Origin of the sequence: Aporhodopirellula rubra, assembly GCF_014192335.1 — a bacterium.
Taxonomy (GTDB): domain Bacteria; phylum Planctomycetota; class Planctomycetia; order Pirellulales; family Pirellulaceae; genus Rhodopirellula; species Rhodopirellula rubra.
In genome coordinates this window covers 1-57,671 of record NZ_JACHXU010000026.1, presented here as the reverse complement: position 1 = coordinate 57,671, position 57,671 = coordinate 1, and the positions used below count along the sequence as shown (strand labels likewise).

The following is a 57,671-nucleotide window of genomic DNA, read 5'->3' as shown; positions in this document are numbered from 1 at the left end:
ATCGGTGAGAACGCCTTTCTCTTTCAATTGAGCCAATCGCTCGAGCCGATCGATCACATCGCCGGCGTGGTTTGACGTTGGGGCGTCAGTCGATGGAGATGCGGCATTGGCCTGTGGCCATGGCTCGGGTTGCACGGGTGCGTCGACACTCATTGACGGGGCGTTCGCAGGTGCCACCGGTGTTACCGGACTGCCATCTTTCCAAACCACGGGTAACGCGGCGAGATTGACTGTGCCGTACTGACTCGTGAAAGTGATCGACGCGCCGCCGCCTTGTTGTTGTCCAAAACCTCCGATTTGATGATCGAGGGTGTCGTAGACCCAAGCCGGTCCGCCGGTAGTCACCGCGAGCCGATGCGAGTCGGCGAAATAGGCATACTTGGTTTGGTTTTGGTTGCCCGTTGCACTGGGAGTTCCGAGGTGCGAGGGCCACCACTGTGCCGACGGATCGGGAACAAACAAACTGTTTTGGCCACCGCTGTGGCCAGCCGTTTGTGCCTGGGAATCGACGCCGTTTTGGCTCTGCGACTGGAACGAACCGGAGAACGTGCCATTTTGATTGTTGGCCAAAACCGTCGCGAGTTCGCTGCACAGGTTGTTGACCAAGTTCTTCAATTGGTAGTTGAAGAGATCGCTGACCATGGTCATTCCACCCTGCATCCATTGGCCGGAGCCGCCGAAATCAGGGTGGTTAAATTGAGCCATGGAACCGTTTCCGTTGTGAACGGCGATCAACATGTGCGTGACACCGTCAGGTGAGACGCCGTAGCGAGCGGCGAGGTCGTTGACGGTTTGACGACCGGAATCAGAGAGAGAAAGCACTGTGTTTCCTGTATTCGGCTCGAGGCCGAGTGTTGCATTGAGAGGTACGAAGTTAAAAACCGCCTAGGCCCCGCATTCTCTCTTCTAACACCCGGACTGAAAAGCCACAAAGTTCCACAGGTGCTTGCAATGCTCAGATCTGTGGTCCGACTGGCTTATTCCGTTTTCGAGAAATCGGCCAATGTTCGCTCAGGAACAGGCAGTTTCAGCAACGGTGCGAATTCCGCGGTCTGTTCGTCCACTTCCGTCAAAATGGCTTGCAGAACGTCGTCGGACGGATCAAGCAAGCGTTTGAAAGCAGAGAGGAAATCGGATTTTTCGTGCCATTCGGCGTCTTGGCACGACGGCAACAGCGAAGCCAACGCCACGCAGGCCGGTCCGCGAGACAAATCGCCTTTACCAAGCAAGTCTTCCATTTGCGTGTGCTGAGCGATCAAGGTTACGAACTCTTCGGGCAAGTTCCAACGTTTCGCCAGCAGAGCAGCAGCCTCGGCGTGATCCCAACCGAACATTTCCTGTTCCAGACCGCTCAATCGCAAACCTTCGGAGGCACGTTTCTCGACCAACGGTTCGTATTGTTCTGGGAGTTCTTTGAGCAACAACGGGACCGCCATATCTTGCAACAACGCGCCGGCGAACAAGTCTTCGGCCTCGGCCAATTTGAGCGTCCGCCCCGCTATGCGAGCGAAGATCGCCCGACGCAACGAGTCCTGCCAAAGCGACTTCAGGTCAAACGGTCCGAAGGTTGGGTTCGGGATGACGCTAAAGACCGCGTTCCACAACGCAAAGTTGGTGATCGCACGAGAGCCGACGAGCGTGATCGCCTGAGGCACGCTCATGATTTCACGGCTGAAACCGAAATAGGATGAGTTGACGAAACGCAACACCTGCCCCATCAGTCCCGGATCCGCTTCGATTGGACGTGCGAAATCGTTGGGCCCAACATCTTCACGTTGGGACAACTGCAACAAACTGATTGCGGAATGGGGCAGGGCCGGCAGAACGTCGGTGTGAAAAACTTCTTCCAAACTAGTTTTTGCTGCGACAGTACTCATAGAACTCATGACTCAAGGACGGACAAGCGGATTGGACGACACGCGATCCACAGAGGGCGGTCAACGAAACTTAGAACAGAAATCTCAGGGCGAACGGACGCGAGTTTCGAGAAGTCAGCGATGCCAGCACAACAGCCACTCAACACTGACGATCGCAACGACGGCGCGGGTTACACAAGCGGGAATGCAGCAACCCCAATAGTGGGGCGCAGAGGCCCCAGGGATTCGCCTTCATCGATAGCGAATTCGGCTTCGCTTCAAGGTGACAAAAAACGTTGATTCGCAAACGCGACTCATGTTGCGTTTGGACAACATCCGAGGTTCCCGCGATTCACCGAGTCCCAACGTAGTGCTGACGCGACGGGACTCTAAGTCATTGCGAGGCAAACACTTGTCGTCATCAAATCCGAAACACTGACGACTTTGGTGCGTTGATTGCGATTCGTTATCAGAATGCGAATTCTGTCAGCCTCAATTTTCGAAACGCGTCATCTTCCACCTTCTCCGTGGGAGCAACCGGGCACGTGGATGCTGCGGCGGTTGCGGGTGACGTTGGGGATCGGTTTGGTCCTGCTGGTGGTCCAAGCCGGTTCAGCCGTTTCGAAAAAGGGACTACCGGAGCGTTCTGGAATCTCACCGGTCAACGGAGCCTCTTCCACGACCATGGCTTCAAATCTCGCGGAAACGACTTTCGCTGACGCGAATCTGAACATGAATTCGGACGACAACACGTTGCCTCGGAAGCCCTTTGCATCGGCCAACTCCGCGCCGTCATTTGGGAGTCAACCGCGAGCGGTGCTGCCACAGGGGTGGCGTCGGACGTCGTCTGGATGGCAACATGTCTCCACTTGGTCAGCGATCCCGCAGAAGACGGTCTCACTCACCGAACGGGTCATTGCGCAGCGTGATGCCGAACCTGTTTGGCTGCGTGAAGCGATGGAAACGCTCCGCCAAATCCATCCGGGTTGTTTCGCACTGGTCCAATTGATGGCCGTTGGAGCCTTATTCGCAATCTCTTGCCACCGGGGTGACCAAACGTGTCAACCGAAGCGGCGATACTTCTTTCGTGAGCCAACGAGGCTCGCCCGGTGACCAAGAGTCATTGTTGAAAAACTGTCTGACAAATTCAGTGTTTTGCATGGATTTCCTTGCCGAAATCAAGGTTTCCCAAACAAAATTCATTGTCCGCTCAATTTTTTAGCGATACCATCATCCGGCTTCTTCGTACGGTGTTGTTCAGTACACGACGTGTTTGTCTCGTCGTCGCGTTTGGACAGGGAAAGATAAAACAAGGATTTCAGGGATATGGCTAAGCAACCACGCATGGCGACGGCAGCAGCATCCAAGAGCGTCAAACTCGATCCGGGTATGAAACGCATCTTGGAGAAGGAACCGGGTCTGAAGACAACGCTCCAGCAGATCGACAAGACGTTCGGCGAAGGCGCAATCATGCCGCTCGGAGCGTCACACAAACTGACCATCGACGGCATTCCGACCGGGTCCTTGAGCCTGGATATGGCCCTCGGCGGGCAGGGAATTCCGCGTGGTCGGATCATTGAAGTGTTCGGCCCTGAATCAAGCGGTAAAACGACACTCGCGCTCCACATCGGTGCTGAAGCCCAGAAAATGGGCGGGATCGCCGCAATCATCGACGCGGAACACGCGTTTGACCCCAGTTGGGCAAAGAAACTCGGTGTGGAGCTGGACAGCCTGCTCGTCAGTCAACCGAGCAGCGGTGAAGAAGCGATGCAAATCTGCGAAATGTTGGTCAAGAGTAATGCGGTCGACGTGATCATCGTTGACTCTGTTGCCGCACTCGTCCCTAAAGCGGAATTGGAAGGCGAGATCGGCGATAGCCATGTCGGCTTGCAGGCTCGTTTGATGAGTCAGTCGATGCGGAAATTGACCGGGGCGATCGCCAAGAGCAAATCTGCGGTCGTCTTCATCAACCAGATCCGCGAGAAGGTCGGCGTGATGTTCGGCAGTCCCGAAACCACCCCGGGTGGTCGGGCGTTGAAGTTCTACTGCTCTTGCCGTATTGACGTTCGTCGAATCGGGGCACTCAAAGACGGCGAAGAGCAAGTCGGTCAACGCGTTAAGGCGAAGATCGTTAAGAACAAGGTCGCACCGCCGTTCCGCATCGCCGAATTTGACATGATGCACAGTTGTGGAATCAGCTTCGAGGGCGATTTGCTCGACCTCGGAACCGAACACAAAGTTGTCAATCGAAGCGGCTCTTGGTTCAAATACGGAGACACCTATCTCGGCCAAGGCAAAGAGAAAGCACGTAACTTCTTGATCGAAAACCCGGACATCCGGGACGAAATCAAACAGAAAGTTCTTGCAGCTGGCGGGTACGCTGCACCGCTGGACGAAGAAGCCGTCGAATCAGAAGAAGAGGACGCCGACGTCGGCAACAGCTGATTCCGGGGAGAGCGACAAGGTAACGTCGCCGCGTGCAACAATAACGTGTGCCATCGGCACATGTGCGTAGAAAATACCGGTTACCAATAACCGAGTTCGATCGCCATCTCTTTGATGTTTTATCAGAGAGATGGCGTTTTTTGATGACTCTAAGAATGAGTCACGACCTGGGGCAAGTTAACGAGCCTGCAATAACGGAGACTCGTTGATCGGAAGACGCCCTAAGGAAAGAGACGCTACCTAGGACACGATGAATCGAGACGATCAAACGTCGTCTTCGTCTTCATCCTCGTCGTCGTCCTCATCCCAGTCGTCATCATCATCATCGTCTTCGTCGTCCCAATCTTCATCTGCTTCGTCGTCGTCGACTTCTTCCCAACTGTCATCGACGTCGTCGTCGGAGTCGAGCTCATCGTCGTCTTCGTCTTCATCATCCTCGTCGTCTTCGTCGTCGTCATCCCAATCATCATCGTCGTCGACGTAGTCTTCATCGTCGTCGTCATCATCCAGACCTTTTTCGAAGAGGTCGTCTTCTTCATCTTCGATCACAGCGACGGTGGCACCGTCGCCCAGTGCGTCGGCGGTTGGCATGGCAGTGCCCGTACCATCCATCGACTCATCGGAGACATCATTGATGCCGGTCGTGAAAGTGGACAACACCGAATCGGTGGCGAGAGCGTCGGTCACAGCGAGACTCACGTCGGACTCCTTGGGGACTTGGGAAGCGGCGGGGTCCGCCGATTCATGAGAGGTGGAAAATTCAGAATCGCCGCGAACGTCTGCGACGTCTTGGGAACCAGAAACATCATCACAGAATCCCCGTGAGTCAATCGCTGGCAAGGCGTTTATGGAAGCCAATCCGCAGATTTTTAAGAAACGTTTGGTGGTTCCGTAAAGGTAGGGTCGGCCAAGATCTTCGCTGCGTCCACTGATTCGGACCAAATCCAACTGCATCAGCTGTCGCAGGATTTCACCACAGGCGACGCCTCGAACGCTCTCAACATCTGCTCGCGTAACGTCTTGCCGGTAGGCCACGACCGCGAGCGTTTCCATCATCGGCCAACTCAAACGGATCGCTGGAGCTAAAACGCCGAGTCTTCTCAACCATGGTGCGACGACAGACCGCGTCACCATGCGACTGCCGCCGGCGAGTTGTTCGATCCGAAAACCACGGCCGAGCGAATCGTAGAGTTCGTTCAACTCGCCCACAAGCGTGCGAGCCTGCGTGGCATCCTCGAGTCCCGCCAAAGACGCGATTTTCCGGTAATTCAGGGGCGATTTCGCGATCAGCAGGAGTGCTTCGACCCGACTGCGGGCGATCGCCGGATCCAAAGGGGCCGATTTGCCGTCGGAATCGGCCGCGCTGCCAGACGCCTGTTCCACTTGCGTGCAATCAGCGTCGATCCCTAGCGATTTTGGGATAACACCGGACTGACTGCCCTTTTTCCCGACCGCTTCGACCGCCTCCTGAAGCGATAACGGACGCCGATGCCACGGAGAATTCAATTCTCTTCCAGGCGTGGTCGCTCGTTGCCAAGGGGCACAATAAGGAGTCATTGTGAATCTAATGAAGGAAATTCGTTAGCTCATGCGCAGCGGCATCATGGACAAGTGGTTGATCGATCACCAGACCGGTTAGAATAAAACCCTGCTTTTCGCACCGTTCTCTCCCAGGGTTCGCCCATTGTCTCCGTCTGATTCCCTGCCGACATCCAACCCGCAGAGTACCGCCTCACAGTCCACGCCGAGTCGACGCCCTAGGTTCAGTGGTTCACAGATTTGGATTTCACTCATCGCAGCGGTGGTCCTCGGGGGGCTGCTCGTTGTCGTCATTCGCACGATGGGGTACGTCCAGGGGGAAGAATTTTCGCCAACCCATTTCCGATCGCGTACGTTTTCGTTCTACGAAATCCCTCTGATTCATTGGCAAATCACGCCGATTCAACGTGCGACGACGACCCCAGCGACGGCACTCATGTTCGCGCAGAAGAAATGGATCTCGCCACCCACCGGTAATCCGAAGATCTGGCATTTGGTCTCGATACGCCGAGGGTTGGACGAACGCAACGATGCGGACGCGGCTCTACTGATGAGCCAACTGCGTCTCCGGGCCGATGGGAGTGCGGTTTGGCGAAAATGGAGTCAGCAACATCCGAAATTGGCCAATGTACTATGGCCGGCAGTCGCGAAACTAGCCGATCGAGAACTCTATATCCTGATGCCTCGGCTGTTGGAAATGGCACGTCGAATCGAAAGCGTCCCCACCCTCCGGTCCACCATTTCGAGCTATCTGAGCGAAGAATACACCTCTCTGATTCGCGACATGCGTGCGGCGGGCCACGACGACCTGGCGGATGCCTTGGCGGCTGAAGCGAACGAAGATAAGAACATCTCTGTGCCCAACGCGGGCGAACAAACATGATTTACCTCGACAACAACGCCACCACCTCCCTCGACGCTCGGGTCGCCGCCGTTTTGGCAAAAGCCTGGGAATCGGGCCCCAACAATGCTTCGAGCCAACACCAATTCGGACGCCGGGCCCGGGCTGCCCTTGAGAACGCCCTGGACCGGATCGGCCAATGCCTCGGAAGCGACTTGACCCGAGTCGATGCGGCGCGGCTGATCGTCACCAGCGGCGGCACCGAGGCGAACAATCTCGCCATCGCGGGTCTCGGCCCCGAAGATGGCACAATCCTAGTGAGTTCGATCGAACATCCCAGCGTTCTTGCGGCGGCGGGAATGATGGAACGAAGGGGACACTTGGTTTTGCAGATCGATGTCGACTCAAGTGGCACGATCCGGTTGGATCATCTCGAATATTTGATCGCCGAGACCATTCGATTAGGAAAACCGGCAAAGTTAGTGTCGATAATGTCGGCAAACAACGAGACCGGTGTGATTCAGCCGATCGCGGAAGCGTCAGCAATTTGCCGCAAAAATGACGTTGTCCTGCACGTCGACGCGACTCAGTCGATCGGTAAGCTCCCCATCAATTTCAGCGACTGGGGTGTTTCGAGCGTGACATTCACCCCTCACAAATACCACGGACCGGCGGGCGTCGGTTTTCTGTGGCTCGCACCGGGAGTTTCCGTTCGCCCCGTAATTTTCGGTGGAGAACAACAGCTCGGTACTCGCCCGGGTACCGAACCGGTTGCCTTGGTCGTCGCGGCCGCCGAAGCAACAGCCCTCGCCGTTGAGGAACGGGAAGCCTCAGTTGCCAAAATGGCCCGACTGCGGGACGAACTCGAAAACGGGCTGTTGGAACGCCACCCGTCCCTCTTGATTCATGGGCGATCCGCCCAACGACTCCCCTCGACGACATGCCTGTCCCTCCCCGGGACTAATCGCCAAACCGTTCTGATGGCTCTCGACATGGCAGGCGTGGCGTGCAGCAGCGGTTCGGCGTGCAGCAGCGGAAGCAGCCCCCCTAGCCATGTTTTAACGGCGATGGGTGTGGAAAAAGAGGCTCTCGACTCAGCGCTCCGGTTTGGCGTGTCAAAGTTTTCCACGGAGGAAGAAATTGCTCGTGCGGTTGAGGTAATTTCCCGAAAACTGCAGGCGGGAAGCCGTTTTGCACATGTGGAAAACTAAGTGGGAAAGTTGGCTTTTCGTTCTATTGTTGAATAGAATGTCGCAACCCGTCGTCGCGTCACGGTCCCCGCTGGGGCACCGGCCGCGAAATTCCATACCTTGCCGGGCTCGAAGTCATCGAACCTGGACGACGCCCATTGCTGAACCCCCGTGGTCGCTGCCTCCCCTCCCGCCGTTTCGTCGTTCGCCCTTGAGCGTCCGACGCTGCGCCGACGTCGCCGGGAACCTCCGGTCGTGCGGGCTGTCACGCCGTTATTCTATTACGGGCTGGAGAACCGCTTAGCGGGATATGTCTGCGATCAGTCGGTCTCCCCGCTTCTTGAGATCGCTCGCCCGCTTCTGTTGGTGGGGCCATCGGGTGTGGGCAAAACTGCTCTCGCATTGCATCTCGCGCAAAGAATCGGCATCGATTCGGTGTGGGATAGTCTCACCGAAGCGAACGAACCGTCCACGCGAAATACAGACGACTCGCGTTCCGACGAGTTCAGCACAGGTGGGCGTTCGTCCACGTCCGGTGTCACCAGCAAAGTGCTGTCCACGCGGGTCCTGTATCAACCAGCGGTCGATTTCGCTCGCGAATTCGCATCGTCGATCGATTCCAAAGACATGCCTCGGATGCGTAAGAAGCTCGACGAAGCCTGTGTTTGGGTCATCGACGATCTTCACCTCATCGCGGACAAAACTCCCGCCCAAGAAGAGCTCGCCGCCCGTCTGGAGGCACGCGACGCAGCGGGCAGAATCACGATTGTGACGTGCCGCCGGCTGCCGTCGGAAATTCGCGGTTTGCGTCCGCCTCTGGTCAGCAGGACGTTACCGGGGCTCACCGTTGAACTGCGTCCACCCGAAGGCGAAACCCGCAAGGCAATTCTCCGAGAGTTGATGCTCGCGCATTTACCCGATGCCGATCCCGATACCTGGGCATTGCTCGACGGCGGATTGCAATCTTGCGTCACCGTACGTGAACTCGAAGCGGGCGTGAAACAGGTGGCAATGTGGTGCCGAATGAATGAATCGTCCGTTTGCCCCGAGGCGTTTCAATCCGTCGCGGGTGAAAACGGCGAGGTTGAAACGGTTTCGATCAAATCCATCACCTCTGCGGTCGCACGTCAGTTGGGCGTGAAATCATCAGAGATGCGAAGCGGATCACGCCGACAGAATATAGTTCGCGCCCGTTCGCTGGCCATGTGGTTAGCACGTAAGTTGACCGATTCGAGTCTCACGAATATCGGTGACGCGTTCGGTGGCCGAGATCACTCGACGGTTTTGCATGCGATTCGCAAAATGGAAGCATCCTTTGATGGTGACGCCGATCTGCGTCGCGCCGCCGATCAAATTTCTGAACGACTCGCGGGCTAATTACGCCGACCGACTTTGCCGGTTGCGTGAACTTCCTCAACAGCGACGAGTTATCCCACCAGCAGGACATTCTCGCTTCTACCGCTTAATCCGGCTCGGCATATCTTCCCCGAGTTCATCCCCCGGCAGGTCGATCTAACCCATGGACGACGATGTAAGTGTACATCCACCCGCATGACGTGGATCGAACATCAGCGTCGTCGTCGAGGGAAGAGACATACTCAGCAGCCAGTTCTTTTGGGCGTTCTGCTCTCTCTCTTCGACTTACATTTCACGGAGCAGTTGGAGTTCTGCTCTGACATCACTAGCAGTCAATGGTTCGAACCATTCGATTGCACCGGTGATACGACTCGGGCCCATCAGCCTTACTTAAGGAAGAGCAAATGAAACGACCACAGCAGCCGATTGGGCCGCGGAAGTCTGGAAGCAATTGCGTCTGGGGACTGTTCCTCTGCACTTCGCTTGCCGTGGTAGTCACGGCGACGACGTCAGGATGTTCCTACTACGGAAACGCTTTCTGCGCCGCAGTATCGCCTTACGAAAATATTCAGTGCGAAGCGATCTCTGAATTCCAGGCACGTATCCGTGCCCGATCGATTTGGGCATCAAAATATTCGAAATGTTACGCCAAACATTGTAATGTGAAAGACATCCGAACCGGGTTCATTGCCGGCTTTGTCGACACATGTCTCGGTGGCGACGGATGTCCTCCTTTGTTCGCTCCTAACGGAGGCTGCGGTCTCGGTTTGCGTGATCAATGTGCAGCGGCTTGGTTCCAAGGTTACCCACTCGGTGTTGCCGCTGCTGAATCGTGCGGTTGCGGACGCTTGCTCCGAAACAGCCGAGTAAACCCAGCACTGTTCTCGTGTGGTGAACCGGCCTGCAACCCAGGTTGTGCTCCTTGCACCGGCAATGTCGGCGGATGCACCACTTGCGGTCAACCGACCGAGTCATGCGGTTGCGGAAGCTCGATACACTTCGACGACGCGACGCCGATTGAATCCAACTTGCAGCCAATGGAAATTCCACACGTTGGTCCCGGTGAGACGATTGTTCCTGGATCGATCGAAATGCAGTTCAATGACGTCCAACCGTCACCGAGCGATATCCCTGATGCGGTTGCCCCAGCGGAGCCCATCCTCGCTCCAACCCCAGACCACTCCGCTTCGACGAGCCAAGTTATCGAACTGGCTCCCTCGAGCCACGAAGTCGTCATGGAGCAAGCGACACCAGCGGCAATGATTGAAGATGTTATTCAGGAAGCCAACCGGATCGAAATGGCAACACCGATCGACTGGGCATCCGTAGTTCCAACTCGCACGGTTTCGACTCGTACGAATCGTGTCATCGGCGAGATTTCAGCTCCATCCAATAGCGAAACGGACCCGCTAGTGAAACGAGCGACCATCACGCGAGCAGTCAATTCACACTGATCGCCGTACAGAAATTTGATTGAGCTTGTACAGCGAAAATAACTGTGCAGTTCCAGCCCAAGGTCGGGCGGAGACCGCAGACGATGGTGTCAGCGGCAAGACAATTCACGGATCGAACATTTGGAACTTAGCCATGAACTTCAATTGGAAGGGCGTTCTGCTCGCTGCGGTTTTAACACCGATGCTTACGGGATGCACCTCATTCTTTGCCCCGATCAGTGGGGTTCCTGTAAACCAAGTCCCACCTCAATTGCTCGGTGAGAAACGGGCCGACTACATCAACGTCCCATTGGCGTTGTTGCGGATGGAACAACCCGATGACTATCTGATCGATGAAGGGGATATTCTCGGCATTTATATCGAAGGCGTGATGCCGCCTCAGGCAAACGAAGACCAGCCCGTGGCGATTCCACCGGTTCACTTCCCTGAAGAGGGCAGCGATCTTCCACCAAGCGTTGGTTTCCCAATCCCAGTGCGTGATGACGGCACATTGCCGCTACCACTCATCGAGCCTCTCGATGTTCGTGGAAAAACGATCACGCAAGTTGAAAACATGGTCCGCAAGGCCTACGTCGACGACGAAAAGATTCTTCGCAAAGGTCGTGACCGCATCCTCGTTTCGCTCATGCGTGAACGAACACAACGCGTCATCGTGATTCGTGAAGACGGTGGATCCAATGACGCTGCCATCGCCGGTGGCAGCCGTCAATTCGGTAACGCTCAAGAAGTTATCAGCGGTACCGAACGACAAGGTGCGGGTTACACACTGGACATGCCTGCCTACAAGAACGACTTGATGCACGCTTTAGCCGAAACCGGCGGTCTGCCCGGTCTGAATGCTAAGAGCGAAGTCAAAGTCCTCAAGGCGTCACGCTTCAAGGGCAAGAACCGCGAAGAGATGATGATGCAACTCTTTGCCGGACAGGGTCCCCAAAACGGATGCTGCTTCGACATGTGTGGTGGTTGCGGAATGGTCGGCGTTGAAGGAATGGTCGAAGACCCGTTCAGCGTCACGATCCCGTTGCGAGTTCGTCCGGGCGAGATGCCGAAGATCGATCCCGCCGACGTCATCCTCGAAGACGGAGACATCGTCTACATCGAAGCACGCGATACGGAAGTGTTCTACACAGGCGGCTTGCTGCCCGGTGGACAATACCCACTGCCACGTGACTATGACCTCGACGTTATCGGTGCCATGTCGGTTGCCGGTACCGGCCTCGGCGGTGCTGCCAAAGGTTCAGGCAGCGGTGGCGGAGCAGCAGGTGCGTTGCTCGGTGGCGGTTTCGGTGGTGCCACCCCGACTCAGCTCTACGTCATGCGAAAAGGTCCTTGCGGCCAAGAGTTCACAATCGCTGTTGACCTGAAGAAAGCCTACAACAGCCCAGGCGAGAAGATTCTGGTTCAACCAGGCGACACGCTGATTCTGCGGTACAAACCACACGAAGAAGCACTGAACTTCGGTATCGTCGCGTTCCTCACCTACGGTATTCGCGAACTGTTCAACTAAGCGTCAGGTTGGCTAGCGACCGCATCGGTGATTGCTAGCTCAGCCAAGTCGTGACTTTCATCACGCCGTTCACTCCGCAGAGCATCTTCCAGCGAAGATCTCGCGGAGGGAACGGCGATTTTTCGTAATCGCCTCGATCATGTCGAACTTTGGCGCCGCAACGTTATCAACGACAACTCAGGTCGACAATTGATACGCATGAGATGCACCCCACCGAGACCGCGTGAAACGTGCATTGTTGTCGGCGGACGATAAAAGTCCCCTGACGCCCAACGACTGCCGTGCCAACTCGGACTCAGGATGGGCCCGACCAAAGGCAGGCGACCTTGCCCGCCGTGCGTGTGCCCACACATCATCAAATCAATATCGTGACGGCGTCCCCAATCGAATTGATCGGGACTGTGACTCAAACAAATCTTCATTGCTCCATTAGGCAGTGTCTTCTGCGACGATGCGATTTCGTCCGCCGATGGATGGCCGAACCACGGTGACTCGTTGCCCATGACCGAGACATCCGTTTGGCGCAGCGAATGCGTCAAACAACGTCCACCCACGTCGGTCCATCCCGCATCCGACATCTCCCGGCGAACTTCGGTCGGATCCAAAACGCGAGTGTCATGGTTGCCCAAGATAAAGAGGCTTCCGTCGGGTGCTCGCGCGGGCGAGAAGATTTCGTTTAGCCATCCGACACACTCCTGCACGTCAACAATATCCCCCGTCAACGCAAACATCTCCGGCTTCCAGTCCAAAGCGTGACCGATCACGTCGGTCATGAACGCGGAATGCAAGTGCCCGGTCAAATGAATGTCCGACAAGTGTGCGATACGGTAACCCTCTAACGATGCTGGTAAACGAGGCAACCGGATCTCGATATTCTCAATCGCCAGATCCAACATCTGATTTCCGGGGAGCCCGGCAGACCAACGGCTTTTTTGGGTCCGTGTGAATCGTTCGACGTCGCGTGGTCCTGCCGCTACCGTCCTGGTCGTGCGAGAAGCATCGGCATGCTGGACTCGAAAGATCGGCCGCCATGTCAGCCACAACACGAAGAACACACCACCAAGAACCAAACAAAAAACGCTATAGACTCTCAGGCCGGCGGGCAATTCATCCCAAGAACCATTACCCAGTACGATCTCTCGGAGTGGTTCGTACCAAATCGTCCCGATGATCAAGGGCGTCATCCATGTTTCAACGAAAGCTATTTTCTCAACCAGTTTGATCCGTTTCCGCGGCCAACCAAATGAATTGAGTCGGTTGTAGAACGTCAGCCGCAAACCGAAATGCGCAATCAGTGTCAGACCAATCAAGATGAAATTCATAAGACTATCGATGTTCACGCCCGAGCAATTTGGGTTTCATCTGATCGACCATCATCGCGTTCTCGTGCCCGAGCGCCTCCGACCAATTGGTCGTCAAGCAACGGTAGACGACCATCGCGGCCGTAGGCAGTCCGATCGGATGACCGGCCAACATCGACGCCGCATGACTGATGCCCGGATTGTGCCCAAGTATCAAAACGGTCCGCGGAAAATTCGCGCCATCTTCATCCGCAATGCCACTGACTCGCTCAACGGTTTGGAGAATCGTTTTGGCACTCGCCAAATACAACGGCGGTTCGATAAGCAATCGTGGAGTTGGAACATTCGTATGCTTCCAATACGATTCCATGAGAGCGGCGGTCTGCTGCGTTCGCTTCGCCGATGAACACAAAATATAATTTGGGACAAATCCTGTCTCGGCGATCCATCTCGCCATGGCCGGTGCGTCTCGCACGCCACGTGAATTCAAGGGTCGATCATGATCCGCGACATCTTCCCCTGACCAATCGCTTTTCGCATGACGCATCAATACAAGGTGCAGGGAATCCTCGGATTGACCGGATATCGGCGACGACTGATCTGGTGATTCTGGCATGTGATCGTTGACTGAAATTAGAAACGAAGAGATTGATCAAATTGGCTGCCTGCACTTGAATCCGCCTGCGTCGGCGATACAGTTGCCGGCAAATTTACTTCTCGATCGGAATAGAAAATGCTTACCAACCCACACGCGTTCAAACCGAGATTGGTTGTTGCCGCGATCAGTCTAGTCGCAATTTCAATATCCTTGCAGTCCATCGTGAACGCCGACGATTGGAGCGGTTGGATGGGCGACTCTCGCGATGGAATCTACCGCGAAACCGGAATCATCGAGACAATCCCCGAATCCGGATTGTCCGTGAAGTGGCGAACTCCGATCGCCGGTGGATACGCCGGACCTTCGGTTGCTGATAACCGAGTGTTCGTTTTCGATTACCAAAAAAGCTCCGGTGACGCGTTCAATGCTCCTGACAAACGAGCCAATGTGTCGGGGAAAGAACGACTGATCGTGCTGGATGCTGAATCAGGAAAAGAACTTTGGCGGCATGAGTACGATTGCCCCTACAGCGTTTCCTATCCCGCCGGTCCTCGGTGCACACCAACCATCGATGGCGATCGAGTCTACACGCTCGGCAGCGAGGGCGATCTGCATTGCCTCAATACATCAACCGGTGAAGTGAAATGGTCGCTTTCGCTGAAGCGTGACCTCGCCGCTGAAGTTCCGATCTGGGGATTTTCATCACACCCCCTCGTTGATGGCGATCTGCTCTACACCATGGTCGGCGGCCAGGGCCAAGGGATTGTCGCATTTGACAAAATGACGGGCGAAGTACGTTGGAAAGCTCTGGACACTGCCGCAGGATACTGCCCACCTTCGATCATCGAATTCGCAGGACGTCGTCAATTGATCGCTTTCACACCCGACGGCGTTGACGCACTCGACCTTCTCTCCGGCGCATCTCTTTGGCACATCGACATTAGCCCCATGTACGAAATGTCGATCGCTCGACCGATGCGAAATGGTGACCTGCTCTACGCCAGCGGTATTCGCAACGAAGCTGTCATGATAAAACTCGATTCTCAATCACCCGGCGCGTCTGAACTTTGGCGTGGTGAACGCGGAAACGCCGTTTTCTGCAGCAACAGCACCCCCGCGTTTGTTGACGGCGTCATCTACGGTACTGACTGCAACGACGGAAAGATGATCGCCGTGGACGCCACGAATGGCGAACGATTGTGGACAACGTTCCAACCAACCCGTCCGGATGAAAAACGGTTTCTAAAACACGGAACTGCGTTCGTGACGCGAATTGGCAACACGGACCGATACCTACTTTTCAGCGAAATCGGTGATCTGATCATCGCCCGAATGACCCGAGAGGGTTACGAAGAACTCGGCCGCGACCATGTTATCGAACCAAACGGAGAAGCCTTCGGGCGTGGCGTGGTGTGGAGTCATCCCGCCTATGCCAACCGAACGGCATACATCCGCAATGACGAAGAAATCATTGCTGTGAATCTGGCACCGTCGTCCAAATAGACTTTTAGCGACCGCCTACAATGATCTGACCGACGAGTAACCAAACAAAGGTGAAAGTCAGTCCAAATGCGGTGTGAACAGCGTCGACATTCATAGCAGCAACCTCAGGCAATGAGAGCAAGGGTCACCGATTCGTTCGGACACGAACCGGTTGACCTATCGGGAACGGTGAAAACGGGCCGTTTCCCTGGCCTGAGTGCGGCGGCGTCTATTCAGACGCGATCGCATTTGATTTCCATGCGGAGTATCCGACGCCGCATGAGTTTGTATCGGACGAACTGCGTTCCAAATCTTTGAAATAATTCTCGCGAACGCACAAAGCCCGCAGGCAGCAGAGTCAACGCAAACAGCGAACGCCCCAGACCGCTTGAATGCGCGCGACACGCATCCGTGAGATTGCTCGCTCAACGCGTGCTATTTGAACGCCGAAGGAGGGCTACCAGTCCGTGATTCGCTCGCCCGCACCATTCCAGGTTGGTGTCGGATGCTTGATTTCACCGGGCCGAACGCGTTGCTTGTCCGTCAGCAAACGTAAGTGTTCCTTGACATAGAGTCTTTTCTGTGTCTGATCGCCACGTCGTAATCGATAAAGAATTCTGCCTTTCCGCCGGACATAATACATTCCGGTAATCACGCCAACGAACAGTTCACGTTCCATTCCCGTGCCGATGGTTTCGACTTCGTCCCCGATATCAAGTCCTTCGCCGGAAATTGGCAACCACATGCACGGCCGCAACCGAAACGCAAACTCACCATAGTGATATTGGTAGTGTGTGCCGTCAAACGAGTCTCGTCGCAAGACGCGTTCGCTCGGGATCAAACGAGTAACCAACCGAACATCGTCCGGATGAATGAACTCCTGTCCGTTCTCCGGCCAACGCGGAATCAGCCCGTACTGAGGGAAAGTTTGCAAAACGACGAAACCGTATCAGAGTCGAGAAACGAAAAACAAAACGTCCATTTTTAACCGAATTTGGACACGCGTTCCAATCTCGCGTTCGAACACTGCGGATGGCATAAGCGGTTGCTTCGTGACAAAATACGCTCGTTCTGTCTGTGCATCAGGCGTCAAACCTACTTCCCCGTGCTCGCGAATCATATTTGATGGACAACCCCGAAATCGCCGCCGTCTTCGAAGAACTCGCGGAACTACTGGAGTTTCGCGGAGAAAACCCGTTTCGAATTCGAGCGTACCAAAACGGCGCCCGCGCGATCCGCGATCTCGACGAACCGATTCGGGAAATTGCGCAAGATCCTGACCGCGATTTGTCAAAATTGTCCGGTATCGGCAAAACGCTCGCGGAGAAAATTGGCGTCTTGCTCGAAACGGGCTCTCTTCCGCAATTGATCGAATTGCGAAAAGCGGTTCCGGAGGTGGTGATCGCGATGGCTCGCATTCCTGGTCTGGGTGCAAAGAAAGCCGCCAAACTCCACGAGGAACTCGAACTCAATTCACTCGACGACCTCGCCGCCGCCTGTCGCGAAGGCAAGGTTTCCGCGATCAAGGGCTTTGCCAAGAAGACGGAAGCCGCAATCCTCGACGGGCTGGCGATCGCCAAAGCGGCATCCGAAAGAATCTACTGGGTAACGGCAGACAAGATCGTCGCGGATCTGAGCGAACACATGCGAGATTGTAAAACGATCTCGCAAATGCAGTGGGCGGGAAGTTACCGCCGGCGCCGTGAAACCGTCGGCGACCTCGATCTTCTCGCTGTCGCGAGTGACCGTGATGCGGCAATGGATCATTTGGAATCATACCCAGGCCGCGCTTCTACGATCGTTCGCGGCGACACGAAGATCTCAATTCGTGTCGCAAAGTCATTTCAAGTCGACATGAGGTTAGTGGACGCGGAACAGTTCGGTGCCGCGTTGCAGTACTTCACGGGCAGCCAAGCACACAACATTCACGTGCGGCGACTCGCCAAAGAACGGGGATTAAAGATCAATGAGTACGGGGTCTTTCGACTCGATGACGACACTCGCGTTGCTGGAGCGACAGAAGAAGATGTCTATGCGTCAATCGATTTACCTGTAATTGCACCTGAGTTACGTGAGGATCGTCACGAGTTTGAGTGGGCTGAGCGAAACGAACTACCCGACCTGATCAAACTCGACCAAATTCGTGGTGATCTCCACATGCACACCTCCGCAACCGACGGACACAACACAATCCGCGAAATGGCGGATGCCGCAATCGAGCGTGGACTTAAATACATCGCAATCACCGACCACAGTAAGCGAGTCTCCGTCGCGGGAGGACTAGACGGTGACCGACTTCTCGAGCAATGGAAGATCATCGACGACGTTCGAGACGAGTACGCCGATCGATTGATGATCTACAAAGGAATCGAGTGCGACATCCTCGAAGCTGGCGGAATGGATCTCCCTGATGATGTGTTGGCCCAAGGAGATTGGGTCTTGGCGAGTGTGCACTTCGGACAGAAACAGCCCCGCGACCAAATCACTGATCGCATCCTCGGCGCGATCGAAAACTCTCATGTCGATTGCATCGCTCATCCGACGGGAAGACTGATCAATCGTCGCGAACCCTATGCGGTTGATATGGACGCCGTGATGAAAGCGGCGAAGAAGCATGGCAAATTCCTGGAACTCAACGCCAACCCTGCTCGCCTGGACTTAAATGACGTCCATCTCGCAGCGGCCAAAAGGCTCGAGATTCCAATCGTCATCAACACCGATGCACATAACATCGATGGGCTCGACGTGATGAGGTTTGGAATTCTTCAGGCGCGCCGCGGTGGATTGACCGCAGGCGATGTCGCCAACACGTTGGACCTCAAAGCCTTCGAAAAACTGCGTAAACGCTTGGCGAAATAGGCCGGGACACAGTTCCGAAACGGCCCCACACGATTCCGCGACATGGGGCGTTTTAACTTGGCAATGCTTGGCTTGATCCTCAACACGAGAAACGCTTGCTATCCGACGCACACACTGACCGATCCATCCTCGTTTTCGCAGCATCGAATATCGATGTTAAGAAAACGCTGGAGAACGTCGATGTGCGTGAGACTGTGTTGGGACAATGGCGAGGTTCGAAATTCGCTGGATTGTCCCGCATCGGCCGCCAATCCCATTGGCAGCAATAGTTGATCAGCGAGAAATGGCCCCACAGGTACGTCACTGGCAAGGTACGCCCTTGCGTCGCGCAACACGGAACGCGCAACGTGTTCCGCTCTGACGCCTACTTTCCCAAAACCGATCACGAGCTCAGCTAGGTTATCGAATCCGCACTCAATCATGACAACGTTACCGGGGCCGCCAGATTGAGAGATACGGCTAACTTCGCAAACGCTCTCATCCCATCCAGTCTTTCGTCGAATCACGTGGCATTCTCGCTCACCCACTGAACCAGGTATCTTCGCGACCAGTGCGTGCACCCGCGGTTGTAGTCCCCCTTGCCGTTCCATGAGCGACAAACCATTGAGCGACGACGACGGTTGAACCCGCATCACGATCTTCCCACCGCCAGCCGGATAGAAACCATAGGATTCGATCGAAACCTCGACCTTGCCGTTCATGCGTTCTAGCAGTGGCAGATAACATCTCGCAAAGAAATCATACGGCGGTGCCCACGCCGCGTGGGTCCCGCCATGGATCGTCACCGTCGACTCTTTGTCGGCGAATAACAAGGCGGGCAAAATAGTTTGCGCCACCAATATCGCACTGCCTGCCGATCCAACTTCAAACGTGTACTCGCCGCCACATAGCGTTTTCGGCGATACGGTAAGACACCTCGACCCTAACTCGGCACCGTCCGTTTCAGCATGGCTGATCGTGGTGATCGCTTTCACGCCCGCGAGATGCTGTCGCAACAAACCAGGCTTTTTGCGTCCGCCACGAATATTGACGAGCTTTACCGGCACACCGGTTACCGCAGCGAGGGCGAGCGAAGAGCGTACGATTTGTCCGCCTCCCTCACCCTCGCTTCCGTCGATCATAATCGTCTTCATTTAATCGTCCGCCTTGCTCGCATCTTTGATTACAAAACGGGCTTTCAAACGCGCAACTTCGCTTGCCAGTCCAGCGGATTTAACCGATCGCAATACTTCATCGAAGTCTTTGTATGCGGCCGGAGCCTCGTCGATCGGATACTGCCGGCAATTACTGAGGATATCGCCACATTCAAATTCACTATCCACGGTCGTTTGATCCAAAACACGTTTCGCATGGCGACGCCCAAGCACTCGCCCCGCACCATGGTTCACGCTATAGCACGACGCCTCAGCACCTTCATCGGCGACCATCACTGCGGATCCGTCACGCGGGTTTCCTGGCAACAAGATCGGATGCCCTGTTTTTGCAAACGGCGTCCCAACAAGAGAATGATGTCCTCCTGGAATCGCTCGTGTTGCACCCTTACGGTGCACCCAGGCAGGCCGGTTATTGACGCTCTCTTTTCGAGCAATGTTATGGCTAATGAAATACACGAGATGCCCTTTCGTCCCCGGAATCACTTCCTGAAACGCCTCCAGTACGAGTGCGTTGATGAGCAAATGGTTCACGGTGGCAAAATTTGCACCGAGCGCCATATCGTCGAGGTAATCGTTCGCCTCGTTGGAACCGAGCGGAGCATAAACGAGTTGACGATCGCCCGCTGGCAGCGGAATCCCCCACTGATCGAACTTGTTCTGCAAATGTCGAAATTGCCCCGATGCCAAGTTATGACCAAATCCACGAGATCCACAGTGCGAAAGGAAAGCAACGTTTCCGTCGGTGAGCCCAAACGCATGAGCAACTTCACGGGCCCGGTCGCTTTGCCCAACCTCTACGACTTCACATTCCCCAAAGTGATTTCCGCCACCGTACGATCCAAGTTGTTTCATCTTGTCGCTGAAATTACTCATGTCCCGTCGCTCGAGCAGTTTCTCAAGACGTGTTCCAAGCGCATCGGTCGTGTCGTCATGCCCCAGGTGAAACGAGTCTTCACATCGAAACGCCCACGAAGTAGGAATCCCGAGCGATTCACAAACATCCTCGCTCGCGCCTTCGACAACGAGTTGCCGTCCTAGCGACCGGTTAACGTGTCGCGACTTTTCGGCGTTACGCTGCCCCTTTCCCGCGCCCGTCGGAGTTCGCTGACAAATCGCCGAAATGAGCTGACGTCGAACCTTGCGATCCTCGATCGCCTCAGCGGGAAGATCTAACTGAAGCAGGCTCATCGAACATTTAATATCGACGCCAACGGGACCTGGGTAGATATGCGTAGGCGAAACCATCACGCATCCTACCGGAGCTCCGTAACCGCAGTGAGCGTCAGGGTTGAGGACCAAATCAGTCACCCCAGGAGCCAATCGGGAGTTCACGGCCTGCTGCAAACAGAGATCGTCAAACGTCTCACGAATCGCCTGCGTTCCGAACACCTTGATCGGTGGAGTCGTTTCGGTTGGCAAAAGCGCCGTCGCTTCACCGGTCGCGATCATGCCGGGACCGGTATAGGTGGTTCGATCGTTAGAACGTTGACGGTTGGCGGTCGATGTATTCATGGGACTCTCTGAAAACGAAGAATTCGGTCTTATGGTAGCAGGCTCACATAGCAGAGACCGTGCCATACTGCATCGCGAATCCGTAAGTCCAACACCATCAGACACTTAGCAAAACTCGGCACATTGGCTCCTGGCGTTTCAGCGAGCAGGAAACTATCCTGCGAGATGCTTTCTTATCCCACAGGATCAACCATGAAGACTGTCGTCATCGGCCTTTTGGGTGTTCAGCTCGATCAGCCAAGAAAATCGCGTGACCGCTGGGCGACGTGGCGGCCGTCGGTTGGTATCTGTCAGCAAGATGATTTAATCGTCGATCGGTTTGAGCTACTCGTCGAACGTCGCTACTCAACGCTTGCGGCCCAAGTCGTCACCGACATCGAAACCGTCTCTCCTGAAACAACGGTGCGCAGTCATTCCATCGCCTTGGACGATCCATGGGATTTCGAGGAGGTTTACGCAACGCTGCATCAATTCAGTCTCGAGTATCCCTTTGATCCTGAGAACGAGCAGTATCTCGTGCATATCACAACGGGAACGCATGTCGCACAAATCTGCCTGTTCCTTTTAACGGAATCACGACACTTACCGGCGAGGCTGTTACAGTCATCGCCTCCTGCAACACGAACACGCGCGCGTAATTCTGCAACGACGTCAGTCGAGGGCACCTATCAAATCGTTGACCTGGATCTTTCTCGCTACGATCAACTCGCCACCCGATTTTCACAGGAGCACGATGAAGCAACATCGATTCTCAAACGGGGAATCGAAACTAAAGACGAAGCTTTCAACACACTCATCGATCGCATCGAACGCGTCTCGTTGGCAACACAAGCGCCAATCTTGATGACGGGTCCAACTGGCGCGGGCAAGACTCAACTTGCCAAACGGATTTACGAACTGAAACAGAGCCGAAGGCAAATCGAGGGTCCACTTGTGGAAGTAAACTGTGCCACCATTCGCGGTGAGCAAGCCATGTCCACGTTGTTTGGACACACAAAAGGTGCCTTCACTGGCGCGAGTGCTGCTCGGGCAGGATTATTGAAATCAGCTGACGGAGGAATGCTATTCTTGGATGAGATTGGCGAGCTCGGACTCGACGAACAAGCGATGCTATTGCGAGCAATCGAGGAAAAACAGTTTTTGCCAGTTGGTTCTGACCGGCCTACCCAAAGCAACTTTCAATTGATTGCAGGCTCCAACCGCGATCTTGTTGCCGACGTAGCCCAGGGACTTTTTCGAGATGATCTCCTCGCTCGAATCAACCTATGGTCGTTTCGATTGCCGAGCCTTGCCGAGCGACGATCGGATATCGATCCGAACATTGATTTTGAACTGCAGCAATACACGCGAACGACCGGCGATAAAGTCACGATCAACCAAGAGGCCCGCAACAAATTCTTAGCCTTCGCGATCGATCCAGCCACATCCTGGAAAGGCAACTTTCGTGACCTCAATGCCGCAATCACACGGATGGCAACGCTGGCGGACGGTGGACGAATTACAGTGGAGCTTGTCGACGAAGAGATCGTCCGTTTGCGTGCTAACTGGCGAGCGCCATCTGCACAGCAAGATGCCGATCAAGTTCTGACGAATTACCTCGGGATTGATGCGGTTGACTCCATCGATCGATTCGAACGCACCCAGCTAGCAGATGTCATTCGCGTTTGCCGCGAAAACAAGACGCTTTCCGCCGCAGGACGTGAGTTATTCCAGGCATCACGGCGAGCAAAGGCGCGCCCCAACGACGCCGATCGATTGCGGAAATACCTGGCTCGCTTTGGCCTATCTTGGGCGGACTTGCAGTAGATGGTGAACGTCCACCAATTGGAACTGTCCTGAAGCAATCGTCCTCAGGTGCGAACGGCGAACAATAACGGATAGTGCAATTGTAGGCATCGAACCGTTTTCTCAGCGGCGGTGTGGTGAAGACACGTGCCGAAAGGAGAAGCAAATCCGACGGTGGTGTTAGACGATAAGCCTTCCTAGCCTTTGCTTTTCCTATTTCCCTCAAAGCATCTGATCGGAAACCTACATGCCATTCCTGTCCGGTAGCCTCTCGTTCGAAAGATTTCGCGTCGAAAACTTTGAATCCGATAGTTTTGATCAAGAACACATCGACCTGATGGCGAAGCACGCGGCGGGAAAGTTCGAAACTGGTTCAGCGGAAAACGTACATACCGGCTTCTTGGGTGGAGCGCACCTGTTTGACCAAGACTTCGATCTTGACAAAAACGTTATTAACGATGCTGTCCATTTTGGAATCCGCATCGACACGAATCAGATTCCAGCCGCAATCAAGAACGCTTGGCTGCAGATCGAGCTTGCGGCTCGCGCCAAAGACAATCCCAGCGGAGTGGCGACCAAGTCCCAACGCAAAGAGGCGAAAGAGGCAGTCGAACAGCGTTGCGAAGTTGAAGCGGCAACCGGAAAATACCGCAAGTTCCAACCGTTCTCGTTGTTATGGGACTACGGCTACGAAATGCTGTACTTTGGCGGTACCGCCGGAACCGCGAGTGGTCACTGCGCAGACCTACTCGAACGAGTCTTTCAAGTCGAACTGGGGCACGTCAGCGCCGGCACGATCGCGCAAGCTTGGGCTATCGAGGCAGATCGCTACGCGGAGATGGACGACCTCGTTCCCGCTGCTTTCTGCCCAGGACCTGCTCACGGCAGTGTCGCCTGGGCAAACGAGCACTCTCAAGCTCCTGACTTTCTAGGCAATGAGTTTTTGCTCTGGCTCTGGTGGATGCTAGAGACCCAGACGGACACGATCGCGATTCCGGATGGCTCAGAAGTGACTGCCATGCTCGCGAAAACGTTGACGCTGGAATGTCCTGTCGGTGAATCTGGAAAAGAAACCATTACCGCAGAATCGCCAGTGAAATTGCCAGAGGCGATGCAGGCAATTCAGCACGGAAAACTGCCTCGAAAGTCGGGCATGACCCTTGTCCGAGACGGGCAGCAATTCGACCTAACCCTTCAAGCAGAAACGTTTGGAATCAGCGGCGCCAAAATCATTCTCGATGAAGACGTTGAATTCGAGAATGAAGATCGCATCGAAGCAGTTCGAACCCTCTGCGACACCGTTGATGGTCTCTTCCATACCTTTTGCGACCGCCGCACCGATCAGTCCTGGTCGAAAGACTTGAAATCAATCCAGGGTTGGCTCGCTCCGGTAAAACAACGCGGCAACCAAGCTGCATAAATGAACAAGCGACTGATTGCGACACTGACGTTACGCAATCAGACACTATCCGATCGTGCGTATAACCGCGATGCATAAACACGAAAAAAGCCGCTGATCAAAGACCAGCGGCTTTTCGATTTACTCAAGACCTTGATACTAGTTGTTATTTCTCAACAACTGTTGAATTCCGTAGGTGAAGAACGTTCCAATTCCGAAGTTCAAGATCTCTTCTTCACACTTGTACTGCAAGATAAGCGTGTCACCAGGTTGAACAAGTGGTCGGCTTCTCGGGTCATTTACAGCCCGTGCCAAATCAACTTCGATAGCGATTTGACCATCGCATGGCGTCCGACGAAGGATATACAGCATTCCAGGTGGAACCCCGCCGACAGCCGAAACACCAACGCCTCCTGAAGATGTAGACTCTCCAATTCCTCGGCCGGCTAATGCCATTGCCGCAATAACATCGAGATCATAGTCACGCGGAAGAATGTGTTCGCCTCCGGGCAACAATCCACCGGTATAATATACCTCTGTCTCTCGATTCTCGATGTATACGATGTCTCCGTCCTGTAGCGTGATATCCGCTTCGTCAATGTTCGGAATTACCCCAGGACGTACTCGCAACGGAATCCGTAAAATAGACGGGTCGTCTGGTAACTCAGGAGGACAGTAACACGGATCTGTCATGGCGATACGTTGTTGAGCCCAATACTTTCGCAAGAAGTCAGCTCTCTTTCGTTTGTCAGCTTCTGACGCACGTAGCACCATGATTTCATTTTTTGCATTTAGTCCGGGTAAGCCTCCCGTCTCCACCAATGCATGCAAGACATCATTTTTGTATGCAGGCAGCTTCACTAGGCCTCCAGTGGCAGTACGATCTGGACCGCGAAGACCTTCACCGCCTTCAGATCGCCCACCAGAGTCTTCTCGCACGACAATGACGTCGAACGTCCGCTCTTTGATCAAGGTGACAATGGGGCGAGCCTTTTCTTCGCGAAGAATATCGTTCTCGATATAGGATTGGCGAATTTTTTCACGCACCTGTTCGAGAGTGAGGCCCACGACTTTTAATGGTGCGATGAGCGGCAGAGCCAATGTTCCGTCGTCTTGGACGGCGATCGGATAACCGATCGATGGCGGTAAGGTGCTGTTCTCATCGGGAAAGTTAACAGGCGGTGGCGACGGCGGCGCGTTCGGTGGATTGAATGGCAACACACCTTCAATGTAAACTCCGAGAATATCATCCGGGCCAAGCTGATAATCGCGAGGTGGCTCGAGCGACAACAATGCAATGTCAACCGGCACCAAGTCATTCTTCGGCGGCGGAAAAAAATCGGGTGACAAGCGATGTGCCGGAATACCGTTGATCGGCTGTGTCAAAGTCGAACATCCGGTGAAGGACGTTGCTACCGCGAGCGCGAGACTGCATCCAATTGCTGAGCGAATTCTTCGCCACACTTTGGAATGTAAGAGGTTGGTGTTCATCCTTGAACTCTCCAGAAAAACGATCGGGTGACTACACGCCCGTGATTGAATGAGGTGAAAGTGGTTCAAACCGCTGGCGGCTGAACCAATGGGCGATGACAACGTGGCCAATCGCGTTAGCGAGCTCCGTTGACTTTCGCCGTTGCGAAAGATCGTGAATTACAGACCGGGTGACGGTTTGCCAAAGATTTCTTCAATAACCATATCGATCTCCGCCTGGCTCGGCTCGGTATTCCCGCCGACTTCCACCTCTGTCGATGTGGGGACCGATTGGACAGGGACCAATTCAAAAGAAGGTGTTTCAACCACCGGCGATGATTTAGTTAATTGCCGATCTCGAAATCCGTGATCGCTAAATTCAACCGCAGCGGGTGCTTCTTGATTGGGACGGCGTCCAAGCTCATCCAAAAACGGATCATCATTCCGTTGCTGGATACTGCCTTCTTCTTTTGGACCGCCTGGGATAACTTCGATCGGGCCGGAGTCTTCGTTCAACTCACCACCGTCCCCATGAACCGAAGTGGATTCCTCATTTATGTCTTCGAGGCTCACCTGGCCAGGTACCAAGGTTTCCCCTTCACCCAACACAATTCCTGCTGGCAGCCCATTATTCATAGAAACAGGCATAGGCATCGCCGGTGTAGGCGCCGCTGATCCTGTCATGTTCGATGTCATGTGCGGCACTGCGTTGAGCCGGATCATGTTGTAGTGACCAATCCCGTCTTCTTCGGCTGCTTTAACGCCCAAAGGAAAACCTTCAAACCAAGCATTAACGGCGGATTGGCCATTGCCCGACTGGTGACGCCAACCCCAATATTGAGGCGAAACGACCGTCGGCGTACATCCTGAACCGCCGGTAGCGACTTCCAGATAGCCGGCGATGAAGCCTGCTTGAAGGTCTTTCAGGTAGCGGTGACCGCGGTAACAGTGTTTGACCCGGAGCCAAGCACGAGCCGCCATTACTTTATTGCGATGACTGATCATGAAATCATCGATGCATTCGCTGTTGTCAAGCTTCATCTGAAGCCCATTCAACATCGTGCAGCCTGCGAAACCAGTCGCGGTCATCCCTAGAGCCAAACCGAGTGCTAAACGCTTCAACGAGCGAACGCGTCGAGACAATGTGGCTTTGGCGGATAAGGACTCCTGTTGGAGTCCAGATTCATGGTTGTTCAACACGGGCATCATAGCCGGTTCCCCTCGCGGCGGATTAGTCAACTTCGCGTGAAAGTCACGCGAAACAGCTCCTGCCACCATCTCGCCCCCCATAGGCTACAACGGCGTCCAGAAATCGGAAAATAAGACCTGGAGCGATTGTGCCGCCTCAGGAATCTTCCTTGGATACTTATCGCCTGTTCAAGCCGGACGGTTTAGCCAAATGCTCTTGAAATCCGGATACTAGCTGTCGCGACAGTCCTAACGACCATAAGGATAAAACCAGCCAGCCCTACCTCTACGAGAATATCCAGTTGCGAAAGCACGAGGATTCGTCAACTTTCTGGTGTAGCCCTCGCCGTGTGAGATGGTGAACCTCCAAACCAGGGGTACGCATGATCACATCGCCCGAGAGTTGTGCCAGAAAAATCGACGGATCAAGCGAAAAAGGTGATTTCTGCGTGCCGAAACCATTTCTGGTAGCTAGGTTTACGTAGTCCGAGAGCGCATGCGTCGGCGGCGAAAAACTGCACCGATTGCACCGGTTTTCCCGGCACCAAAGTTAGAACCCCTTCACGCAGGCACTTTCGTCGGTGTACTTCGTGCGAACCAGTGGAAAGAATCGAGCATCTCGACTACTCTTCAAATCGCACCGAAATTGAATTCATTGCTCGCTAATCTGACTACATGACATTGAATACCTTTTTCGCATTTTTCGCCGCCTTCGTTACCGCACTAGTTCTAGTTCCGGTCGTTCGATCCATCGCGATTCGAATCGGTCTTGTCGACAATCCAGACGCCGAGCGAAAGTTGCATACATGTCCGATTGCTTTGGCCGGTGGTGTAGCGGTGTTCACCAGCATGGTAGTCGCGATGGTTCTGACTGTTGGTGTGCAAAACCAATGGACATTTACGTCTAGTTTGGACTTGTTCGATACGCCATGGCTTGTCTTGCTGGGGTCTGCGATTGCAATCCTCTTGGTCGGATTGGTGGACGACAAGTGGACATTGAGAGGCCGGCAAAAGCTCCTTGCCCAATGCGTTATCTCAATGGTTATCGTGGGCAGCGGCACAATGCTCGATGTAGTCGGCTTTCTAGGTATCGACATTCCACTGGGTATTTTTGCTATCCCTGTCAGTGTTTTATGGCTATTGCTGTGCATCAACGCCCTTAACCTACTCGACGGCGCAGACGGAATGGCGACCACGGTCGGCATTTTCGTCTCCGGTAGCCTAGCGTTAGTTAGTTTAGCTAACGGCAATGCGATCCTAAACGTCGTGGCCGCATTCGCGCTCTGCGGTGCACTTGCTGGTTTTCTGATTTACAACCGACCACCGGCCTCGATCTTTCTCGGAGACGCCGGGAGCATGATGATCGGGTTGCTCGTCGGTGTACTCTCGATGTGGTGCTCGCACAAAGAAACGACCGCATTCGCTGCAGCTCCGATAGCGATTCTGGCTTTGCCTCTGTTCGATTCGCTCGCGGCAATCGTCCGTCGTCGATTGACAGGACGCAGCATTTACGCGACCGACCGCGGTCATATGCATCACTTGCTGAACGAAAAATTTGGTCGCGCGGGTACGCTTTGGATCGTCGCAGCAGGTTGTTCGGTCAGCTCGGCGGCGGCGATCGCCGCAACTTGGCTGCATTTACCTTGGTTGGCCCCTTTGGGAGCAATCCTCGTCCTCGCCGTGTTCATCGGCACACGTACTTTTGGATATTCTGAATTTCGACTACTTGCTGGTCGAATCCGACATCTCATCATGTCGTTCTTGGTCCGACCACAAGTCTGTGAGCATAAGAAACACGAACGGGCTCTCTCGATGCAGGGCGACGGACCTTGGCAAGAAGTTTGGGAACCGTTGATCGACTTCGCAGAACAGCAGCAACTCGCCAGTGTCAAGATTGACGTCAACATGGCATGGCTGCACGAAAGCTACCACGCCACTTGGCGGAGTATTCGGATGCCCGAACCCGCCATGCAAAGCGTCGTTCGGATCCCATTGCTGGTTAATCGGGGCACCGGTGAGCAAGCGGAGCGGGTTCCGGTCGGTCGAATTGAAATCATCGCTACCTCAAGCCCAGATTCGCTGAACCGACTCGGTGACTTCATCGAACACGCCAACGAAATACAGATCCAGGTCGAACGCGTTGTCGAAAAAGTTGAAGCGATGAAACAAGCTCGTCTAAAACCAGACAACATTTCTGTTGATCACAGCGTACCAACCGCAGTCCAAGAAGACGCGTTCGCAAACATTTCGTAAGCGGTTAGCTATAAAAGCAAAGGTACGCCGTAGGCTCACCGACCCGCACCTGAAAGGTTTTGTTGGCCTCCACTTCGAATTGTTGCCCGGCGGAAATCGCCTTGAAGGCATCACTACCGGGCAATTTCACTTCCATGGTGCCTGAAACAACCTTCATCAACTCGTGTTCACTTGTTCCGAATTCGTAGTTGCCGGCCGCCATTACCCCGGAAGTAACGCGTCCTTCGCTGTTTGTAAATCCAATTGATTTGACGTTGCCGTCGAAATATTCGTTGACGTTCATCAGAGGGGTTCCTGGTTAGTTCTAGAAACTTCGTGCATGCATGAGAATAAGATGGTGCGATCGATCAGGTGGCCGCTAAGAGCGTCACAAGAATGCTCCGTGCATCGCAGCTACTGCCGAAGCCGCGAATTCTAATTGCTGCCCCACAATCTCTGAAAGCACTCCTGCTGAGTACAAAATCGGAATAAGACCGTTTACATCCCGACGAGCACCGTACTTTTGCTGATAAAGGCCGTTGCTTCACCTATAGTATAGGCTGACGCGTGTTTGAATGACCTTGCGAGGGCCGCGACTCGACCGGGCCCATTTTTCAATACGCTTCCACATTTATCGTCACCTCGGATCCAATATGTCGTCTACGACGGAACAACTGCTTCCCGACCTCGACGCTCTCCCAACCACTCTTCCTGTCGAAGAAGACGAGAGGGACGAGGAGAACTTCACATCAGGACGATTTGCGTTTCTAAAAGACGCACCTGCATGGTTGATCAGCACGCTCATCCATGTGGGAATTCTCCTGGCGTTGGGCCTCGTTTCATTGACCGACCCTGTTCGCATGGTCAACGTTCTCTCCGCAACAGCGACTGGCGAAGAAGGTCCAGAGATCGAGGAATTCACGATCGAGCAGATCGATCCCGGTGAGATGGAAGTCGTCGAAGAGGTAACCGAACCGGTCGAGATGACAGAATCTCTCGAAATGGCCGAACCGATCGAAATCGATGTTCCAATGGACATTGCTGCAATCCCATTGGACGTTTCTGATTTTGCATCCGAGATGGCTCCCGCGGCGGCAACCCTCCAAACGCTCGCATCAGTCCAGACATCAGCGATGGACAGCCGATCGGACCAGATGAAGAAGAAATTGCTACGAGAGTATGGGGGCAACTCCGCCAGCGAAGCTGCTGTCACGGAAGCGCTCAAATGGATCTCATTGCACCAGATGCGTGATGGTCGTTGGACGTTTGCCCATAATTTGGTTTGCAACAACCGATGTGGGAACGGATGCGAAGAAAAACGTTCGACTGCATTCAACGGTGCAACCGCGATGGCCCTGCTGCCGTTCTTAGGCGCGGGCCAAACGCACAAGTCGGGCGATTTCCAGCCCATCGTCAGGCGTGGCTTGCAGTACCTCATCCGAAGCGGCAAACCGGGAGTAAAATCGGGCTTGCCAGTTCTGGACCTCAGCGAACGTGATGGCAACATGTACTCCCACGGTCTCGCCACGATCGCGCTCAGCGAAGCGTACGCGATGACCGAAGACCCTACACTCGCCGCGCCCACCCAAGCGGCACTCAATTACATCGTCGCCGCACAATGTCGTGACGGTGGTTGGCGATACGCTTTCCAAGACGGCCGCGGCGGTGACACCTCCGTCGTCGGATGGCAAATCATGGCATTGAAAAGCGGTTACATGGGACACCTAATCATCCCACCGCAAACGATTCAGGGATCCATGAGGTTTCTGGACAAGGTGCAATCGAACGGCGGTGCTTGGTACGGTTACGCCAAACCAGAAACGCAACTCCGCCCCGCAACCACTGCAGTTGGTTTGCTTTGCCGGATGTACACCGGATGGGACAAAAACAACAAAGCACTCCAGGAGGGCGTGAAAGGACTGGCAAAGAAGGGCGTCCTGAAGAATGACATCTACTACAACTATTACGCCGCCCAAGTGCTCCGGCAAACCGGCGGTCCCGAATGGGATGCCTTTAACACCCAACTGCGAGACTGGTTGGTGGAAACACAGGCCCAAGAAGGCGGGGCCAAAGGAAGTTGGTTCTTCCCGAGTAATCACGTATCGGGAGCAGGCAGACTCTGCATTACTTCTTTCGCGACGATGATTCTCGAGGTCTACTATCGACACATGCCGCTCTACGCGGAACAAACCGAAGAGGACGAATTTCCTCTCTAAACCGCGGCGGGAATCACTCGGTTCTGATCTCGACGTAAGGGGCTATACCCGGCCAAGGGTCCGAGGTCGGCCGGCTCATCCGAAGGATCAGCCAGGAAGGTGCGGTAGTACAACGCGAGCATCAATAAATCGAAGTCGACATCAGAAACGAAGTCGAATCTTTCGATAAGAGGAATCGCCAGATGCCGTGCGATTTCAGCTCGCCGGCCCGGTGTCAGGTAATGACGTCGTTCGGCATAAATAGCCAGCGTGCGTGCCATGCTGCGTGAGACGAGATAGTCACCAGGAACGAACGACGCCAACGGCGCGACCCGAGGGTCTTCGATTTTTGCCACGGGCAGACGCCAGGTCTTCTCGTCAACAATCACCATCGTCCCCGCAGCGATGTCGCCGAGCCGCTGCATCCTCCGTGTGCAAATCACGCTGATCATTCCGACAATCCCTGTGGGAATAAAAAGCATGGGCGGCATGTCCATGGCAAGCGATGGCAGAGTCGACATCGGCGCCAAATCCGCAATCCTAAGCAAGTTTCGAATGATCGCACGGCGCCCCGTAATCGGGCAACCATCGACGTCGATCACCCGAATACCAAACATCCATTTGCCCACCGTTCGACCGTTGAAATAGGTCTCCAGCGCGGCTCCGTAGAACCAGCTAATCAAGAAATAGCTAACCAGCCCCGCCCCGAAGGCAAACGACCCGAGGATATCGACGTCGATCATTCCCACAACGAAAACCAACGTAAGCGCCAAAGCCGCGATAATTCCGTATCGCACCAAAATATCGATGAGGTACGCAGGCAGACGCCGAAACGGCCCCGCCAATTGGTATTCGAACGCAATATTCTCGGGCGTCACCACCTCGATCGTGGTATCCAGCGGGCGTGACGTCGCCCCCACCATCCCTCCGGCGTCATCCTCAGACGTCGCCGTGGACGCAGGTGACGTTCTAGAGGTGGAGATTCGATCATCAGGATTGGTCGTGGTTGACATGAGCCCAATTTACATAATTTCGTCCGGCACCGGTGTACGTGCACGAGCCAGGTTTTTGTTAAGTTACCCCTGCCCGCCGTACGAACCTCCGCGTTCCCCGTGCAAATTGATGGCTCGACGCGTGAATCAGTCACGCCAAAATTTGTCGTCACCCACCAAAACACTCTTCCGAGAGGATCTCGATGTCGTCAGCCAGTATTGACCCAGTCGGTTTGGAATCCAGTACCGACACGCCCTCGGAGTACCAGACACGCCCATCCGGTTCGACCGGATTGCCAGGCGGTATTCCTTATATCATCGGGAACGAAGCCGCCGAACGATTCAGTTTCTATGGCATGAAGTCGATTTTAACGATCTTCATGACCGACTACTTGCACTGGATGGGTACGTCCGCGACCGGCACGGGCATGAGCAACGCTGAGGCCACCGAGCACTATCACTCCTTCACGATGGCGGCCTATTTTTTCCCCGTGCTTGGCGCGTTGTTGGCTGACGTTTTCCTCGGAAAATACAAAACGATTCTTTATCTTTCGATCGTTTACTGTCTCGGACACGCCGCTCTCGCCTTCATGGGTTCACCGCCGATGAGTGCGGGTTGGTGGTTGTTCGCCGGACTGCTGCTGATCTCAATCGGATCGGGCGGGATCAAACCGTGTGTGTCCGCTCACGTCGGCGACCAATTCGGAAAATCCAATCAGCACCTGCTGACCAAAGTCTACCAGTGGTTTTACTTCAGCATCAACTTTGGTGCATTCCTCTCGACGCTGCTCACCCCTTGGGTTCTTCAAAACTACGGCCCCCACTGGGCGTTTGGGATTCCCGGCGTGTTAATGGCGCTCGCCACGTTCCTCTTTTGGCTCGGCCGAAACAAGTTCATCCACATCCCGCCTGGAGGCAAAGAATTCATCAAGGAGACGTTCAGTGCGACAGGGATTACCGCGATTCTGAAATTGATGATCATCTTTTCGTTCGTTGCGGTTTTCTGGGCACTGTTTGATCAAACGGGGTCGTCGTGGGTTCTCCAGACCAAGAGCCTCAATCGGACTTGGCTCGGCATGACTTGGCTCGAGTCCCAAATCCAAGCGGTCAATCCGATCTTGATCTTGACCCTCATCCCAGTTTTCCAGTTCGTGATCTACCCGCTCGTCAATCGCGTATTCACGCTCACACCGATTCGGAAGATTTCGATCGGACTGTTCGTGATGGTAGGCGGCTTTGCCATCGTTTCAATGCTGCAAGAGAAGATCGACGCAGGTCTCGAACCTTCGATCTCATGGCAATTTTTGGCATACGGCGTACTGACAGCTTCCGAAGTCATGGTATCCATCACCTGCCTGGAGTTTGCGTACACCCAAGCTCCTAAAAACATGAAGTCTGTCGTGATGGCGGTGTTCCTGTTATCCGTTTCGCTCGGAAACGCCTTCACCGCGATCGTCAATCACTTTATTCAAACTCCCACCGTTACCAAGCTCGTTTCGGAACTCGATCCACAAACGATGGCCGCCGGAAAGACACTCAGCAATGGCGAGTTCACCGGCACATATCTCGAATCCACAGGCGACGAACCGTCCGTTCATCAACTCCTCATTCCTGGCCCTGACGCCGAACCCGGCAACGATGATGACGTTGTTCTCACGTTAGATTCGGATGGGGTGTTACAGTCTCTAGAAAACGCGTCCAAACCGATTTTCGAGAGTGCTGCCGACAAAATCGAGGAAGCCTTCTTTGGCGACGCGGAAGCATCGGGCGATACACTGCCTAGCATCGACAAAGTCGACGCGTTGCTCGGTGACATCAAAGACGCACACGGCAACCCGATTCGTTACAAACTGATCTCACGCGATCGCTATCAACTCGTATCCGAAGGCGCCGACGGCATCGATGGCACCAAATGGGATGAAACCCTGACGGGATCATTGCAACGGATAAACGACGACGCCGGTAACGATGGCGAAGAAAAATCCTACAGTTGGCTCGAGCGACAGAGAATCAAGATTCTTGGCGAAGGCGATGCGGAGAAGACAGCCGCAGCGAAGGCCGAGATTGACAACAGCAAAGGCGGAGGAAGCGAAACCACCTTTTCGCGAGACTACGCCATTGGCGGTCGTGTGCTTCTCGAGGGAGCGGACTACTTCTGGTTTTGGACGAAGTGTATCTTCTTCACCGCAATCGTCTTTGTTCCTGTGGGATACTTCTACAAAGAAAAGACCTACATTCAGGATGAATCAGCCGACGAAATGCACGAAAAGTCTCTCGCTGACGAATCGATGTCGGCCTAGGCTAACATCGAGATTTTCGTATCCCCACTATCGGAAAACGACATGTTACAGCTGATCGCTGAAAGCCCTCTGATCACCGCATTGATGCTCTCGGTGCTCGCTGCAGGACTCCTATTCGGTTGGCTTCAAACGGGAAAGAAGCAACTCGCAATCCTGGGATTGGTGATCGCTCTCTTAGTCCCGGTTTCATGGTTCGTCTCCGAAAACTGGGTTACCGATCGCGAACAGATTGAAATGCTAATCCGTCAAACGGCGGATGCGGTCGAGGCGAACGATCACGAGAAAGCACTGGCGGTGATCGGTGACGAAGCGACGCGCCGTCAGGCCGCTCTCGAGTTGCCGCAATGGATCTTCAGCCAAGCCGATGTGGGGAGTATCCGTAGCATCAGAGTGATCGAGGAAACATCGCCCAAACAGGCCGATGTCGATATGATCGTGAAAGTCGAAGTCAGTAGCCGAAGCGGTGGCATGCAGGACATACGTGTCCCACGTCGCCTCTTGTTGACATTCGAAAAAAGGGACAACAACCCTGAAGCCGTAGGTGGAGGCTGGGTCGTTACAAGCTATCAGCACCTGCCGATTGTCGGGGGACCTGATGGCTTCTCGAACCCCGCGACTCAGCAGTTTGCCCCAAACGGATCGAACCGATGAGTATCCCCTATTTCTTTTCGTTTGACGGAATCGACGGAGTCGGGAAGACAACCCAAATTGAACGACTCGCAGATTCATTTCGCGAGCACGGTCGTGAAGTGCTCGTCGTCCGAGATCCCGGTTCCACCGAAATCGGATTGCGGCTACGTGAGATCTTGCTCGATGGTGAACTCCCGATGCACCGGCGTACCGAAGCGATGCTGTTCATGGCGAGTCGTTGCGAAATGGTTGAAACCATTTTGAGGCCGGCATTGGATGCCGGAAAGACAGTAATCTCGGATCGTTTCCTGCTGGCCAACGTTGTCTACCAAAGCACCAACGATGCTGCAGGAGTACCAGACGTTACACCGGAACTGTTATGGCAAATGGGTCGTTTATCATGTGGCGGCATCTGTCCGGATTTAACATTGTTACTTGATCTGCCTGTGGACCAAGCCTTCGCACGACTCGGTGGCGAGACCGATCGAATGGAATCTCGAGGACCGGAATATCTCGATCGTGTTCGCTCCGCGTTCCTCGAACAACTGCCGCACACGGGAGGACGCGGGGCGGTGGTTTCCGCCGAAGGAACTGTCGATGAGGTGGCCGCACGCGTCGCAGATGTGGTGTTTTCAGACTGCTAAAAATGCAAATCTGAGATGAATGACAATGCACGTGCGTTACAATTCGGGAGATGATCGGTCATAAACCAGATTCCCTCGTTTTGAAAAGTGAGCATCGTCATGTGCCGAATGAATCATTCCCTCGTGTTTCTTTTGGCGTGTTTTTCCGTGGTACTCACGGTCGAACCCACCTCGGCAGCCGATCTCGAAATGGTCGATGGATACGGCAATGTAACCGGGTTTGTCGACGTGTCACGAAAAGGACTGACCGTCATTGAAAACACGGGCGATCGGTTCTTCTACCAGCGGGCTCACCAGTACGACCTTCCCGGTGGACGCTATCTCGGTTTTTACAACCTCACTCTCAATCGAATCATTCGTTTCCCTCGCAGTGGTCACGGCCCCGTCGAACGAGCCGACCTGAACACCCCTTATCCGCAATTCGTTCCCGCGACGGTATCGGTTCGCCCGATCGGTAGCGGACGTGGATTTGCTCCCTACTTGGATGCTTGGTTGGCGCCACCACTCGGCCCGCCGCCCATCGGTGTGAGCCCTTACCCGGCTATCGTTCCGTATGGTGGTGGCCCCTACGTTGGCGGATACTATTCGAGCGGCACGACATTAAGTGTTGGTCCGATCAATCCTTCCATCGGACTGACATCGCCACACCCTATCTCACGTTTTTCCAATATCCGACCTCAATCGACTGTCATCGAATCTCGTATTGTCGATGAGGGCAATTTGCCACCGGTCGAAATCGAGTTCCTCAACACGCATAACGAAACACTCATCGTCACATTAACCGACGCACGCCATCCGGGTCGTGAACCGCAGTATCGCATCGAACCGGGCGGCAGTCAGCGTGTCCGACTTCCGCGAGACGCCGGCCAAGTTCGCATCGATCTGTATCAAACCATCGATTTACTCGGAAACGCGGTACAACGAGAAAGCCGTGTCGCGATCGCTCCCGAAGTACGATACGAAGTCGTCGTTCATCGCATGCGAATCCAATCGATCGCGATTGATCGAACCGGCACAAGTCCAAACGAAATCGAAGACGTCAACATGCAGGGTGTTGGCGTTGGTCGTTTTGTATTGCCTCCAGGCGACCAGCTCGTTTCGGGGCAAATCGATGTATTTGCGGCCGCCGCCGGTGCTGCCAATCCAGGCTTGGTAGCACCAATCGTCCCAACCCCGTAGGGTAGTGCGAAAATTCTGTTCGGTCGAGTTTTTCAACGCACCTAACGCTTCGCTCTGCATCAGAGCGCGAGTTAAAAGTTCGTTTTCACTCGACCGTGACCCTGCATCGATGAACGCACCCAATAGTACGAATGCACAAAACGCAACCAACACCGGCTTCCTCCCAATCGAACCTGCGAATCGTTTCCTGGAACGTCAACGGCATCCGCGCAGCGATGAGCAAAGGATTCCGCGACTACGTCGAACGCGACACGCCAGACATCGTTTGTTTGCAAGAGACCAAAGCTCGTCCCGAACAAGTCGACACCTCTTGGGCGGATGAACTCGGATACCAACAGGTCTGGAACTGTGCCGAGAAAGCTGGATACAGCGGCACCGCGATCTGGACTCGACTGCCGATGAAGAAGCACACCGTCGGAATCGGGATCGAGGACCACGACCGAGAAGGACGCGTGATCACAGCAACCTGGGACGATTTCCATCTGGTCAACGTTTACACACCCAATTCGCAACGTGGACTCACACGGTTGGATTATCGCGAAACATGGGATGCCGACTTTCTGGCTTACTTGCAAAAACTCAATCGTCGTAAGCCGGTCATCTTCTGTGGCGATCTCAATTGTGCCCATCACGAGATCGATCTCGCGAACTCAAAAGCCAATCGCAAGAATGCCGGATTTACCGATCAAGAACGCAGCGGGTTGAGTTCGATCGAAGCAGCAGGTTTTATCGACTCACTTCGATACTACGACCAATCACCGCATAAATACACGTGGTGGACCTATCGCAGCAACGCCCGAGAACGGAACATTGGATGGCGTTTGGACTATTTCTGGGTTGCTCGTCGTTTCATGCCGCGAGTTTCCGCGGCAACGATCCGCGATGACATTCTCGGATCGGACCATTGCCCCGTTGAGATTGAAGTTTCGCTGGGCGCGACGGCTTAACTTTTACGACGTCGGCAATTTCAAACACAGCACCGTCTCGTCCCCGCGAACGAGCACACTGTCACCCGCAATAATCGGTGCAGCCCAACACGGGTACCGAATGGCGGGCCGATCGGCACTCCCATCTCCGGACGCTTCGTCCAAGTTCCAAACTGCAATTTCGTCGAACCTGACAGGGGTACAACGGACAACATGGAGCGTCCCGGTTTCCTTCAGCACCAACAGCACCTCGCCCAACCGTGTCGCGGCACTCCGCCGACGTTCCATCGCGGTCCACTGAACCTTGCCTGTCGCAAAATCAACGCACCGAAAGTCACTGTCGGGCGCGTTGCGACCGCTGCACGCATATAAAAAACCTTGCTGAAGAACTGGCGTCGACATGTGTGATCGCAGCGATTGATCACGGCGACGCCCCTCCGGATCACGCCACACCGATCGAAACGTCGCTTCACCACGATCCAGCTCGATCTCAAACAAAGAGGCACCGAGGTCATAGCAATCACTGACCAGCACGCGTTGTCCGCTGACAACCGGCACCATGGCATTGACACTCTCGAGTATGTCGGCGCGGTAACGAACGTTGCCGAGGCTCTTTCCTTCGACAGGATCAATGACGTGCAGGAACTCTCGTCCGAAAACCAACACGCATTTACGATCGCCAATCTGCATGGTTCTGGGACTGCTATAGCTGGCCAAGTCATCACCGCATCGCCAGAGTTCTTCACCGGTATCTCGATGAAAGGCGACCAAAAGCAATCCGTTGGGCGACACCCGATCCAGGCGTCCGGGCGCAATGGCCTGGTCGGCAATCGGGCTGCCACCGATCATCACGATCACGGCATCCCCATTCACCAACGGAGCCGAGCCGACTCCAAAGAAGTTCTGGACGACGTGGTACCGTTGGTTTGTTTCGATTCGCCATTGTTGCGTGCCCGTTTCAACGTCTCTCGCTGTCAACGCACCAGCGACCCCGAGCGTGAAAATTTGATCTCCATCAATCGTGGGACTGCACCTCGCCCCTGATTCGTATCCGTACAAATCGCGATAGTTCAATTCGTTTTCTTGTGACCAGAGCACCTGACCGTTTCGCATGTCAATTCTCCGCAAACGTTCTTTGCCCTCGTGTGCGTCGAAGTGAAAATAGGCTCCACGATCAATCACACCAAGTCCGTACCCTTCCCCCACCGAAAGACTCCAGCGACATTGGGGGGGATCTCCCCACGGCCAGTTCGCAACGCCGTCTGCGACGCTCACCGACATCTTTGCCGTACCACTGAAATCCGTGTTGAGAAACCGCGGCCAGGAGGGCGCAGCCATGACGGAGGGTTGCTCGGCGATCGCGAATTCTTCACCAACAGCAAAAATCAAGAGCGTCAGAATGCCGATGAAACAAAGTTTTGACTGAACCAAGGGAGGTGTCGTTCTCATAGAAACAGTTGACGGTCAGAGAAAAATTGAGAATGAAAGGAAAACTTGCGTTCGGTGATCGTCTGGTAAACTGGTGTGATTCTATCCCACCGGCGACTCACGATCTGGCTCGGATATGCATTGATTGAAATGGTCCTATGAAGAGTTTTCCCGAAACGCTGACCCTCCAAAAACGACGGCCGCTGTGGTGGATGTTATCCATTGTAGTGTTGATGCTAGCTGACATCGCGGCCCCGCCGAGTTGGGGACTCTGCGTCCTTCACCTGCTCTTCCTGCCGATGATATGGCGGTTTCTGCATCGCCGTGTGATTACCCGCATTACGGCGCTCCAAGCGACCGCGGTTGTGCTCGCTGGATTGTGGCACGCGATCTACGGTCCCATTCTCGACGGCTCAATGCTAAGCGTTTTTTGGGGCGCAGCACCGGTGGAGCCCACGTCTCCAAATGTCAACCAATTCTATTTTGATCCCGTTCGACTGTGGACACTGCTCGCGTTGATGGCGGCTGGTTATTTTCACGTGTATTTGCGTAGCCGCCTCAGACTGCGACTGAAACATCAACAATATCTACAGCAAGGCGTCCGTCGTCGATCTCAAGAGGTCGCACGGGTCAACCACGCACTTCGCGATGAAGTCGCCCGCCGTCAAGCGACTCAGCACCGGCTCGATCAAAGCGAAACCACGTTTCAGTCTATTATGGACCGGATGCATTTGCAGGTCGCCCGAAAGAACTCCGAAGGCGTCTTCACCTACGCAAACGACCCGTTCTGCAAAGAACTCGGATTGCAACCGATCGAGGTGATCGGCAGCACCGATGCGGATCTCTACGCCCCCGCGCTCGCCGCCCGGTATCGCGCCGACGATCTCAACGTCATGACAACGGGACTGCATGTCGACAAAGTCGAAGAACATCCGGGTGTGGACGGGCGCACCGGATTTGTTCAAGTCTTCAAAGCGCCTGAGTACGACCAACACGGTCGATGCATCGGGATCCAAGCCATCTTTTGGGACGTCACCGAAAAGCATCGTGGCGCGATGGAACTGCAAAACAGCGAGACGCGAAAGCGTGCCCTGTTCGATGCCGCCGGCGACGCGGTGCTCTTGGTCGACGACCGTGGCGTCATTATGGAAGCCAACCCTGCCGCGATGTCACTGCTGCAGGCCGGTGGGGGAAGGTTGGTTGGCCGACCACTCGAAGACCTAATCATGCCGGTCGCAACAACTGAACAACCGCAAAATACGCAGAGTGATCTCCAACAGGACAAGCTGACATGGAAGACGCTGCCTTTCACCCAACGACACTTACTCCGCCTACGACGTGGCGACGGAGTCGCCTTTGACAGTGAAGTGTCGATCCACCCGATCCCTCTCGGTGATCGAGACGGGAGGGCAGTCATTATTCGTGACATCACCTTGCAGCAACAAGCATTCGAGGCGATGAGGGAGGCCAAAGCGGTCGCCGAACAAGCCAACCGAACCAAAACTCAGTTCATGGCTGGCATCTCTCACGAACTCAGAACGCCCCTGGGAGGAATCCGAGGACTCACCGAACTGTTAGCCTCGCAAACGCTGCCCGCACTCGCGCGGCGATACGTCAACTTGATCGCGCAGAACACCGAACTGCTGCACGACGCGATCGAAGACATTCTCGATTTCTCCGCAATTGAGGCCGGCCGCGTCGCCATCGACCCGACGCCCATCGATCTCCATGAAACGGTTGGTGACGCATTCGGCTGTCTCGCCATTCGTGTTGCCGATAAACCCGTTCGGCTGTGCCTCTCTATTGATCCCAAGATGCCACGTCGGGTGATCGCCGACCCCAAACGGATTCGACAAATCATCGTCAATCTCGTGGGCAACGCTATCAAATTCACCCCGAAGGGGCTCGTGAGCCTTCGACTCGCGATGGCCGAGAACGAAACCGTTGAGGCGTCCTCACGTGAACACCAATCATCTCGTGACCGATTCCTCTCGCTGCCGGGACGTGCCGAGAGTGATACGAATTCCGACGAAAACACACGTTTGTTTGAAGTTACCATCATCGACACCGGAATCGGTATCGCACCCGAGAACCAAGCACGTATCTTCGACGCCTTTGAGCAAGCTGATCGCGGAACGAACAAACAGTTCGGGGGCACAGGACTCGGACTCGCGATCGCACGTGGTCTCGCTGAACGGATGGGTGGCGGAATTAAACTGGAAAGCGAAGTCGGTGTGGGAAGTCGCTTTCATGTTCAAATGAGGCTTAAGCTTGCCGAAGAATCCATCCCCGCCAAACGATGGATTCCTAAACGGATCGGCAACGTTTTGGAGATGCCCTCACGATCGAATCAAGACGACAGTCCGACTAAACCAGCAGTGGTCGTCTCGGTTAACAACGAAACCATTGAAAATGCGATCAGAGAAACGCTCATCCATGACGGTTGGAAAACGTGTCGTCCCGACGAAGTCTCATCACTCGCGGGTCAAAATTCGCAGCAGGGTGCAGGTTCGGACCATCTCACACAACCCATCGCCTGGGTCCTTACGAACCAATCCGCCGACGCCGCGTGGCGAGTTCGTGCTCGCAAGACCAACGACCGAGTGCTGTGGCTGACTCGGACCGGAGAATCCGCTCCCCGACGAGCTAAAAAAGAAGACACGATTATCATCGAACCGGTCCATCCCGACGAACTCCGGCGTTGGTTGGTGGGACAACCGCTTCGTCAGACGGCCCGCGTGAATACCATCGGCAACCTCAAAACGAACCGTGTTGCATCACTCGTTCAAGATTCCGCGTCGCCTACGACATCATCCGCATCAAACGAATCCAGAGTCCCCCAAGACGATGTCGCGAATCGTTTTCACCTTCTCGTCGTCGACGACAGCCCGACAAACCGATTGGTCATTCACGACCAACTGGTATCCGCCGGTCACTATGTCACGACCGCAGATGGTGGAAAATCCGCTATCGCCCATTTCAAGCGGGAGTCGTTCGATTGCGTGTTGATGGATTTGCAGATGCCAGGAATGGACGGCACGGAAGTCACTGCGGAACTCATTCAACTCGCCGAACAACTCGGGCGTCCCATTCCACCGATCATCGCATTGACGGCTCACGTTACCGACCAACACCGAAAGATGTGTCGTGACGCCGGTATGATCGGCTATGTCACCAAACCGATTCATCTGGAACCGTTATTGGTCGAAATTCAGCGCGTGGTGAAAACTCAGCTTGCCCAAAATGCTTCCGCTTCTGCAGCATCGAAACCAACTCCTGTTTCCACGTCGGTTGTGACCGAACCACGTCAACCGGCTCCTCTCTCACCCCTCAGGACGGACTCACTGTTGGACGACGAACCGAAAAATGAATGGCGTAACAGGCTTTCAAAACACTGTGGCGGAGACGAATCCACCATCGAATCTGTTTGCGACGCCATCACAATGGAAGTCCCCGATCTAATTCAACGACTCGATCGCGCGGCCACTGACGGAAATGCCAAAACCTTCAAAACAGCAGCCCACACGCTCAAGTCCTGTTTACGGTATCTCGCTACGCCGGAACACAATCAGCTCGCCTCGGAACTGGAAAAACAATCTGACAACGCCGACTGGTTTAGTCGACTCCACGACGACATGAAATCAAAATCCGATGGAGCAGAAGTACAACAGCTCCGCCAAGTTCAATCGGTTGCCAAATTTTGGGTCAAGCGTGTCAAAGAATCAGACGTCAATACTAAAGCACCCGCGCCCCCTCCAAATTCACCGCCCATTTTCTGATGACATTTCAATGTCATAGTGTCAGACGGAAGACTTGCCGATCGGTCACGATTGACAGTGGTTTTACTTTAAGAGTCTTGTTGTCGAGATCTTGGTGAACACGACCGATCATCACCTGCCCGCTCGTCAATTCGGTTGGCAACATTGGCATTAGATGACAACTTGGCGGTTCTTCCTTAAGACCAGACTCTGTCATGACAATGCGATCACCGGCCTCATCTTCGATTACAAGGTCGCCGTTCTGCAGTGTTCCCATTCGATTGAACCCAATCGCGACGATGGGTCGTTTATCGGCAAGCGGGTTCTTCAAATCCGCACGAATTGATTTCACGAGTTGCTCGAAACGGTCCACCGCGTGCGAGCGGATCACCCGCAGATCATCCGGCGTCAATTCTCTCTGCTCAAACTCGTCCCAACGAATGCGGACATTCGTTTTTCCTGGATAGACACACAATTCAGTAATCTTCGCGACTTTGAAGAAACTGTCTTGCTCGCGAATGTGTTTCGCCGCTCGATAGGGTCGATAGTTCTGAGTGAGTTGTATCGCACCGGTATTCAGATTCATCCAAATTCCGGTTTCCACAAATTCCTTCCGCGCAACGTCGTCATAGTTGTGAAACGCGAGTTGCACCAACTCCACGTCACGCTGAACCAAACCCGCGTCACGCAGTTCCTGCAACTGCCACGCATGCCCGAGCCACGCGGCGATCGGCGAATCCGTTTGCGGCGGTGAACTGGGATCCTCCAGTCGTGCCTCCAAAACTTGGCGTCCATGCTTGACTAACGTAGACAAGCGTGTCAGCTGATCCAGAGCATCCGTGTAGACCGACTCGCGTTTCTGCGGTGGCAACTCACCATCAAACCGTCCGTTGTCACCGATAAAAAGATTGGTGTACGCGAGCAACGCTGTTTGAGCTCCCGGCAAGTATGCATCGCCCAATTGTTTGGCCTGATCTTGAACCAATCGTGCAGACTTCGCGTTCATCGCCCCCATGCCTTTGGATACCAAATCAAAGGTCAGTGCTTCGAGTAGATCGAGCCCTTTTAATTGAGCGGCAATCTTCTTCTTCAACGCCGTCACATTGACCTTTTTGGGCTTCGCCGATTTAGATGCCTCTTTCCGCTGAGCCAATTTTTCTCGTTTCTCCGCCAAATCGGAGGGCACGTCCGCGACGGCAAACGACTTACCGTCAACATGGGCATACATCAGACCAAGACAATGTTTGCACGGAAACTGTCTCGACGGACAACTGCAGCGATAGGTCGGCTGAGTCGGCCGCGCGAAATCGCACGAGCATTGATAGTTCGTACGTCCACTCCCACTACACTCTCCAAACAGAAGCGTATCGTCTTCGCTCCGGTGCAGTGCCACGAACTTGCCTTTGACCACCAAACTACGACCGTTGTTAATCGCCGCAGCATTGGGCGCCTGTGAGTTCACAAACTCTGCATCCAATTTCATCTCTTTATCCCCCTCAACACGAAAACAGGAGAGTCAATGGCAACGAACACCATCACGTTCTGAACAAACTTTGTAACACGTCGTGCGGCGCCGTGCCACGATCACACACTCGACTCACAATGAATCTTTGGAAACAGCGTGCCGTGGTCTAGGAACTCAACTCGCACTCACCCCAACGAGGCACTTTCCAGATTGGCACATGTCGTTTCATCGCATCAATGAATTCATCGATAAACGCAATCGCTTCACGACGGTGCGAGGTAACGACCTGTAAAACGAACGAGCATTCACCGTTCTCGACGAAGCCGAAACTGTGTTCGACATCGACCGCAATCACACCAAATTTCGTTGCAAACTGCACCGCCAATCGATGAAGTTCACGTGAGGTCATTGGTTCGTAGATTTCGTACTCCAATCCGAGAATCGGCTTGCTCGCACGATCCTGATCGACCTCGCTGCTACGGACACAACCGCGAAACGTCATCACCGCGCCAGCGATCGCGGTTTGCGATTGCGACAACATGATTGGGTTCGCCAAACCGATCGGCCCGCGAGACAAACGCACACGAACGGTCGCATCAGTGGATTGATTTTCCATCTCAACCACCACTGATCAAACCAACCAACGCAACCTCGTCTTGAGCATTGATCAATGAATTGGATTCAACAAATTCGTGATTGACCGCGAGACGACTCACGCCAATGGACGACGAGAGATTGGGGTAAGTCTCAACAATCCGCGACATCAATGCGTCCGCTGTTATTGGAAATTTAGTTTTTCCCAATTTCATTCGATCGGTTCCAACCGTCCTCGCTTGCGGCCCAAACACCAGCACCTGCAATTCACCGATGATTTCGTTGTTCGTCGATGTGGATCGCATCGCTATCCTCCGATCGCATGCATAGGGCGTGACGGACGTAAAAACGTCAGGTCATCAGTACCGTGTCCGCGTTTTTTCGTGGCGACCGCCGACTGGATCATCTGCGAAATCGATTCATCGCTCGCATCGCCTCGCAACAGTGCACGTACATCGCCTGAGTCTTGGCCAAACAAACAATTACGTAGTTGTCCGTCTGCGGTCAATCGAAATCGATCGCACGAATCACAAAACGGCTTCGACACCGACGCGATCACTCCCACCGTTCCAATACCATCATCGAACCGGTAGTCCGTTGAAGGAGACGAACCGTTTCGTTCGATTGGCACCAATGGTCGGATCTGGCTCGAGAACATTTCAACGATTTCAGCACCCGACAACACCGCCGACGTGTTCCAATTACCGTCGCTATCCAGCGGCATGAATTCAATAAATCGAACCGGGATTCCCGTTCGACGGGTAAACTCACCGAATGCAACGATTTGGTGATCGGTCAAACCTCGCATCGCAATCGAGTTGACTTTAACAACCATCCCAGCTCGTTGAGCAGCATCGATCCCGCCGAGCACTTTGTCTAAACCGCCGCGTCGGGTCGCACCTTTAAACGATTCTTCATCCAAGGCATCCAAACTGACGTTCACATGACGAAGCCCCGCTACAACCAACTCGGCGAGCTGATCCTGCAACAAAACGCCATTGGTCGTCAAAGAAATTTTGCGGAGGCCCTCGATCTCATTGAGTTTCTGAACCAGTAGATTCAATTGAGAACGCACAAGAGGTTCTCCTCCAGTCAACCGAACATCGTCGACGCCAAGGCTGACTGCGACTTTGACGAATCGCACAATCTCCTCGAACGTTAGAATCTCGCTCCGAGGTTGATAGTCCGGTGTGTGCTCGGGCATGCAATAAGTGCAGCGCAAATTGCAACGATCGGTCACGCTGATGCGTAGACTGCGATGAATCCTTCCGAACCGATCGGTCAACATAACGAATACCTGCTACCGTAGCGGAATCCGACACAGTTGCTTATCGGCGGTAATGTACAACCATTTTTCATCGGCATCCAAAGCACAATTACTGACTCGGCCCTCGGTGAGTAACCGACCGATTACATCCCCTGCAGCGGTGATCACATAAACGCCGCCCGGTCCACTAGCTAGCAATGTACCACTGGAGTGTACGGTCAATCCATCGGGTGCCCCCGGGAATTCCTTCATGTATTGCCTGGCGTTGGCAAGTTCGCGAACTGGACCGAGCTTCCCATCGCTTTCGATCGGATATCCCACCCATACGGGACGCCGACCATCGCTTTGGGCAACATAAAGCGTTTTCTCATCCGGTGATAATCCAATCCCGTTGGGACGCACTAACTCAGTCGTCAACAGGTCTAATTCGCCCGCCGAAGTAAGCCGATAGACGCCGCAATGTTCGAGTTCACGTCGGGCGTCATTTTCGCGATCAGGCAATCCGTATGGCGGATCGGTGAAATAGAGGTTGCCGTCCGAGTCGAACACCAAATCATTGGGACTATTGAGACGTTTACCTTGATACTGATCAACCAAGGTTCGCTTCCCACCACCGATCGTGAGCACGGACACTCGCCGGTCACCGTGTTCGCACATCGCTAGCCGACCGCGCGGGTCGAGTGCCAATCCGTTGCTGCCAGGCTCGAGTCCATAGTACGCGAGGCCCGTATAACCGCTCGGAGACAGAAATTCGTCCACCCCTTGTCCCGGACGCCAACGGAAAATGGTGTTCCGAGGAATGTCCGAAAACAGCAAACAACCGCGATCCGATTCGCAACCATCCACCTTTGCGCCCGGAGGTACCCACAACGGTCCCTCAGTCCAAGTGAACCCGCTGGCAAGCACTTCGAATTTTGCGTCGCGTGAGAAGTAGTTTTCAAAACGCTCATCGAAAACTTCAGCACGCCCAATGGTATGGGATGACTGCGCGTTCCCAACCGAAGGGGCGATGGCAGCGAAACTCAACGCCACTAACAGAATGGGCCGAAAAGGTGTAGTCATCATTCTCTTTCGAACATCATGCGGATGCATCAACAGATATCAGATAGCTGTCCTGCAAAACGGGGTCGGCTCCGAACAATGGAACCGTCACGGAACTCAGAACGTTCTAAAACAAATTCGAATCACCCAAGACGCGATCGATCGCGTCCTCACGACGACGTTGATCTTCGTTCAACCACGTCCCATCACGATCAGCGATTCCCGAAAATTCCAAATCGGATGATTCAATTGGTTCTGATGTCGGAGCGGTACTGGATCCGGCCGACCGGTTCAGTTCATTGATGACCTGCAACGCATCGAGCGACGTGACCAAACCGTCACCCGAAACATCGAGATACACCGGCGAATCACTCAGACTGTCCAATGAGGCTGTCTGACCACCGTTTTTAACGAGGAAGTTGATAATCCGCAGTGCATCGACCGCGCTGGTAACACCGTCATCGTTCACGTCGAACGTTCGATTCGGATTAGTCAACGCGGAGACGGTGAGTTGGAAATCAAAATCGTTTGACAACCGGAACGGACCAAACTCCAACGCCCGAACGGTTAGTTCGAGGTCTTCATTGGCAACACCAGCACCGGGACGGCCCGTCAGGATCCGTGTCTCCGGATTGAAGGAAAGCCACGACGGTAATTCGAGTTTCACCTTCTGGTCTTCATCCAAGACGAAATCGCCGTTGGCATCGCGGACTCTCTTACCAATACGCAGCAAGAAGCTTTCGCCCTCGGGATCAACCGCAATGTTTTCGGGAATTTGAATCTCGAACTTCGAACCGATCGTGATTCGCCGGCTACCAAAGATCGACGCCAATGCGTTTGCATTGAGAACAGGCGGCTCATTGACATCGTTGAGTTCGATCTTCACATCGATCGGCTCAGTCGTCGAACTGTTTCCGTCGGACACACTGACTTGCAATTTCAACAGACTCGGATCGATCGCTCTGAATGCGGCGAAATCGAAATCGCTTCGCACCTTCAACAAGAACGGATCGATCTGCGAAAGCGGTTTCTCAGGCGTGTTAGCAGCCGACTCAAATTCGAAGAACGGTTGAGCGGTACCACCAATCAATTGAATTGAAAGTTGGGTGCCAGGGATTCCTCGATCAGGATCCGCCACTCGAATTCGACCAACACGATCACCCGGCCGTGGCACTTCGGAAACAAAGATTCGATCTGTGATCACGTAAGCCGCTTCGTTGATGTTGTTGACCAACACGCGGAACGTTTGCGTCGTCGTGGCGAGCTCTCCCGTGCTATCAAAAATCTCAAACGTCAACTCATGCACGGGAGCCATTTCGTAATCGAGTGCCACACCATCGGCGAGCCGTAACTCGCCGGTCTCTGGTGTGAACACGAACAGTTTGGAACTCGGCCCCGGCAACATATCGAACGCGTAATCGCTGTGGGATCCTTCAGGGTCTATCAAACTCAACGTGGTGATCAGCACACCCGCTTGGTTTTCACTCGTTGGGCTGTTTTGGTTGTCAGTTCGAGACAGAACCGCAGGTTCGTTCACATCTTCGACATTGATCGTCACGATCTCCGTCGTCGCGAGTGCGGGACTTCCGTTGTCGCTAACGGAAACAGTCAACACGATTTGGGGTGCGGTTTCAAAATCGAGTGTCTTCCCCGTTTTCAAAATGACTTTCCCCGCCGACGTCACTTCCAACGCGGGATGCGGTTCGAGCAATGTAAAGCGATGACTTTGTCCTTGGTCAGGATCGTTCACCTCAAGAGTAAACAACTCTCCCGTTGCAGACTCGGCCACGGTAAAGGACTTGTTGACGATTTGAGGAGCGTCGTTCTCGTCGGAGATACGAATGATTTTCTCGACCACCGCAATCCCACGAGTCTGCCCAACGACCGAGTTGTTGTCGTCGACCTGAACCCGCAATACGAGGAAGTCCGTCGTCTCAAAGTCCAACGGGGCGATCAGCCGCACCACGCCTGAGGTCTCATGGACGGAGAAATAAGGCGACGCGTCACGTTCAAATGGATCTTCCGGCGTACTCGGAATAATCGTGTAGGTGAGTTGTTGGTTCGAATTGGCATCAGGGTCGACGGCATCAATCCGACCGATCACAGTTCCCGTGACGGGTCCCGCTATCGCTCCTTCAGGAACAGCGAGTTCGTTATTGGGAGCCACCGGTGGTTCATTAATGTCACGAAGACGCAGCGTGACACGGGCGGTAACACTCGCACCGAGGGCGTCACTCGCTCGCACCAAGAGAATGCGTTCTTGTTCGGCCTCAAAGTTCAACTGCGCGCCATCTGCGACACGAATTTCCGCCGTAAAATCGGGCAACGGAACGAGTTCGAGCCCGGTGCTATCGCCACCGATAAATTCGTATGTCAATCCTGCGTTGTCGGCATCGAACGCATCGACCGTGGCAATCACGGTCCCGACCGCTGGGTTTTCATCGATCGTAAACAACACGTCCGCGCCGCCCGGCATCGTCGGAACGGTATTGGGTCGGAACTCACTTTCAAAGAAGTAGTTGTCGTACTTCGAAATATCAAACGGGATAGTTGCCTCGGTGAGCAAGTTCGCAACTTCAACGGTTCCCGAAACCGCAAGCTCATAGCTTCCAGGGAACAGGCCACTGATCTCATAGATCCCATTCTCATCCGTGACTGCGGCGGCTTCCGGTTGAACGTAACGCAACGTGTCAAAACTCACGCTCGTGTTCTCACCGTAGGCTTGCAAGCGAACGATCTGTTCGCCCGGCGCTGAGACCGTCACGGTACTGCGACGTGTACCAGTAACCCCCGAACTCAACGATGTCGCGACCAACTCTCCATCCGCGTTGTACGCATCGAGCCGTCCGTAGACGGTTGAAAACTCACTCGAGGACCAATTGATCACATCAATCGAGGCCGAGCGAATGGGTTGAAAGAAATCGAATCGCAACGTGTCATTGGAGCTGAAAAACGTGTCGAACGGTCCCGCCGAGAAGATGCGGTTTCCGACGACCGAGCCACTAATCCGTTGACGAGACGAAACAATGTCGTCGGTGACAAACGCACCATTGAGCCGATCCCAGGAGATCGTCACACCGTCAAATTCCTGAGTCAGAGGAAACTCACTGTCGAGTGGCAGCGGGTTATTAGCGTCAAACGATTGCACCAACTCGTTCGGCTCAATCAGCTTCACGATGTCATCACGAACACCGTTTCCATTGGTATCGACAAATACCGTCACACCTTCAGCAGGCAAACGCGTGTCAGCGGAAATACCATCGAGGATATCACCGGCTGATGGCAGCAATGTGATCTGTCCACGCACGCCACCGACAAAGTTGCTCTCGCCGATGTGGTCCAACGCATGGTCAAACAATGCTGGATAGGAAACATGCTCTTCATGGAATTCGAACAGTCCGCTCGGATCGCTTTCGCCACCCCAAAATCCAGGCTCAACATCCTGCATCGCCCCATAGACCCAATCGGTCTCGTCGCTGCCGATGGAATCCCCGATCCGGCCGACGTATCCGAACCCATCCGATAGCACGATCGTCTGACCGCGACTGTTGGTGGTAACCGATCGATGGTGATTCGAAAATGACTCGATAAAGACGATTGGCGCATACGACGCGTCATAGAAACTGAAGTCGTGCATCGCGACCGCGTCATACGTATTCCAGTTGACGGCGGGACTCGTCGGATCAATAAAGCCATCGTTATTAGAATCGATATCCAACCCGACCACGGGTGCGGCATCCGATTGGACCAGGAAATAACTCGAGTTACTAAACAGGGTATCGATGGTTCCGTTGGCCTGTGAACTCGAGAAGATCCCGCCCGGCAATCCGTTAAATCCTGACTCATCACTGACTAAGACATTGGCACCAAACGCAGGAGTGTAGGTGTGACCGGCTTGGAGCAAGACGAGGAAACCGTTGGAACCAAATGACTGCCCACTCAGGTCGATCACCGTGTTGACCTGCCCCAACCGACTCGACGCTTCCTCAATCACAACGAAGTAAGTTCCCGCAGGCAAAACTTCGTTGGGCTGTCCTCGCAACTCGATGTACTGATCCGTCGAATCGTTGACATCAAACGACGCCCAGCCCTCGACCAAGATTTCGCTGATCACGGGCGTTGTGAATTGCTCCGGGTTGACTTCCGGCAGAGCGCGGACGGGCAACGTTTGGTCAGCAAGGTTTCGCCATGCCACGTCTGAGTTCGGGGCATCGACCGTCACCGTCAGTACGCTCGGAGTGATGACCGCAACAAGATTGTTCGGATCCGGAGACAACATGACTCGTCGAGGAACCTCCCAATCGTCGGGAGTGAACGTCAATCGATTGACGTCCAAAACAACACCCGGTTCGCCACCGAGATCGCTCGCGAGGTTTAAGTCCAGGATCACGTTCGACGTCGGTTCTCGGTTGAGAGTAATCTCCACAAAATCGGATCCGATCGCTCCACCAACCACCGTCACACCAGATTGGCTTAAGGCCCCCGGCCCAGTCAACGGATTGCTCGGTGTGACCCGAAATCCGATCACATCGGGAGCGATCCCGAAATTCACGCCACCGAGAGATTCAAACGGGGACAATGACACGTTTCGTGGATTGTTCCCGACAGCGCTGCGTGTCAACGCGACCGGACGCACCGGTTCGCTGACATTGATCGAACTCATCACGATGGCCGTTTCGACCACGTTGGGTAACGAATCGGGGATTTCGACGAGCAGCGTGGACGTCCGGTTATTGTCATCCGCGTCAAACATCCAAACGTAAGTCGATGTCGCGACGGGTTCGCCCGGAAGAACATCGACGAGTTGTTCGGAGGTTGCCAGCGCCATCGAATCCGCATCGATATGGCCGGTCTCAACCGACCGACCGGTATCCGCATCGATCGTCGTCACGACGGACCGCCCCAATGTTCGCCCAGCGCCATTGAGATCAAATGCAAAGAACTCATCGTCGTTATTGTCGAAGCCAACGACACGACGATTGCTCACATCAAAGATAAGATCGGTAACATTATTGAGACCTTCATAACCGCCTCCGATGGCAGTCGCCTGACCCGTATTAACGTCCAGGCGAGCGAGCGTACGTGTGGATGATCCCGTACTGCCCCGGACCAACGTGTAAACCGTGTTACCAACGCGGTCGTAAGCCAAACCACCGACGAGATCCAAATTGGATTCGGCAATCCGGATTCGCTCACCCGAATAAGGGTTCACGTTGAACACTTCGTTCGAACGGGTATCAATACCGATCAATGAATCATCTCGGACCCGTACCAGACCATCCATCCGATTCCGGGTCGGTTGCCCAATCGATTCAACGTTGCCGTCGAGATCCACTTGAAACAACTGAGCGGCTCGAAAGAACTCGCCGTTGCTGTCTTCAACAACCGTGTCATTCCAACCAAAGGTAAGTGCGGGCGCCGTCTGCACAAATCCAGGAGAGGGTGCCAAGCGGACTTCGTGGTTGCCTGCTGCAACGGATGGGAACGAATAGAATCCGTCCGCATCGGTTCTCGTCGACGTTTCGGTAACGTCCAACCGCCCGTTTGTGTTTTGATCCACGTAAACGCGGACGTCGGCGGCCCCGACCTCGCCTGCCTGACGCAATCCGTCTTGGTTCGTGTCGATGTAAACCTCACCACTGACGACCGCCAACAGGTCACGGGCTTCCAGTTTCTCGACATGCACCCGCCGGTTTTCGGCCAGTCGTCGACCTGACCGTCCGATCGATCGGGCGAGATTCCGTCGCCGAGCGGAAGTCGATGAAGAGGAGGCGGCATGATCCCTGCGATCACCTAACCACCAATTACGGAGAGTGTTCGATTTGAAGCGTTTCATGATGCAAAATGATTCCAATGATTCCCGTAGCGTGGTCGCCAAAAGCCACCAACACAGAGTCCAGATAACCCCATGAAATGACCAGCTAAAAAGTGTAATTGTGGCCAAAACAAATGGACGAATGAGTACGGTCTTGCATCCCGTCAAATGGGACGTATCTCTCTCAAACGAAATACGAACGTTGCCTCGGAGCGCATAGATCGAAGAGTAGAGGATAAATATCCGTCTCAACGAGAACAACCGAAATCACCGCTATTTCAAGAACAATCGGCGCAACCGGGCCTTTTTGGCGGTCCGATTAAACGGGTTTTCGCAGTCGTGACTCAACGTCGCCGAATCTCAAAGCTGGTCCGTCGGCGTGGACGATGCCTACAATCTGGCGTCCGGGCTCCGAATGAGAGTCGGGGTCATTTTTGAAGGAAAGGGTCTCGATGCCGAGCTGGAACCGAACGAACAACGGATATTCGACAATTTCACCGACAAAATCGGTGTTCTTTGCCGCAATAGGGCTCTCCGCACTCGTTTTGATGCCGAGAATTGCCTCGGCCCAAGACAGCTCGGCACCGATATCGCGAACCGGCCCCATCGCTCGGTCTTCCCAGTACCCTGCTTCCCCCGCTCCGCCGCGTGCGAGCCTTGGGGTTATGCCGTCGAGTGGGCAAATCGATGCTCATCGTGAGCGTCTCTTCAACGAACTCGCCGAAGAAGTCGCACAGTTCGACCGATTGGGGAACCTCGTCCGACGGGTCTCACAACTCGTCAAACCGAGCGTGATCCATATCGAAGCCCACAAGGTGACAGGCAAAGGAGCCACCGCGGAATCGTACGATGAGGCCGGCAGCGGTGTCGTTCTCGAAATCGCGGGCGATCGCTGGGTTCTCACCAACCGGCACGTCATTAACGGGGCCTCCATCGATCAAATCGTCATGCGAACCAGCGACGGGCGACGATGGGCACCGGATCAAATCTTGATGGACGCGAGCACCGATGTGGCCGTGATGAAGCTTACCACCGCACCATTTCGGTCTCGCGACTCCGGCCGACGCCCAATGCCGGCACCCGATCGCATGCCCCCGGCCGCACGAATCGCCAACAGCGACGGCGTGCAAATCGGTGATTTCGTGATTGCCATCGGCAGTCCCTTCGGACTCAGCCACTCGGTCACGTTCGGCATCATGAGCGCCAAAGGTCGACGTGACCTCTCGCTCGGCGAAGAACGCATCGATCTCCAAGATTTCTTTCAAACCGATGCCGCAATCAATCCTGGCAACAGCGGCGGTCCGTTGTTGAACCTGCGTGGCGAAGTCATCGGACTCAACACAGCCATCGCCAGCAGCAGCGGCGGCAGCGAGGGAATCGGGTTTGCCATCCCGATCAACATGGCGGCACGAGTCGCCGAAGAATTGATCCTTCACGGCAGACTCCGCCGTGGCTACCTCGGTGTCACGCTCGATCCGGAATTTGCGGCTGCTGAATTTCCGACCAGCTCCGGCCAGTACGCGTCGATGAAACTGAGTCCCGATAGCGGTTCGGGGTACTATCGAGACGAAGAACTGAAATTTGGCGGCGCCCGCGTCAAAAACGTGCGAGCGGGCTCGCCCGCCGAAGCCGCCCGACTGCAGAACAACGACATCATTCTGCAGTTCGACGGATGCCTGATCGAAGACGACGATCATCTCGTCGCTCGCGTCGGCATGGCTCCCACCGACGAGCCACTCGACATGGTGATCCTGCGTGACGGAAAACGATATCGAACCGAAGTCACGCTCCGGCAGATGCCCTAGTAGCCGCTGCCTTTGGGATCGAAGTATCCCGGTTCGTTTCCGCTCTTCCACTTGATGTTGCACCCGATCGACGGCTTCTGTTCGAGCGTTGCCGTTCGACCGGCGAGCGTCTCATCCAGAGCCGCACGAAGATCGAGGCCCGTCACCGCCTCGCCGTTGCTCGGCCGACTGCTGTCGAGTTGACCGCGGTACACCAGTTGATGGTCGGCATCAAAGAGGAAGAAATCGGGAGTGCAGGCGGCACCATAAGCGATCGCAACCGATTGATCTTCATCGAGGGCGTACGGGAATGCGTATCCTCGCTCCGCTTTCTCCGCCTTCATCGCGTCGAAGTCATCGTCGGGATACGTCGCGATATCATTGCTATTGATGCCCACCACGCCGACTCCGTGCTGCATGTACTCATCCGTCAGCAACTTTAACTGCTCGGCGACATGCTTGACGTACGGACAGTGATTGCACATGAAGATCACCAACAGAGCTTTGTTATCTTTAAAGTCTGCTAACGAGACGGTGTCTCCATCGGTTTCAGGAAGTGAAAAGTCAGGAGCGGCGGTGCCTAGCGGCATCATTGTCGAAGCGGTTCGAACCATGGGTTAATCGTCGAGTTAGAAGGAGAGTAAAGTAAGCAGCGTCGAAACGACGTGAAATTCGGTTTGGGAATACAACGATGAGATTGCGGTGCAAGTGATGCCGATCTCACCAGGAGCAGTTTATCCCCTGGCCCCTCGACGCTGTAGGGCGCCGGTGGAAACCAACATCACCGCAAACATCGTTCCAGACCATTAATCGGAACACAGTCCCGGCGACATGCCATCGACATTATCCGCATCAGTCCAGGTCGGCAGCGAATTGAATTTCCTGCCCCGGAAGAATGTGATCACACTCGATCACCAATTGTTGCTCGGCTGCGTGATTGGGGTCCGCCAACTTCACGCTCATGAACTCTCCGGGCAACAAACCTTTCAACGACTGCGTTGATCGATGTCCGTTGATCGCAAAGTAGGCATCCCGATACAACGGTGCGACACCCTCGTTAGTGACTCGTAAATCAACGCTTGCACCAATCCGCCGGGCACCTGTGATTCGAAACTGATATCCCGTGGCCATCCCCGCCGCCTTCACTCGTTCCATCGATTGAAACTTCACTTGATCGTTACCAATCATGAACGAGATGTGAAACTTGCGAGCGTCATCCTCAAAACTGATCCCGTGAGGACCTTGCGGCGATAACGCTTGCTTCTGATCGTGGTTGGTGTAATAGCTGAATTCACCACCGCCGGGCGAATGTTTCCAACGGTCCAGGTTCAATATCTTCCAATCGTTCTCATTTTCGTTTGCGTGCTGTTTACACAAAAACGAATCATCGAAAACGCCGAAACCGAGTGACAACAATTCAGCATCACCTTCGATCGGAGAGTATCGCGGGTCGGAGGCATCGATGCTGACCATCCAGGGAACACTCGTAAAACACGAATCAAGATGCCGAAGAAACCGGTCCTGAAAAGACTTGCTTGGAAAGGTAACACCCAACTTTTTCGGTCCGTCGTAAATGTGGTATTCCGCCCACAAACCGAAACCCGTCTCTAGATACGCAAGCCGCGGATCTCCATCGTATCGATCCGCAAACCGTTGATAAAAATCGAGCGTGAATTGCTGCAACGCCTCGTTGCTCCAGTCGCAAAAGTGCGTCTTTTTACCTTCGCTCTTCGCCACCGTTTCCCGGTAGTCGGGTCGCTCGCGGATGAACTCCGGAACGGTTGTCTTCTTTCCGGGGTAGACGAAGTAAAAACGCAACACCGATTGATGATTCCTCGACGCAGCCCCATCTAATACGGAATCAACCATCGAAAAGTCATACGTTCCGTCTGGACGAACGACTTCGTTGTAACCGCAGTAGCGAAACTCCAATTGCACCGCATCGGTGTTCACATTGGGGTTGTCCGTCCACAAAACGATCCCAGTCATCGGTTGAACATGCGTGATCGCGGACTTCATCGACAACTGAATTCGCTCGCCCAGAGCATCTTCATGCGCCGCCATTGGACGCGAGATAGCTGCGGTCATGGCCAGAGACAACAGGCACAGTGTGATCGTGCGGATCGACATCGAGAGCTACCAAACGGAGGAAAAATGTAACGCAATTGGCCGGACCGATGGAACCATCCAATGCGATTGAGTGGCTCAATCTACCATCTGATCTGGACACACCGAGTCCGCTGGGGTGGGCCGCGAGTCTGAAATTTGCAACCTCAGCGAGCCGGTTTGACTCTTGGACCAATGCCTCAATTGTCGTTTACCTCTACATTTGAGCGGCGAAATCGCTCAATCGGTGAATAAACCTGCTGAAAACGGCAACCGCACACCCAGGGTGCATGACAGGGTTTGTTAGGTTTCTTTGATTTTGGTGTTGCGACGTCGATGGCGGAAGCCGTCGTTTCTTTGGCCTCGGCGATGCCAGAAG

Annotated in this window: 41 protein-coding genes (1 of these 41 running past the window's edge); 20 read left to right on the top strand and 21 right to left on the bottom strand. The window is 54.4% G+C overall.

Going from position 1 to position 57,671, the window contains the following annotated elements:
* Nucleotides 1-822, bottom strand: the 5' portion of a protein-coding gene (locus tag FHS27_RS25805; protein ID WP_184308501.1) for an SHOCT domain-containing protein. It extends 57 nt beyond the left edge of the window; only the first 822 of its 879 coding nucleotides appear in the window; its start codon is at nucleotides 820-822; the stop codon falls past the left edge of the window.
* 155 nt (nucleotides 823-977) lie between these two features.
* Nucleotides 978-1,877, bottom strand: coding sequence for an HDOD domain-containing protein (locus tag FHS27_RS25800; RefSeq protein ID WP_246420949.1), 900 nt, complete (start codon nucleotides 1,875-1,877; stop codon nucleotides 978-980).
* 453 nt (nucleotides 1,878-2,330) lie between these two features.
* On the opposite strand from FHS27_RS25800, the gene FHS27_RS25795 reads away from it, so the two are divergent.
* Both FHS27_RS25795 and recA read left to right on the top strand, forming a co-directional pair.
* Nucleotides 2,331-2,969, top strand: coding sequence for a hypothetical protein (locus tag FHS27_RS25795; RefSeq protein ID WP_184308497.1), 639 nt, complete (start codon nucleotides 2,331-2,333; stop codon nucleotides 2,967-2,969).
* Nucleotides 2,970-3,182: 213 nt separating this feature from the next.
* The gene (gene recA, locus FHS27_RS25790; protein ID WP_184308495.1) at nucleotides 3,183-4,301 is read left to right on the top strand and encodes a recombinase RecA; all 1,119 of its coding nucleotides are present in this window, start codon (nucleotides 3,183-3,185) and stop codon (nucleotides 4,299-4,301) included.
* A gap of 264 nt (nucleotides 4,302-4,565) precedes the next feature.
* On the opposite strand, the gene scpB is transcribed toward recA, so the two are convergent.
* On the bottom strand, nucleotides 4,566-5,858 hold the full coding sequence (scpB, locus tag FHS27_RS25785; protein ID WP_184308493.1) for an SMC-Scp complex subunit ScpB: 1,293 nt from the start codon (nucleotides 5,856-5,858) through the stop codon (nucleotides 4,566-4,568).
* Nucleotides 5,859-5,985: 127 nt separating this feature from the next.
* On the opposite strand from scpB, the gene FHS27_RS25780 reads away from it, so the two are divergent.
* From FHS27_RS25780 to FHS27_RS25760, 5 genes are all read left to right on the top strand, one after another.
* Nucleotides 5,986-6,723: a hypothetical protein gene (locus tag FHS27_RS25780; protein ID WP_246420948.1), complete on the top strand. Its 738-nt coding sequence runs from the start codon at nucleotides 5,986-5,988 to the stop codon at nucleotides 6,721-6,723.
* Nucleotides 6,720-7,892 carry a cysteine desulfurase family protein gene (locus FHS27_RS25775; protein ID WP_184308491.1) on the top strand — a complete coding sequence of 391 codons (1,173 nt, stop codon included), beginning with the start codon at nucleotides 6,720-6,722 and terminating at the stop codon, nucleotides 7,890-7,892. Before FHS27_RS25780 ends, FHS27_RS25775 begins: the two co-directional genes overlap by 4 nt.
* Before the next feature lie 150 nt (nucleotides 7,893-8,042).
* Nucleotides 8,043-9,248, top strand: a complete 1,206-nt coding sequence (locus FHS27_RS25770; protein ID WP_184308489.1) for a helix-turn-helix domain-containing protein — start codon at nucleotides 8,043-8,045, stop codon at nucleotides 9,246-9,248.
* Between the two features lie 383 nt (nucleotides 9,249-9,631).
* Nucleotides 9,632-10,681 carry a hypothetical protein gene (locus FHS27_RS25765; RefSeq protein WP_246420946.1) on the top strand — a complete coding sequence of 350 codons (1,050 nt, stop codon included), beginning with the start codon at nucleotides 9,632-9,634 and terminating at the stop codon, nucleotides 10,679-10,681.
* A gap of 133 nt (nucleotides 10,682-10,814) precedes the next feature.
* Nucleotides 10,815-12,188, top strand: coding sequence for a polysaccharide biosynthesis/export family protein (locus tag FHS27_RS25760; protein WP_184308487.1), 1,374 nt, complete (start codon nucleotides 10,815-10,817; stop codon nucleotides 12,186-12,188).
* Nucleotides 12,189-12,325: 137 nt separating this feature from the next.
* Here the strand turns inward: FHS27_RS25760 and FHS27_RS25755 are convergent, their stop codons facing one another.
* Nucleotides 12,326-13,510 (bottom strand): metallophosphoesterase, encoded by a 1,185-nt coding sequence (locus FHS27_RS25755; protein ID WP_184308485.1) that lies wholly within the window; start codon nucleotides 13,508-13,510, stop codon nucleotides 12,326-12,328.
* Nucleotides 13,511-13,514: 4 nt separating this feature from the next.
* On the bottom strand, nucleotides 13,515-14,105 hold the full coding sequence (locus tag FHS27_RS25750) for a SixA phosphatase family protein (protein WP_246420944.1): 591 nt from the start codon (nucleotides 14,103-14,105) through the stop codon (nucleotides 13,515-13,517).
* A gap of 117 nt (nucleotides 14,106-14,222) precedes the next feature.
* On the opposite strand from FHS27_RS25750, the gene FHS27_RS25745 reads away from it, so the two are divergent.
* The gene (locus tag FHS27_RS25745; protein ID WP_246420937.1) at nucleotides 14,223-15,590 is read left to right on the top strand and encodes a PQQ-binding-like beta-propeller repeat protein; all 1,368 of its coding nucleotides are present in this window, start codon (nucleotides 14,223-14,225) and stop codon (nucleotides 15,588-15,590) included.
* 436 nt (nucleotides 15,591-16,026) lie between these two features.
* Here the strand turns inward: FHS27_RS25745 and FHS27_RS25740 are convergent, their stop codons facing one another.
* The gene (locus tag FHS27_RS25740) at nucleotides 16,027-16,503 is read right to left on the bottom strand and encodes a DUF6960 family protein (protein ID WP_184308483.1); all 477 of its coding nucleotides are present in this window, start codon (nucleotides 16,501-16,503) and stop codon (nucleotides 16,027-16,029) included.
* Between the two features lie 191 nt (nucleotides 16,504-16,694).
* Here FHS27_RS25740 and polX point away from each other — a divergent pair, with 191 nt between their 5' ends.
* Nucleotides 16,695-18,428 carry a DNA polymerase/3'-5' exonuclease PolX gene (gene polX, locus FHS27_RS25735; RefSeq protein WP_184308481.1) on the top strand — a complete coding sequence of 578 codons (1,734 nt, stop codon included), beginning with the start codon at nucleotides 16,695-16,697 and terminating at the stop codon, nucleotides 18,426-18,428.
* 98 nt (nucleotides 18,429-18,526) lie between these two features.
* On the opposite strand, the gene rtcA is transcribed toward polX, so the two are convergent.
* Both rtcA and FHS27_RS25725 read right to left on the bottom strand, forming a co-directional pair.
* A complete protein-coding gene (gene rtcA / locus FHS27_RS25730) occupies nucleotides 18,527-19,561 on the bottom strand; it encodes an RNA 3'-terminal phosphate cyclase (protein ID WP_184308479.1) in 1,035 nt (344 codons plus the stop codon).
* A complete protein-coding gene (locus FHS27_RS25725) occupies nucleotides 19,562-21,094 on the bottom strand; it encodes an RtcB family protein (RefSeq protein WP_184308477.1) in 1,533 nt (510 codons plus the stop codon).
* A 192-nt stretch (nucleotides 21,095-21,286) separates the two neighbouring features.
* Between FHS27_RS25725 and rtcR the strand changes: the two genes are divergently transcribed.
* Nucleotides 21,287-22,900, top strand: a complete 1,614-nt coding sequence (gene rtcR / locus FHS27_RS25720) for an RNA repair transcriptional activator RtcR (RefSeq protein ID WP_184308475.1) — start codon at nucleotides 21,287-21,289, stop codon at nucleotides 22,898-22,900.
* A gap of 226 nt (nucleotides 22,901-23,126) precedes the next feature.
* Nucleotides 23,127-24,299 (top strand): hypothetical protein, encoded by a 1,173-nt coding sequence (locus FHS27_RS25715; protein WP_184308473.1) that lies wholly within the window; start codon nucleotides 23,127-23,129, stop codon nucleotides 24,297-24,299.
* A gap of 138 nt (nucleotides 24,300-24,437) precedes the next feature.
* Here FHS27_RS25715 and FHS27_RS25710 read toward each other — a convergent pair whose 3' ends face one another.
* Together FHS27_RS25710 and FHS27_RS25705 are read right to left on the bottom strand one after the other, a co-directional pair.
* A complete protein-coding gene (locus tag FHS27_RS25710; RefSeq protein WP_184308471.1) occupies nucleotides 24,438-25,769 on the bottom strand; it encodes a polysaccharide biosynthesis/export family protein in 1,332 nt (443 codons plus the stop codon).
* 159 nt (nucleotides 25,770-25,928) lie between these two features.
* Nucleotides 25,929-26,789: a hypothetical protein gene (locus FHS27_RS25705; protein ID WP_246420935.1), complete on the bottom strand. Its 861-nt coding sequence runs from the start codon at nucleotides 26,787-26,789 to the stop codon at nucleotides 25,929-25,931.
* Between the two features lie 822 nt (nucleotides 26,790-27,611).
* Here FHS27_RS25705 and FHS27_RS25700 point away from each other — a divergent pair.
* The gene (locus FHS27_RS25700; protein WP_184308467.1) at nucleotides 27,612-29,189 is read left to right on the top strand and encodes an MraY family glycosyltransferase; all 1,578 of its coding nucleotides are present in this window, start codon (nucleotides 27,612-27,614) and stop codon (nucleotides 29,187-29,189) included.
* A gap of 4 nt (nucleotides 29,190-29,193) precedes the next feature.
* Here FHS27_RS25700 and ppnP read toward each other — a convergent pair whose 3' ends face one another.
* Entirely contained in the window at nucleotides 29,194-29,472 is a 279-nt protein-coding gene (gene ppnP, locus FHS27_RS25695) for a pyrimidine/purine nucleoside phosphorylase (protein WP_184308465.1), read from the bottom strand.
* Between the two features lie 349 nt (nucleotides 29,473-29,821).
* On the opposite strand from ppnP, the gene FHS27_RS25690 reads away from it, so the two are divergent.
* A complete protein-coding gene (locus tag FHS27_RS25690; protein WP_184308463.1) occupies nucleotides 29,822-31,384 on the top strand; it encodes a prenyltransferase/squalene oxidase repeat-containing protein in 1,563 nt (520 codons plus the stop codon).
* Here FHS27_RS25690 and FHS27_RS25685 read toward each other — a convergent pair.
* Entirely contained in the window at nucleotides 31,381-32,286 is a 906-nt protein-coding gene (locus FHS27_RS25685; RefSeq protein WP_184308592.1) for an RDD family protein, read from the bottom strand. The two genes, FHS27_RS25690 and FHS27_RS25685, sit on opposite strands and share 4 nt — an antisense overlap.
* 272 nt (nucleotides 32,287-32,558) lie before the next feature.
* Between FHS27_RS25685 and FHS27_RS25680 the strand changes: the two genes are divergently transcribed.
* The 5 genes from FHS27_RS25680 (at nucleotide 32,559) to FHS27_RS25660 (ending at nucleotide 38,055) form a co-directional block, all read left to right on the top strand.
* A complete protein-coding gene (locus FHS27_RS25680) occupies nucleotides 32,559-34,655 on the top strand; it encodes a POT family MFS transporter (RefSeq protein WP_184308461.1) in 2,097 nt (698 codons plus the stop codon).
* 42 nt (nucleotides 34,656-34,697) lie between these two features.
* Nucleotides 34,698-35,306, top strand: coding sequence for a hypothetical protein (locus FHS27_RS25675; protein WP_009094462.1), 609 nt, complete (start codon nucleotides 34,698-34,700; stop codon nucleotides 35,304-35,306).
* The gene (gene tmk / locus FHS27_RS25670; RefSeq protein ID WP_184308459.1) at nucleotides 35,303-35,929 is read left to right on the top strand and encodes a dTMP kinase; all 627 of its coding nucleotides are present in this window, start codon (nucleotides 35,303-35,305) and stop codon (nucleotides 35,927-35,929) included. Before FHS27_RS25675 ends, tmk begins: the two co-directional genes overlap by 4 nt.
* Before the next feature lie 108 nt (nucleotides 35,930-36,037).
* Nucleotides 36,038-37,108, top strand: a complete 1,071-nt coding sequence (locus tag FHS27_RS25665) for a hypothetical protein (protein ID WP_246420931.1) — start codon at nucleotides 36,038-36,040, stop codon at nucleotides 37,106-37,108.
* Nucleotides 37,109-37,239: 131 nt separating this feature from the next.
* Complete coding sequence (locus FHS27_RS25660; protein ID WP_184308455.1) at nucleotides 37,240-38,055, top strand: exodeoxyribonuclease III; 816 nt, start codon at nucleotides 37,240-37,242, stop codon at nucleotides 38,053-38,055.
* Nucleotides 38,056-38,058: 3 nt separating this feature from the next.
* On the opposite strand, the gene FHS27_RS25655 is transcribed toward FHS27_RS25660, so the two are convergent.
* On the bottom strand, nucleotides 38,059-39,483 hold the full coding sequence (locus tag FHS27_RS25655; RefSeq protein ID WP_184308453.1) for an outer membrane protein assembly factor BamB family protein: 1,425 nt from the start codon (nucleotides 39,481-39,483) through the stop codon (nucleotides 38,059-38,061).
* A 137-nt stretch (nucleotides 39,484-39,620) separates the two neighbouring features.
* On the opposite strand from FHS27_RS25655, the gene FHS27_RS25650 reads away from it, so the two are divergent.
* The gene (locus FHS27_RS25650; RefSeq protein ID WP_184308451.1) at nucleotides 39,621-43,241 is read left to right on the top strand and encodes a hybrid sensor histidine kinase/response regulator; all 3,621 of its coding nucleotides are present in this window, start codon (nucleotides 39,621-39,623) and stop codon (nucleotides 43,239-43,241) included.
* A 13-nt stretch (nucleotides 43,242-43,254) separates the two neighbouring features.
* On the opposite strand, the gene FHS27_RS25645 is transcribed toward FHS27_RS25650, so the two are convergent.
* The 6 genes from FHS27_RS25645 to FHS27_RS25620 all read right to left on the bottom strand — a co-directional run bounded on the left by FHS27_RS25645 (nucleotide 43,255) and on the right by FHS27_RS25620 (nucleotide 53,423).
* Nucleotides 43,255-44,703 (bottom strand): SWIM zinc finger family protein, encoded by a 1,449-nt coding sequence (locus tag FHS27_RS25645; RefSeq protein ID WP_184308449.1) that lies wholly within the window; start codon nucleotides 44,701-44,703, stop codon nucleotides 43,255-43,257.
* A gap of 148 nt (nucleotides 44,704-44,851) precedes the next feature.
* Nucleotides 44,852-45,301: a molybdopterin synthase catalytic subunit gene (locus tag FHS27_RS25640; RefSeq protein ID WP_184308447.1), complete on the bottom strand. Its 450-nt coding sequence runs from the start codon at nucleotides 45,299-45,301 to the stop codon at nucleotides 44,852-44,854.
* A 1-nt stretch (nucleotide 45,302) separates the two neighbouring features.
* On the bottom strand, nucleotides 45,303-45,584 hold the full coding sequence (locus FHS27_RS25635; protein WP_184308445.1) for a MoaD/ThiS family protein: 282 nt from the start codon (nucleotides 45,582-45,584) through the stop codon (nucleotides 45,303-45,305).
* A gap of 2 nt (nucleotides 45,585-45,586) precedes the next feature.
* Complete coding sequence (gene moaA, locus FHS27_RS25630; RefSeq protein WP_184308443.1) at nucleotides 45,587-46,567, bottom strand: GTP 3',8-cyclase MoaA; 981 nt, start codon at nucleotides 46,565-46,567, stop codon at nucleotides 45,587-45,589.
* Nucleotides 46,568-46,579: 12 nt separating this feature from the next.
* Nucleotides 46,580-47,611 carry an SMP-30/gluconolactonase/LRE family protein gene (locus FHS27_RS25625; protein WP_246420929.1) on the bottom strand — a complete coding sequence of 344 codons (1,032 nt, stop codon included), beginning with the start codon at nucleotides 47,609-47,611 and terminating at the stop codon, nucleotides 46,580-46,582.
* Between the two features lie 103 nt (nucleotides 47,612-47,714).
* Nucleotides 47,715-53,423 (bottom strand): cadherin domain-containing protein, encoded by a 5,709-nt coding sequence (locus FHS27_RS25620; RefSeq protein ID WP_184308441.1) that lies wholly within the window; start codon nucleotides 53,421-53,423, stop codon nucleotides 47,715-47,717.
* Between the two features lie 644 nt (nucleotides 53,424-54,067).
* Here FHS27_RS25620 and FHS27_RS25615 point away from each other — a divergent pair.
* Nucleotides 54,068-55,207, top strand: coding sequence for a S1C family serine protease (locus FHS27_RS25615; RefSeq protein WP_009099509.1), 1,140 nt, complete (start codon nucleotides 54,068-54,070; stop codon nucleotides 55,205-55,207).
* Here FHS27_RS25615 and FHS27_RS25610 read toward each other — a convergent pair.
* Nucleotides 55,204-55,800 (bottom strand): thioredoxin family protein, encoded by a 597-nt coding sequence (locus FHS27_RS25610; RefSeq protein WP_184308435.1) that lies wholly within the window; start codon nucleotides 55,798-55,800, stop codon nucleotides 55,204-55,206. The two genes, FHS27_RS25615 and FHS27_RS25610, sit on opposite strands and share 4 nt — an antisense overlap.
* 238 nt (nucleotides 55,801-56,038) lie before the next feature.
* Nucleotides 56,039-57,316, bottom strand: coding sequence for a DUF4832 domain-containing protein (locus tag FHS27_RS25605; RefSeq protein WP_184308433.1), 1,278 nt, complete (start codon nucleotides 57,314-57,316; stop codon nucleotides 56,039-56,041).
* Between the last annotated feature and the right edge of the window lie 355 nt (nucleotides 57,317-57,671).

Bases quoted from the DNA above. Each gene is read 5' to 3' on its own strand.
- polX (WP_184308481.1), top strand. From the start codon at position 16,695: ATGGACAACCCCGAAATCGCCGCCGTCTTCGAAGAACTCGCGGAACTA.
- FHS27_RS25665 (WP_246420931.1), top strand. From the start codon at position 36,038: ATGAATCATTCCCTCGTGTTTCTTTTGGCGTGTTTTTCCGTGGTACTC.
- FHS27_RS25625 (WP_246420929.1), bottom strand. From the start codon at position 47,611: ATGATGACTACACCTTTTCGGCCCATTCTGTTAGTGGCGTTGAGTTTC.
- rtcA (WP_184308479.1), bottom strand. From the start codon at position 19,561: ATGAAGACGATTATGATCGACGGAAGCGAGGGTGAGGGAGGCGGACAA.
- FHS27_RS25795 (WP_184308497.1), top strand. From the start codon at position 2,331: ATGCGAATTCTGTCAGCCTCAATTTTCGAAACGCGTCATCTTCCACCT.
- FHS27_RS25660 (WP_184308455.1), top strand. From the start codon at position 37,240: ATGCACAAAACGCAACCAACACCGGCTTCCTCCCAATCGAACCTGCGA.
- FHS27_RS25755 (WP_184308485.1), bottom strand. From the start codon at position 13,510: ATGAATTTCATCTTGATTGGTCTGACACTGATTGCGCATTTCGGTTTG.
- FHS27_RS25620 (WP_184308441.1), bottom strand. From the start codon at position 53,423: ATGAAACGCTTCAAATCGAACACTCTCCGTAATTGGTGGTTAGGTGAT.
- FHS27_RS25635 (WP_184308445.1), bottom strand. From the start codon at position 45,584: ATGCGATCCACATCGACGAACAACGAAATCATCGGTGAATTGCAGGTG.
- tmk (WP_184308459.1), top strand. From the start codon at position 35,303: ATGAGTATCCCCTATTTCTTTTCGTTTGACGGAATCGACGGAGTCGGG.
- FHS27_RS25760 (WP_184308487.1), top strand. From the start codon at position 10,815: ATGAACTTCAATTGGAAGGGCGTTCTGCTCGCTGCGGTTTTAACACCG.
- FHS27_RS25680 (WP_184308461.1), top strand. From the start codon at position 32,559: ATGTCGTCAGCCAGTATTGACCCAGTCGGTTTGGAATCCAGTACCGAC.
- scpB (WP_184308493.1), bottom strand. From the start codon at position 5,858: ATGACTCCTTATTGTGCCCCTTGGCAACGAGCGACCACGCCTGGAAGA.
- FHS27_RS25690 (WP_184308463.1), top strand. From the start codon at position 29,822: ATGTCGTCTACGACGGAACAACTGCTTCCCGACCTCGACGCTCTCCCA.
- FHS27_RS25615 (WP_009099509.1), top strand. From the start codon at position 54,068: ATGCCGTCGAGTGGGCAAATCGATGCTCATCGTGAGCGTCTCTTCAAC.
- FHS27_RS25800 (WP_246420949.1), bottom strand. From the start codon at position 1,877: ATGAGTACTGTCGCAGCAAAAACTAGTTTGGAAGAAGTTTTTCACACC.
- FHS27_RS25750 (WP_246420944.1), bottom strand. From the start codon at position 14,105: ATGCCAGAATCACCAGATCAGTCGTCGCCGATATCCGGTCAATCCGAG.
- recA (WP_184308495.1), top strand. From the start codon at position 3,183: ATGGCTAAGCAACCACGCATGGCGACGGCAGCAGCATCCAAGAGCGTC.
- FHS27_RS25700 (WP_184308467.1), top strand. From the start codon at position 27,612: ATGACATTGAATACCTTTTTCGCATTTTTCGCCGCCTTCGTTACCGCA.
- FHS27_RS25705 (WP_246420935.1), bottom strand. From the start codon at position 26,789: ATGAAGCTTGACAACAGCGAATGCATCGATGATTTCATGATCAGTCAT.
- FHS27_RS25765 (WP_246420946.1), top strand. From the start codon at position 9,632: ATGAAACGACCACAGCAGCCGATTGGGCCGCGGAAGTCTGGAAGCAAT.
- FHS27_RS25650 (WP_184308451.1), top strand. From the start codon at position 39,621: ATGAAGAGTTTTCCCGAAACGCTGACCCTCCAAAAACGACGGCCGCTG.
- FHS27_RS25605 (WP_184308433.1), bottom strand. From the start codon at position 57,316: ATGTCGATCCGCACGATCACACTGTGCCTGTTGTCTCTGGCCATGACC.
- ppnP (WP_184308465.1), bottom strand. From the start codon at position 29,472: ATGAACGTCAACGAATATTTCGACGGCAACGTCAAATCAATTGGATTT.
- FHS27_RS25610 (WP_184308435.1), bottom strand. From the start codon at position 55,800: ATGGTTCGAACCGCTTCGACAATGATGCCGCTAGGCACCGCCGCTCCT.
- FHS27_RS25715 (WP_184308473.1), top strand. From the start codon at position 23,127: ATGCCATTCCTGTCCGGTAGCCTCTCGTTCGAAAGATTTCGCGTCGAA.
- FHS27_RS25640 (WP_184308447.1), bottom strand. From the start codon at position 45,301: ATGGAAAATCAATCCACTGATGCGACCGTTCGTGTGCGTTTGTCTCGC.
- FHS27_RS25775 (WP_184308491.1), top strand. From the start codon at position 6,720: ATGATTTACCTCGACAACAACGCCACCACCTCCCTCGACGCTCGGGTC.
- FHS27_RS25675 (WP_009094462.1), top strand. From the start codon at position 34,698: ATGTTACAGCTGATCGCTGAAAGCCCTCTGATCACCGCATTGATGCTC.
- rtcR (WP_184308475.1), top strand. From the start codon at position 21,287: ATGAAGACTGTCGTCATCGGCCTTTTGGGTGTTCAGCTCGATCAGCCA.
- moaA (WP_184308443.1), bottom strand. From the start codon at position 46,567: ATGTTGACCGATCGGTTCGGAAGGATTCATCGCAGTCTACGCATCAGC.
- FHS27_RS25745 (WP_246420937.1), top strand. From the start codon at position 14,223: ATGCTTACCAACCCACACGCGTTCAAACCGAGATTGGTTGTTGCCGCG.
- FHS27_RS25655 (WP_184308453.1), bottom strand. From the start codon at position 39,483: ATGAGAACGACACCTCCCTTGGTTCAGTCAAAACTTTGTTTCATCGGC.
- FHS27_RS25645 (WP_184308449.1), bottom strand. From the start codon at position 44,703: ATGAAATTGGATGCAGAGTTTGTGAACTCACAGGCGCCCAATGCTGCG.
- FHS27_RS25725 (WP_184308477.1), bottom strand. From the start codon at position 21,094: ATGAATACATCGACCGCCAACCGTCAACGTTCTAACGATCGAACCACC.
- FHS27_RS25685 (WP_184308592.1), bottom strand. From the start codon at position 32,286: ATGGTGGGGGCGACGTCACGCCCGCTGGATACCACGATCGAGGTGGTG.
- FHS27_RS25710 (WP_184308471.1), bottom strand. From the start codon at position 25,769: ATGAACACCAACCTCTTACATTCCAAAGTGTGGCGAAGAATTCGCTCA.